Annotated in this window: 47 protein-coding genes and 14 pseudogenes (1 of these 61 running past the window's edge); 23 read left to right on the top strand and 38 right to left on the bottom strand. The window is 72.3% G+C overall.

Annotated features, from left to right (window positions below; translation table 11 throughout):
* Positions 1–278 precede the first annotated feature (278 nt).
* Positions 279–815, top strand: coding sequence for a sigma-70 family RNA polymerase sigma factor (locus RBJ77_RS08660; RefSeq protein ID WP_255978220.1), 537 nt, complete (start codon positions 279–281; stop codon positions 813–815).
* A 146-nt stretch (positions 816–961) separates the two neighbouring features.
* On the top strand, positions 962–1471 hold the full coding sequence (locus RBJ77_RS08665) for a hypothetical protein (RefSeq protein WP_372344396.1): 510 nt from the start codon (positions 962–964) through the stop codon (positions 1469–1471).
* A 23-nt stretch (positions 1472–1494) separates the two neighbouring features.
* On the opposite strand, the gene RBJ77_RS08670 is transcribed toward RBJ77_RS08665, so the two are convergent.
* From RBJ77_RS08670 to RBJ77_RS08685, 4 genes are all read right to left on the bottom strand, one after another.
* Positions 1495–2688, bottom strand: a complete 1194-nt coding sequence (locus tag RBJ77_RS08670) for a sensor histidine kinase (RefSeq protein ID WP_372344397.1) — start codon at positions 2686–2688, stop codon at positions 1495–1497.
* Positions 2685–4331, bottom strand: a complete 1647-nt coding sequence (locus tag RBJ77_RS08675) for a cation acetate symporter (protein WP_372344398.1) — start codon at positions 4329–4331, stop codon at positions 2685–2687. The genes RBJ77_RS08670 and RBJ77_RS08675 overlap by 4 nt, the downstream gene beginning before the upstream one ends.
* Complete coding sequence (locus RBJ77_RS08680) at positions 4328–4678, bottom strand: hypothetical protein (RefSeq protein ID WP_255978240.1); 351 nt, start codon at positions 4676–4678, stop codon at positions 4328–4330. Before RBJ77_RS08680 ends, RBJ77_RS08675 begins: the two co-directional genes overlap by 4 nt.
* Before the next feature lie 67 nt (positions 4679–4745).
* The gene (locus tag RBJ77_RS08685; protein ID WP_372344399.1) at positions 4746–5495 is read right to left on the bottom strand and encodes a LytR/AlgR family response regulator transcription factor; all 750 of its coding nucleotides are present in this window, start codon (positions 5493–5495) and stop codon (positions 4746–4748) included.
* 79 nt (positions 5496–5574) lie between these two features.
* Between RBJ77_RS08685 and RBJ77_RS08690 the strand changes: the two genes are divergently transcribed.
* Positions 5575–6225 carry a zf-HC2 domain-containing protein gene (locus RBJ77_RS08690; protein WP_372344400.1) on the top strand — a complete coding sequence of 217 codons (651 nt, stop codon included), beginning with the start codon at positions 5575–5577 and terminating at the stop codon, positions 6223–6225.
* A 33-nt stretch (positions 6226–6258) separates the two neighbouring features.
* Here RBJ77_RS08690 and RBJ77_RS08695 read toward each other — a convergent pair whose 3' ends face one another.
* The 3 genes from RBJ77_RS08695 to RBJ77_RS08705 are packed head-to-tail and all read right to left on the bottom strand — an operon-like array spanning position 6259 to position 10555.
* Positions 6259–7146 carry an Fpg/Nei family DNA glycosylase gene (locus RBJ77_RS08695; protein WP_372344401.1) on the bottom strand — a complete coding sequence of 296 codons (888 nt, stop codon included), beginning with the start codon at positions 7144–7146 and terminating at the stop codon, positions 6259–6261.
* Positions 7147–7168: 22 nt separating this feature from the next.
* Positions 7169–9280 carry a SpoIIE family protein phosphatase gene (locus tag RBJ77_RS08700; RefSeq protein ID WP_372344402.1) on the bottom strand — a complete coding sequence of 704 codons (2112 nt, stop codon included), beginning with the start codon at positions 9278–9280 and terminating at the stop codon, positions 7169–7171.
* A gap of 42 nt (positions 9281–9322) precedes the next feature.
* Positions 9323–10555, bottom strand: coding sequence for a DUF6777 domain-containing protein (locus RBJ77_RS08705; RefSeq protein ID WP_372344403.1), 1233 nt, complete (start codon positions 10553–10555; stop codon positions 9323–9325).
* A gap of 105 nt (positions 10556–10660) precedes the next feature.
* On the opposite strand from RBJ77_RS08705, the gene RBJ77_RS08710 reads away from it, so the two are divergent.
* The gene (locus tag RBJ77_RS08710) at positions 10661–12067 is read left to right on the top strand and encodes a lipase maturation factor family protein (protein ID WP_372344404.1); all 1407 of its coding nucleotides are present in this window, start codon (positions 10661–10663) and stop codon (positions 12065–12067) included.
* Here RBJ77_RS08710 and RBJ77_RS08715 read toward each other — a convergent pair.
* The 8 genes and pseudogenes from RBJ77_RS08715 to RBJ77_RS08750 form a co-directional block, all read right to left on the bottom strand.
* A complete protein-coding gene (locus RBJ77_RS08715; protein WP_372344405.1) occupies positions 12028–12888 on the bottom strand; it encodes an amidohydrolase in 861 nt (286 codons plus the stop codon). The genes RBJ77_RS08710 and RBJ77_RS08715 overlap by 40 nt on opposite strands.
* Entirely contained in the window at positions 12885–13199 is a 315-nt protein-coding gene (locus RBJ77_RS08720) for an L-rhamnose mutarotase (RefSeq protein WP_372344406.1), read from the bottom strand. Before RBJ77_RS08720 ends, RBJ77_RS08715 begins: the two co-directional genes overlap by 4 nt.
* The gene (locus RBJ77_RS08725; RefSeq protein ID WP_372344407.1) at positions 13196–14191 is read right to left on the bottom strand and encodes an aldo/keto reductase; all 996 of its coding nucleotides are present in this window, start codon (positions 14189–14191) and stop codon (positions 13196–13198) included. Before RBJ77_RS08725 ends, RBJ77_RS08720 begins: the two co-directional genes overlap by 4 nt.
* A gap of 5 nt (positions 14192–14196) precedes the next feature.
* Positions 14197–14961, bottom strand: coding sequence for an SDR family NAD(P)-dependent oxidoreductase (locus RBJ77_RS08730; RefSeq protein ID WP_372344408.1), 765 nt, complete (start codon positions 14959–14961; stop codon positions 14197–14199).
* Entirely contained in the window at positions 14958–16325 is a 1368-nt protein-coding gene (locus tag RBJ77_RS08735; protein ID WP_372344409.1) for an L-fuconate dehydratase, read from the bottom strand. The genes RBJ77_RS08730 and RBJ77_RS08735 overlap by 4 nt, the downstream gene beginning before the upstream one ends.
* A 48-nt stretch (positions 16326–16373) precedes the next feature.
* Positions 16374–17414: an ABC transporter permease gene (locus tag RBJ77_RS08740; protein WP_255978255.1), complete on the bottom strand. Its 1041-nt coding sequence runs from the start codon at positions 17412–17414 to the stop codon at positions 16374–16376.
* Between the two features lie 179 nt (positions 17415–17593).
* Positions 17594–19130 (bottom strand): annotated as a pseudogene (locus tag RBJ77_RS08745) (sugar ABC transporter ATP-binding protein).
* Positions 19127–20176, bottom strand: a pseudogene (locus RBJ77_RS08750) (sugar ABC transporter substrate-binding protein). Before RBJ77_RS08750 ends, RBJ77_RS08745 begins: the two co-directional pseudogenes overlap by 4 nt.
* A gap of 347 nt (positions 20177–20523) precedes the next feature.
* Between RBJ77_RS08750 and RBJ77_RS08755 the strand changes: the two are divergent.
* Positions 20524–21209: pseudogene (locus RBJ77_RS08755) on the top strand (FadR/GntR family transcriptional regulator).
* Between the two features lie 264 nt (positions 21210–21473).
* Positions 21474–21629: a hypothetical protein gene (locus tag RBJ77_RS08760; RefSeq protein ID WP_372344410.1), complete on the top strand. Its 156-nt coding sequence runs from the start codon at positions 21474–21476 to the stop codon at positions 21627–21629.
* Between the two features lie 1072 nt (positions 21630–22701).
* On the opposite strand, the gene RBJ77_RS08765 is transcribed toward RBJ77_RS08760, so the two are convergent.
* Positions 22702–22920: a hypothetical protein gene (locus tag RBJ77_RS08765; RefSeq protein WP_372344411.1), complete on the bottom strand. Its 219-nt coding sequence runs from the start codon at positions 22918–22920 to the stop codon at positions 22702–22704.
* 295 nt (positions 22921–23215) lie between these two features.
* Between RBJ77_RS08765 and RBJ77_RS08770 the strand changes: the two genes are divergently transcribed.
* The 5 genes and pseudogenes from RBJ77_RS08770 to RBJ77_RS08790 all read left to right on the top strand — a co-directional run bounded on the left by RBJ77_RS08770 (position 23216) and on the right by RBJ77_RS08790 (position 25221).
* Entirely contained in the window at positions 23216–23473 is a 258-nt protein-coding gene (locus tag RBJ77_RS08770) for a hypothetical protein (RefSeq protein WP_372344412.1), read from the top strand.
* A gap of 93 nt (positions 23474–23566) precedes the next feature.
* The gene (locus tag RBJ77_RS08775; RefSeq protein ID WP_372344413.1) at positions 23567–23710 is read left to right on the top strand and encodes a hypothetical protein; all 144 of its coding nucleotides are present in this window, start codon (positions 23567–23569) and stop codon (positions 23708–23710) included.
* 154 nt (positions 23711–23864) lie between these two features.
* Positions 23865–24617: pseudogene (locus tag RBJ77_RS08780) on the top strand (amidohydrolase family protein); the annotation flags it as partial.
* A 175-nt stretch (positions 24618–24792) separates the two neighbouring features.
* Entirely contained in the window at positions 24793–24975 is a 183-nt protein-coding gene (locus RBJ77_RS08785; RefSeq protein WP_372344414.1) for an amidohydrolase family protein, read from the top strand.
* Between the two features lie 30 nt (positions 24976–25005).
* The gene (locus RBJ77_RS08790; protein ID WP_372344415.1) at positions 25006–25221 is read left to right on the top strand and encodes a hypothetical protein; all 216 of its coding nucleotides are present in this window, start codon (positions 25006–25008) and stop codon (positions 25219–25221) included.
* Positions 25222–25444: 223 nt separating this feature from the next.
* Here RBJ77_RS08790 and RBJ77_RS08795 read toward each other — a convergent pair whose 3' ends face one another.
* From RBJ77_RS08795 to RBJ77_RS08810, 4 genes and pseudogenes are all read right to left on the bottom strand, one after another.
* Positions 25445–27640 carry an SUMF1/EgtB/PvdO family nonheme iron enzyme gene (locus RBJ77_RS08795; protein WP_372344416.1) on the bottom strand — a complete coding sequence of 732 codons (2196 nt, stop codon included), beginning with the start codon at positions 27638–27640 and terminating at the stop codon, positions 25445–25447.
* 496 nt (positions 27641–28136) lie between these two features.
* Positions 28137–28490: pseudogene (locus RBJ77_RS08800) on the bottom strand (alpha-1,3/4-fucosidase); the annotation flags it as partial.
* Positions 28491–28510: 20 nt separating this feature from the next.
* Entirely contained in the window at positions 28511–29182 is a 672-nt protein-coding gene (locus tag RBJ77_RS08805; protein WP_372344417.1) for a hypothetical protein, read from the bottom strand.
* 99 nt (positions 29183–29281) lie between these two features.
* Complete coding sequence (locus RBJ77_RS08810) at positions 29282–29719, bottom strand: family 20 glycosylhydrolase (RefSeq protein ID WP_372344533.1); 438 nt, start codon at positions 29717–29719, stop codon at positions 29282–29284.
* 311 nt (positions 29720–30030) lie between these two features.
* Here RBJ77_RS08810 and RBJ77_RS08815 point away from each other — a divergent pair, with 311 nt between their 5' ends.
* Positions 30031–30375 carry a hypothetical protein gene (locus tag RBJ77_RS08815; protein ID WP_372344418.1) on the top strand — a complete coding sequence of 115 codons (345 nt, stop codon included), beginning with the start codon at positions 30031–30033 and terminating at the stop codon, positions 30373–30375.
* On the opposite strand, the gene RBJ77_RS08820 is transcribed toward RBJ77_RS08815, so the two are convergent.
* From RBJ77_RS08820 to RBJ77_RS08860, 9 genes and pseudogenes are all read right to left on the bottom strand, one after another.
* The gene (locus RBJ77_RS08820; protein ID WP_372344419.1) at positions 30350–30478 is read right to left on the bottom strand and encodes a hypothetical protein; all 129 of its coding nucleotides are present in this window, start codon (positions 30476–30478) and stop codon (positions 30350–30352) included. The two genes, RBJ77_RS08815 and RBJ77_RS08820, sit on opposite strands and share 26 nt — an antisense overlap.
* 2 nt (positions 30479–30480) lie before the next feature.
* Positions 30481–31047, bottom strand: coding sequence for an alpha-L-fucosidase (locus RBJ77_RS08825; RefSeq protein ID WP_372344420.1), 567 nt, complete (start codon positions 31045–31047; stop codon positions 30481–30483).
* On the bottom strand, positions 30996–31547 hold the full coding sequence (locus RBJ77_RS08830) for an alpha-L-fucosidase (RefSeq protein ID WP_372344421.1): 552 nt from the start codon (positions 31545–31547) through the stop codon (positions 30996–30998). Before RBJ77_RS08830 ends, RBJ77_RS08825 begins: the two co-directional genes overlap by 52 nt.
* A 157-nt stretch (positions 31548–31704) precedes the next feature.
* Positions 31705–31881: a hypothetical protein gene (locus tag RBJ77_RS08835; RefSeq protein ID WP_372344422.1), complete on the bottom strand. Its 177-nt coding sequence runs from the start codon at positions 31879–31881 to the stop codon at positions 31705–31707.
* Between the two features lie 364 nt (positions 31882–32245).
* Entirely contained in the window at positions 32246–32728 is a 483-nt protein-coding gene (locus tag RBJ77_RS08840; RefSeq protein WP_372344423.1) for a hypothetical protein, read from the bottom strand.
* A gap of 774 nt (positions 32729–33502) precedes the next feature.
* Positions 33503–34279: pseudogene (locus RBJ77_RS08845) on the bottom strand (DUF4142 domain-containing protein).
* Positions 34280–34322: 43 nt separating this feature from the next.
* Complete coding sequence (locus RBJ77_RS08850; RefSeq protein ID WP_372344424.1) at positions 34323–35225, bottom strand: cytochrome c biogenesis CcdA family protein; 903 nt, start codon at positions 35223–35225, stop codon at positions 34323–34325.
* Positions 35222–36006, bottom strand: a pseudogene (locus RBJ77_RS08855) (DsbA family protein). The gene RBJ77_RS08850 and the pseudogene RBJ77_RS08855 overlap by 4 nt, the downstream one beginning before the upstream one ends.
* 58 nt (positions 36007–36064) lie before the next feature.
* Complete coding sequence (locus tag RBJ77_RS08860) at positions 36065–36475, bottom strand: hypothetical protein (RefSeq protein ID WP_372344425.1); 411 nt, start codon at positions 36473–36475, stop codon at positions 36065–36067.
* Between the two features lie 118 nt (positions 36476–36593).
* Here RBJ77_RS08860 and RBJ77_RS08865 point away from each other — a divergent pair, with 118 nt between their 5' ends.
* The 3 genes and pseudogenes from RBJ77_RS08865 to RBJ77_RS08875 form a co-directional block, all read left to right on the top strand.
* Complete coding sequence (locus tag RBJ77_RS08865; RefSeq protein ID WP_372344426.1) at positions 36594–37502, top strand: HD domain-containing protein; 909 nt, start codon at positions 36594–36596, stop codon at positions 37500–37502.
* Positions 37503–37682: 180 nt separating this feature from the next.
* Positions 37683–38162 (top strand): annotated as a pseudogene (locus tag RBJ77_RS08870) (SDR family NAD(P)-dependent oxidoreductase); the annotation flags it as partial.
* 62 nt (positions 38163–38224) lie between these two features.
* A pseudogene (locus RBJ77_RS08875) lies at positions 38225–38326 on the top strand (3-oxoacyl-ACP reductase); the annotation flags it as partial.
* A 116-nt stretch (positions 38327–38442) separates the two neighbouring features.
* On the opposite strand, the pseudogene RBJ77_RS08880 reads toward RBJ77_RS08875, so the two are convergent.
* Positions 38443–39947 (bottom strand): annotated as a pseudogene (locus tag RBJ77_RS08880) (SDR family NAD(P)-dependent oxidoreductase).
* Between the two features lie 229 nt (positions 39948–40176).
* Between RBJ77_RS08880 and RBJ77_RS08885 the strand changes: the two are divergent.
* Positions 40177–40314, top strand: a pseudogene (locus tag RBJ77_RS08885) (pyrroline-5-carboxylate reductase); the annotation flags it as partial.
* Between the two features lie 588 nt (positions 40315–40902).
* Here the strand turns inward: RBJ77_RS08885 and RBJ77_RS08890 are convergent.
* The 8 genes and pseudogenes from RBJ77_RS08890 to RBJ77_RS08925 all read right to left on the bottom strand — a co-directional run.
* Positions 40903–42312 (bottom strand): annotated as a pseudogene (locus tag RBJ77_RS08890) (wax ester/triacylglycerol synthase family O-acyltransferase).
* Positions 42313–42430: 118 nt separating this feature from the next.
* Positions 42431–42619, bottom strand: coding sequence for a hypothetical protein (locus tag RBJ77_RS08895; protein ID WP_372344427.1), 189 nt, complete (start codon positions 42617–42619; stop codon positions 42431–42433).
* 2 nt (positions 42620–42621) lie between these two features.
* Positions 42622–43547 (bottom strand): annotated as a pseudogene (locus tag RBJ77_RS08900) (glycoside hydrolase domain-containing protein).
* A 22-nt stretch (positions 43548–43569) separates the two neighbouring features.
* Positions 43570–43881 carry a glycoside hydrolase domain-containing protein gene (locus RBJ77_RS08905; RefSeq protein ID WP_372344428.1) on the bottom strand — a complete coding sequence of 104 codons (312 nt, stop codon included), beginning with the start codon at positions 43879–43881 and terminating at the stop codon, positions 43570–43572.
* A 965-nt stretch (positions 43882–44846) separates the two neighbouring features.
* Positions 44847–45047 carry an RICIN domain-containing protein gene (locus RBJ77_RS08910; RefSeq protein ID WP_372344429.1) on the bottom strand — a complete coding sequence of 67 codons (201 nt, stop codon included), beginning with the start codon at positions 45045–45047 and terminating at the stop codon, positions 44847–44849.
* An 836-nt stretch (positions 45048–45883) separates the two neighbouring features.
* A complete protein-coding gene (locus RBJ77_RS08915; protein ID WP_372344537.1) occupies positions 45884–46699 on the bottom strand; it encodes a hypothetical protein in 816 nt (271 codons plus the stop codon).
* 109 nt (positions 46700–46808) lie between these two features.
* The gene (locus RBJ77_RS08920; RefSeq protein WP_372344538.1) at positions 46809–47213 is read right to left on the bottom strand and encodes a hypothetical protein; all 405 of its coding nucleotides are present in this window, start codon (positions 47211–47213) and stop codon (positions 46809–46811) included.
* A gap of 92 nt (positions 47214–47305) precedes the next feature.
* Positions 47306–49949, bottom strand: a pseudogene (locus RBJ77_RS08925) (PA14 domain-containing protein); the annotation flags it as partial.
* Between the two features lie 181 nt (positions 49950–50130).
* Between RBJ77_RS08925 and RBJ77_RS08930 the strand changes: the two are divergent.
* From RBJ77_RS08930 to RBJ77_RS08960, 7 genes are all read left to right on the top strand, one after another.
* Positions 50131–51144, top strand: coding sequence for a LacI family DNA-binding transcriptional regulator (locus RBJ77_RS08930; protein WP_372344430.1), 1014 nt, complete (start codon positions 50131–50133; stop codon positions 51142–51144).
* A 192-nt stretch (positions 51145–51336) separates the two neighbouring features.
* Positions 51337–52437 (top strand): ABC transporter substrate-binding protein, encoded by a 1101-nt coding sequence (locus tag RBJ77_RS08935; protein WP_372344431.1) that lies wholly within the window; start codon positions 51337–51339, stop codon positions 52435–52437.
* Position 52438: 1 nt separating this feature from the next.
* The gene (locus RBJ77_RS08940) at positions 52439–53965 is read left to right on the top strand and encodes a sugar ABC transporter ATP-binding protein (protein WP_372344432.1); all 1527 of its coding nucleotides are present in this window, start codon (positions 52439–52441) and stop codon (positions 53963–53965) included.
* On the top strand, positions 53958–54920 hold the full coding sequence (locus RBJ77_RS08945) for an ABC transporter permease (protein ID WP_372344433.1): 963 nt from the start codon (positions 53958–53960) through the stop codon (positions 54918–54920). The genes RBJ77_RS08940 and RBJ77_RS08945 overlap by 8 nt, the downstream gene beginning before the upstream one ends.
* 2 nt (positions 54921–54922) lie before the next feature.
* Positions 54923–55939, top strand: coding sequence for an ABC transporter permease (locus tag RBJ77_RS08950; protein ID WP_372344534.1), 1017 nt, complete (start codon positions 54923–54925; stop codon positions 55937–55939).
* Positions 55940–56009: 70 nt separating this feature from the next.
* The gene (locus RBJ77_RS08955; RefSeq protein WP_372344434.1) at positions 56010–56975 is read left to right on the top strand and encodes an ATP-binding cassette domain-containing protein; all 966 of its coding nucleotides are present in this window, start codon (positions 56010–56012) and stop codon (positions 56973–56975) included.
* Positions 56972–57671 carry the 5' portion of an ABC transporter permease gene (locus RBJ77_RS08960; RefSeq protein WP_372344435.1) on the top strand. It continues 92 nt past the right edge of the window, so 700 of the gene's 792 nt are visible here — the first part of the coding sequence; the start codon lies at positions 56972–56974; its stop codon lies beyond the right edge, outside the window. The genes RBJ77_RS08955 and RBJ77_RS08960 overlap by 4 nt, the downstream gene beginning before the upstream one ends.

The following is a 57671-nucleotide window of genomic DNA, read 5'->3' on the forward strand; positions in this document are numbered from 1 at the left end:
CGAGGACCGCCGCTCCGTGCCGCGTACGGCGTGTGCGACGCGTACTCCGTGTCATCGACCTGACTCCATGGGGGTTTCGGGGTGATTTTCGCCCTACGCATCCATGTACGAGTACAAAGGGGAGTCAAGCCCCCATACCGGTTTCGTCCCCGGATCGGCGTCACCCCGCTGCGCCACTCGGCCCGTTCACCGCACCGCTCGTCGACGGCATCGACCGCCTGCCGCAGACCGGCGCGCGGCATCTGGGCGCCTGCTCGGGCGTGCGTTGCCATACGCCCATGACGACGGCGCTCACGACACGTACGACACCCGAGGACGACCTCGCCGAGGTCCAGCGGGAGCACGGTGCTCCCCTCTTCTCGTTCCTGCTGCGCCTGTGCGACGGGGACCGGCAACGCGCGGAGGACCTGGTCCAGGAGACGTACGTCCGCGCCTGGCAGCATCCGGAGGCGCTCGACTCCGCGTACGAGTCGGTGCGGCCCTGGCTGTTCACGGTCGGCCGGCGGCTCGCCATCGACGCCCGGCGGGCCCGCCTCGCCCGGCCCGCCGAGGTCGGCGACGCGGTGCTGGAGAGCGCGCGGGTGTGCGCCGACCACGCCGAGCGGTCCGCGGCGGCGCTCGACGTGCGGGAGGCCGTGGCGACGCTCACCCCGGAGCACCGGGCCGTGCTCCTGGAGGTCTACTTCAAGGGCGCCAGTGTGGCGGAGGCCGCACGAGCGCTCGGGATTCCCCCCGGTACCGTGAAGTCCCGCGCGTACTACGCGTTGCGGGCGTTGCGGCGGGTACTTCCGGGTTATGCGCCTGACCTGCGGTGAAACCGTGGGCCAAGTCAAGCATCGGTAAAGCGCCTTGCTCAGCGTGCCGTTTCCTCGGTTGAGTAATCCGCTGTCCTCCCCGGCGAGTTGGACGGGTGGGGCCCGGGGGCCGGCGGATTGCACGGACCGGAGGAAGGCAGGAAGGAATGTTGCACGGGAGCCAGGACGGCGCGGCGGGCGCCGAAGGCGATGGCAGTGAACTCGTCGTCCCCATGGCGTGGTTGTACGCCGAGTACATCGCGGACGAGCTGTTGCGGACCGGGGATCTGATGCCGCCCACGTCCTTCGAGTTCCGGGCGGGACGGGACGCGCTCGCCCTGACGATCTTCCTGTCGGACGCGGGTGACGAGCTGTCCGGGATCCGGGTGGTGTCGCAGCTGGACACGTGGTCGTCGCTGACGGCCTACGACCAGCCGTGGCAGTCGTGGGTGCGCGAGCGGCTCGCGGAGCGGGAGGCCGGGGCGCGCGACGCGGGACGCCGGCCGCCCGGACTGGAGCTGGCCGTCGCGGCGTGGAGATGGCTGGAGGAGACGGAGTTACTGGCGCCCGACCTCGACGCCGTGCCCGTGCCCGACGAGGAGGACGGCCCGCAGGTGTGGACGCCGGCCTGGCAACTCGGGCTTCCCCTGGGGCACTTGGCGATCCATCTGTTCTGAACCACCGAGCGAGCGGGCGGCGGTCAGGGTGCGTACACGCCCGCCCGGTACTTGGGGATGCGGACCGTGATCTTCATCCCCGCGCCGACCTCCGTCTCGATGACGAGGCCGTACGTGTCGCCGAAGACCTGGCGCAGGCGTTCGTCGACGTTCGACAGTCCGATGCCCGTCGAGCCGTCGGCCTCGCCGCGCAGGATCGCCCGGAGCGCGTCGGGGTCCATGCCCACGCCGTCGTCCTCGATGACGACCTCCGCCTCGGCGCCCGCGTCGGTGGCGCGGATGGAGATGCGGCTGCGGGTGACGGCTCCCTCCAGACCGTGCTTCACCGCGTTCTCCACGAGGGGCTGCAGGCACAGGAACGGGAGCGTGACCGGCAGGACCTCGGGGGCGATCTGCAGGGTGACCGCGAGGCGGTCGCCGAACCGGGCGCGGACCAGCGCCAAGTACTGGTCGATGGAGTGGAGTTCGTCGGCGAGCGTGGTGAACTCGCCGTGCCGGCGGAACGAGTAGCGGGTGAAGTCGGCGAATTCCAGGAGGAGTTCGCGGGCGCGCTCCGGGTCGGTGCGGACGAAGGACGCGATCGCCGCCAGGGAGTTGAAGATGAAGTGCGGCGAGATCTGCGCCCGCAGCGCCTTGATCTCCGCTTCGATCAGACGGGTGCGGGAGCGGTCGAGCTCGGCGAGTTCGAGCTGGACCGAGACCCAGCGGGCCACCTCGTCGGCGGCGCGGGCCAGGACCGCGGACTCGCGCGGCGCGTAGGCGACGACGGCGCCCAGGACGCGGCCGTCGGCGACCACGGGGGCCGCCACCGCCCAGCGCAGCGGGCAGTCGACCGCGTCGCAGCCGCAGTCGAACGCGACGCTGCGGCCCGCGGCCAGGACCGGGGCGACCTCCTCCATCACGTACGTGGCGTGCGCCTGCTCGGCCGTGCCGTCCCAGGCGAGGACGGCCGAGCGGTTGGTGAGGGCGAGGGCGTCCGTGCCGAGGAGCGTGCGCAGCCGGCGGGCGGACTTGCGGGCGGTGTCCTCCGTGAGGCCCGCGCGCAGGGCCGGGGCGGCGAGCGAGGCGGTGTGCAGGGTTTCGAAGGTGGCGCGCTCGACCGGGGTGCCGACGTCGCTGCGGCCCGCGGGGTGGGCCGTGCGTCTGCCCACGAGGAATCCGGCGCCCAGGAGGAGGGGGCAGAGGGCGAGGAGGGTCGCCGTGACGGTGCCGGTCACTTGTGCTCCCTTCTCGCCGTGGGGCCTTGTGCTTCATCGTGGGTGCGGGTCGTGTACGGCGGGTCGCGCAGTTCCCCGCGCCCCTGGTGGCCGCCCGTGTCCGAGGCGCCGCGGCTCTGGAGGCCGGGCGGTCTCAGGGAGCCCGACCAGAGCGTCTCCGGGAGGTGCAGGCGGGTCATCGTGGCCGTCGTGTGGGTGGGGATGGCGTCGGGGGTGGCCAGGGAGACCAGGATCATCGCCAGGAAGCCGACCGGCACGGACCACACCGCGGGCCACGCCAGGAGGGTGTGCAGCCAGCCGGAGGTGGCCGCGCCGGAGACCGTCAGGGTGACCGCCAGGAGCGCCGACCCGCCGCCCAGGAACAGACCGGCCAGCGCACCGGGCGGGGTGAGCCGCCGCCACCAGATGCCGAGCACCAGGAGCGGGCAGAAGGACGAGGCGGACACCGCGAACGCCATGCCCACCGCGTCCGCCACCGGCACCCCGTCCACCAGCAGCGCGCCGCCCAGCGGGACCGCCATCGCGAGGAGCACGCCCAGCCTGAAGTGGCGGACGCCGCGCGCCGGGAGCACGTCCTGGCTGACCACCCCGGCCACCGCCATCGTCAGCCCCGACGCGGTGGACAGGAACGCGGCGAACGCGCCGCCCGCCACCAGCGCCCCCAGCAGGTCGCCCGCGACGCCGTCCACCATCCGGCCCGGCAGCAGCAGCACCGTGGCGTCCGCGTCCTGGGCGGCGGTGAGTTCGGGGGCGTAGATGCGGCCGAGCCAGCCGTACAGGGGCGGCAGGAGGTAGAACACGCCGACGAGGGCGAGGACGACGACGGTGGTGCGGCGGGCGGCCCGGCCGTTGGGGCTGGTGTAGAAGCGGACCACGACGTGCGGCAGGCCCATGGTGCCCAGGAACGTGGCGACGATCAGGCCGTACGTCGCGTAGAGCGGGTGGTCGGCGCGGCTGGTGGCCAGCGGCTGGCCCGCGCCGACGCCCGCCGACGGCAGGTCCGCCGAGGGGAACGTGGGCGGGGAACCGCCGTCCCCGCGCCAGGCCAGGACCAGGAAGAACGCGGGGACGAGCAGGGCCGTCAGCTTCAGCCAGTACTGGAAGGCCTGGACGAAGGTGATGGAGCGCATGCCGCCGGCGGCCACGGCGAGGACGACCACGGCGGCCACCAGCGCCCCGCCGAACCAGCGGGGCGCTCCGGTGAGGATCTGCAGCGTCAGGCCCGCGCCCTGGAGCTGGGGCACGAGGTAGAGCCAGCCCGCGCCCACCACGAACATGCTCACCACCCGGCGGACCTCGCGGGATTCGAGCCGGCCCTCCGCGAAGTCGGGCAGGGTGTACGCCCCCGAGCGGCGCAGCGGCGCGGCGACGAAGACCAGAAGGACCAGGTAGCCCGCCGTGTAGCCGACCGGGTACCAGAGCATGTCGGGGCCGTGCACCAGGAGCAGTCCGGCCACGCCGAGGAACGACGCCGCCGAGAGGTACTCGCCGCTGATCGCCGCCGCGTTGAGGCGGGGTCCGACCGTGCGGGACGCCACGTAGAAGTCCGACGTGGTGCGGGAGATGCGCAGGCCGAAGCCGCCGATCAGGACGGTGGCGAGGACCACGACGGCCACCGCCGGTATCGCGTAGGCCTCGTTCACTGCGGCCCGTGCTCCGGGGTGCGGCCGCGGACGAGGTCGGCGAAGTCGCGTTCGTTGCGCTCCGCCCGGCGCACGTACCACCAGGCGATGAGGACGAGGAACGGATAGCAGCCGAAGCCGAGGACCAGCCATTCGACGGGCCCGTTGCGCAGGGCGCCGAAGAACAGCGGCAGGACGGCGACCGGTACGGCGAGGACCACGAACGCGGCGATCCCGGCGCGCAGCTGGCTGCGCATGAGGGACCGCACGTAGGCCGCGCCGAGCGTCGTCTGCTCGTCGATCTCGCCCTGGGTGCGCAGGCCGGGAAGACCGGCCGCGCCGTGCACGGTGCGCGGCTCGCCGGTCACGACCTGTCGGCGCAGTTCGCTCACGGGCGGAGTGTAGGCACCAGCCGTCCGGAGAAGGAAGGGCTGGTCAGCCACTGGTCCGGCGCATCAGCAGTTCCCGGACGCGGCTGGCGTGACGGCGGCTGACGGCGATCTCGGCGGAGCCGACGCGGACGGTCATGCCGCCGCCGTCGAGCCGCAGTTCGTCGATGCGGTGCAGGGCCACGAGGTGGCTGCGGTGGACGCGGACGAAGCCGAGGGGCTGCCAGCGCTCCTCCAGGGTGGTGAGCGGGATGCGGACGAGGTGGCTGGTGCCGTCGGTGGTGTGCAGGCGCGCGTAGTCGCCCTGCGCCTCGGCGTAGGTGATGTCGCCGACCGCCACCAGGCGGGTCACGCCGCCGAGCTCGACGGGTATCCGGTCGGCGACGGTGGGCGGCGGCGGGGCGACGGCGGCGCGTTCGGCGACCCGGCGGACGGCTTCGGCGAGGCGTTCGCGGCGGACCGGTTTGAGGAGGTAGTCGACGGCCTTGAGGTCGAAGGCCTGGACGGCGAAGTCCTCGTGGGCCGTCACGAAGACGACGAGCGGGGGCCGGGCGAAGCCGGCCAGCAGCCGGGCCACGTCGAGGCCGGTGAGGCCCGCCATCTGGATGTCGAGGAAGAGCACGTCGATGGCGCCCTCGCGGCCGGGCCCGTCCTCCAGGGCGCGGCCGATCCTGCGCAGCGCCTCGGTGGCGTCCGTCGCGCCGTCCGCGCTGCGGACGCGGGGGTCGGAGCGCAGGAGGTAGAGGAGTTCGGCGAGGGCGGGTTCCTCGTCGTCGACGGCCAGTACGCGCAGCATGCGGCGGAGTGTAATCGGACGGTCGCTTGAGTGAATCGGCTGCCTCGTGCGTACCGGTGGGCGAGAGCAGGAGGAACGCATGAGGTCCCTGGAACGGCATCGCGACGCCGGCGCGTACGCGCTGGGGGTCCTCGACGCGGCGGACCGGTTCCGCTTCGAGGACCATCTGACGGAGTGCGCGGTGTGTGCGGCGTACGTGGGTGAACTGCGGCCCACCACCGGGCTGTTGACGTTGTACGCGCGGGCGACTCCACCGTGCGTCGAGCTGTTCGCGCGGCCCGCGCCGACGCTGCTCGACCGTGCGGTGGACCGGCTGGCCGTCGTGCACCGGGCGGCGCGCAGGCGGCTGTGGGGCGGGGCCGTGGCGCTGGCGCTGCTGCTGGCGGCCGGGTCCGGCGCCGTGGTCCTGTCCGGCGGCGGGGCGGGGGACGCGCCCGCGTTCACGCTGCGCGGTCGGGACGCGCGCAGCGGGGTGGCGGCGACGCTGACGGCGGACGACCGGGACTGGGGCACCCAGGTGGGGCTCGACGTACGGGATCCGGGCGGGCCCCGGGTGTGCGAGCTGGTCGCCGTGGGGCGGGACGGCGGTGAGCAGACCGTCGCCACGTGGGCGGTGCGGGGCGACCGGGTCGCGCTGGACGGCGGGGTCGCGGACCGGCCCGGCGGGATCGCGCGGTTCGAGGTGCGGGCGGTCGACGGCGAGCGGCTGCTGACGCTGCCGGTGCGCTGACCCGCCGCCCGTGGGGCGGGCGCCGCGCACCCGCTACTTCAGCAGGCGCGACATCCGCCGGTCGGCGAGGGGTTTGCCGCCCGTCTGGCAGGTGGGGCAGTACTGCAGCGAGCTGTCGCTGAAGCTGACCTCGCGGATCGTGTCGCCGCACACCGGGCACGGTTCGCCGGTCCTGCCGTGCACGCGCAGGCCGCTCTTCTTCTCGGCCTTGAGCCGGCCGGCGGCGACGCCGCGCGAGCGCTCGACGGCGTCCGTGAGGGTGGTGCGCAGCGCCTGGTAGAGGGTGTGCACGTCGACGGGCGTCAGGCTCGCCGCCAGTTTGAACGGGGACATGCGGGCCGCGTGCAGGATCTCGTCGCTGTACGCGTTCCCGATCCCGGCGATCAGCGACTGGTCGCGCAACGCGCCCTTGATCTGCCGCCGTTCGCCGTCGAGGAGCTGCGCGAACGCGGCCTCGTCGAAGTCGTCGGCGAGCGGGTCGGGGCCGAGGCGGGCGATGCCCGGTACGTCGGCGGGGTCCTGCACGACGTACACGGCGAGCTTCTTCGTGGTCCCGGCCTCGGTCAGGTCGAAGCCCTCGCCCGTCTCCAGGGCGACGCGCAGCGCCAGGGGGCCCTTGCCCGGTTTGGGCGGGCCGTCGGGGAGGCGGTCCTTCCAGTGCAGCCAGCCCGCGCGGGCCAGGTGCGTGACGAGGTGCGGGCCGCCGGTGCCACTGGTGTCGCCGGGGTCGCCGGTGTTCAGGTCGAGGAACTTGCCGTGCCGGGCGACGGCGGTGACCGTACGGCCTTCGAGGGCGGTGAGCGGCGGGTCGTACGTCTTCAGGACGCTGATCGCGACGGGCAGGACGCGGACGATCTCCCGCCCCACCAGGTGCTCGGTGAGGAAGTCCCTGAGCGCGGCGACCTCGGGCAGTTCGGGCATGCGGTCCAGCCTCTCACTCGCGTCACTCGCGTGCGGGCACGACGAACTCGCACCACACGCACTTCCCGCCGCCCCGTGCCTCCACGCCCCACACGTCGGCGAGCCGGTCGACGAGGAGCAGGCCGCGCCCGGAGACCCCGGACTCGCCGGCCTCGCGGCGGCGCGGCAGGGCGCTGGAGGAGTCCTCCACGTCGACCCTGAGTCTTCGGTCGGGGCCGGTGAGGACGCGCAGGGTCACGACGGCCGGGCCGTCGGTGTGCATGAGGGCGTTGACGATGAGTTCGTCGGCGACGAGTTCGACCTCGTCGGCGCGTTCGCGGGCGCCCCAGGCGCGCACGGCGGCGCGGATCATGTGCCGTGCGGCGCTGAGCGCCTCGGGGTCGCCGGGCGGCACGTGCTCGGTGAGCCGGCCGCCGCTCTGCGGGGCGCCGGCGCCGCGGCGGCGCAGCAGCAGGAGCGCCACGTCGTCCTCGCCGCCGCGCAGGTCGACGGAGCCGCACAGCCGGTCGGCGAGCTGGTCGATGTCGGCGGGGCCCGAGCCGATGAGGGTGGTGAGGGCCTGGAGTCCGTCGTCGAGGTCGGTGCCGGGCTGCTCGACGAGGCCGTCGGTGCACAGCAGCAGCGTTTCGCCCGGGTCGAGTTCGACGGCGGTGACCGGGTACTCCAGGCGGCGGAACTCGGCGGACAGACCCAGCGGGAGGCCGCCGTCGACGGGCACCTTGCGGCAGGTGCCGTCGGTGCGGCGCAGCAGCGGGTCGAGGTGTCCGGCGCGGACCAGCTGGACCACGCCGGTCGACAGGTCGGCCTCGGCGTACAGGCAGGTCGCGAAGCGTTCGGTGTCGAGTTCGTGGAGGAAGACGGAGGCGCGGGCCATCACGGTCGCGGGCGTGTGGCCCTCGGCGGCGTACGCGCGCAGCACGATGCGGAGCTGGCCCATGACGGCGGCGGCGTGGGTGTCGTGGCCCTGGACGTCCCCGATGACGGCGCCGACGCGGCCGCCGGGCAGCGGGATCACGTCGTACCAGTCGCCGCCGATGTCGCGGCCCAGGGACTGACCGGAAGCAGCGCGGTAGCGGACGGCGATGTCGGCGCCCGGCACGTTCGGGATGGTGCGCGGCAGCATGGCCTGCTGCAGCCCCTGCGCCAGGTCCTTCTCCTGCTCGTAGAACATGGCGCGCTGCAGGCTCTGCGCGATGCTGCTGCCGAGGGCGACGAGGACGTTGCGCTCGGACTCCCGGAAGCCCTTGCGGTCGTGGTAGAGCAGGCCGACGGCGCCGATGGGGCGGGCCTGGGCGATGAGCGGCAGGTAGGCGGCCGAGTGGATGCCGAGGTGGGTGATGTGCGGCCACAGCTCCGGGTAGGACCGCGCGAAGTCCTCGGGGGACTCGATGAAGCGCGGTTTGAGGGTGCGCACCACCTCGCTCATCGGGAACGGGTCGTCGACGCGGGTGACGTGGGTGCCCGGCACGAAGCTGCCGGAGGGGCCTTCGGCGACGAGGTGGATGCGGCCGGCCCGGACGAGGCCCATCACGAAGCTGGTCGCGCCGAGGTGTTCGACGCCGTGGGTCTCGCGGAGCACGTCGATGACGTCCCGGACGGTGCGGGCGTGCGCGAGGGCGGCGGTGGTGTTCTGCACGACGCTGGTCTCGCGGCGGCGGACGGCCTCGCGGGCGGTGCGCTCGTGCTGGACGGTGGCGTCGTTGAGCTCGTCGGTGGCGTCGCGGACGATGCCGACGATGCGGCGCGGGTGGCCGTGCTCGTCGCGCCGGATGTAGCCGCGGGTGTGGGTCCAGCGCATCCGGCCCTCGCGGGTGCGGATGCGGAAATAGGCGCCGTAGTTCTCCTCGCCGTTCTTCAGGGCCTGGGCGACGAGGGCGTCGAGGCGGCCGCCCTCCGCGGGCGGGACGCGCAGGGCGAGGGTCTCGGGGCGGTCGTCGTACTCCTCGGGCGTGATGTCGAAGACCTCGTAGGCCTGCGCGTCCATGTGCATCAGGCCGGTGGAGAGGTCCCATTCGAAGCTGCCCATGCGCAGGCCGCGCCCGTAGGCCTCCAGGAATCCGCGCGAGGGGTCGTCAGGGCGCTCCCCGGCTGGGGGGTCCCCGGGCTCCTCGGCGCCCCCGCTACCCGCGTCCATAGGGCCACGCTAGGCGCAGGTCCAGGGGGCCGCACGCGGACGTCAATCGCCCTCCGTCGTCGCCGTGTCGTCCGTGGCGTCGGGGATCAGTCCGCCGCTGTCGGGCTGGTCGGGGCTGTCCGGGACGAGATCGGGGCCGGTGTCCGGGCCGGATCCGGTGTCGGTGCCTTCGGGGGACGTGTCCTGCGGGACGTCCGTGGTGTCGTCGGGCGGCGTCATCGGGTCGCTGTCGGGCGCGGTCGGCGTGTCCGGTGGGCTGGTGGCCGGGTCCGGTGTGGTCGGCGTGGCGCTCGTGGGCGTCGGGGTCGGGCAGCCGGACGGCCAGGGGGACGGGGTGCCGGTGGGGGTGCCGTCGGGGCCGGTCGCGGTGGGGGTCGGGCAGTCCGTGCCGGAGGGGTCCTCGTCGGGCGAGCTCGGGCCGGTGCCGGAGTCGCTCGGGCCGGGGCTCTGCGAGGTGTCGTCCGGGTCGGGGGACGGCGGCGGGGTGGGCGTGGGGGTGGGCGGCGGGACCGGGCGGTCCTTGTGGCCGTCGTCGCCGATCGTCCGCTCGATCCAGGTGTTGTTGACGATGTTGATGAGGGTGATGTTCTGGATGACCGTCGGCGCCGGGGTCACCACGACGACCTGGGTGGGCCGGTAGCCGCTCCACGCCTGGCCCTGGTGGTTCGGGGTGCCGCGGAGCGCGACGGGCGGCTTGAGCGGGTTGCCGCAGGCGCAGCGCACGCGGGGCATGCCGCGCTCGTCGACGAGGACCGCGGTGCCGGCCTGGAGCACGGACTGGAACGTGGTGGCGTGGCCGTCGCGGTAGCCGTGGTTGGTGACGCGGGTGTCGCCGCGCAGCACGACGGAGGTGAGTCCGCGCAGGTAGGCGGGGATGCCGGCGCGGGAGGTGCCGGACGCCTCGGCGAACGCGCCGGCCTTGGCGCGGTCGGCGGTGAGGAAGCGGATCTGCTGCTCGACGTCGCAGCTGCCGACGGCGTGGGTGCCGCCGTAGAGGCCGGGGGTCGCGCCGGAGATCTCGCGGACGCCCTGGGCGGTGGGCGTGCCGGTCGGCGACGGTTGCGGCGTTCGGGTGACGGGCGCGGGGCTCGCGTCGGAGGTGGCGGTGGAGTCGGTGAACGGGTCGGGGCCCTGGGCGGCGACCGGCTGGAGGAACAGCTCGCCCTTGCCGTCGGCGGCGCTCTTGTCCCCGTCGCCCGAGCATCCGGCGAGCAGCAGCGCCGCGGATATCCCGAGGGCCGTGACGTACGTTCTGGTCCTGGTCCGTGCGTGCACGTGCTCTCCCGCCTGCGTAGCGAAACTATGCACCTATTGTCCGGAGTGTCGTTCCAGGGCCCGCAAGTCGTGACCTTGTCGCGGAGAGGGGCCCACACTGAGGGGGTGGACTGGTTCGGAGCTTCCGGTCAGTGGCTCGGCCGCCTGGTGTTCCAGCGCGGTCTCGCGGCGCTGTACCTGGTCGCGTTCGCCGGCGCCGCGCTCCAGTTCCGGGCGCTGATCGGGGAGCGCGGGATGCTGCCGGTGCCGCGGTTCCTGGCGCGGGTGCCGTGGCGGCGGGCGCCGACGCTGTTCCGCGTGCACTACTCGGACCGGTTCTTCGCGGTCTGCGCGTGGACCGGCGCGGCGGTCGCGGCGGCGCTGCTGGCGGGGGCGGACGGGCTGCTGCCGCTGTGGGGCGCGATGCTGCTGTGGCTGGTGCCGTGGGCGCTGTACCTGTCGATCGTGAACGTCGGCCAGACCTGGTACGGCTTCGGCTGGGAGTCGCTGCTCCTGGAGGTCGGCTTCCTCGCCGTGTTCCTCGGCAACGACGAGGTGGCGCCGCCGGTCCTGGTGCTGTTCCTGCTGCGCTGGGTGCTGTTCCGGCTTGAGTTCGGCGCGGGTCTGATCAAGATGCGGGGCGACGCCTGCTGGCGGAAGCTGACGTGTCTGTACTTCCATCACGAGACGCAGCCGATGCCGGGCCCGCTCAGCTGGTTCTTCCACCACCTGCCGCGCCCGCTGCACCGGGTGGAGGCCGCGGCCAACCACGTGACCCAGCTCGTCGTCCCGTTCCTGCTGTTCGCCCCGCAGCCGGTCGCGACGGCGGCGGCCGCGCTGATGATCGTCACCCAGTTGTGGCTGGTCCTGTCGGGGAACTTCGCGTGGCTGAACTGGCTGACGGTCGTCCTGGCCGCGTCCGTCCTCGACCTCGGCGTCCCGCACCCGGCACCGGAGCCGTCCGCTCCCCCGCTCTGGTACGAGGTCCTGGTCCTGGCCCTCACGGTGGCGGTGGCCGTCCTCAGCCACCGGCCCGTCCGCAACCTGTTCTCCCGGCGCCAGTCGATGAACCGGTCCTACGACTCGCTGCACCTGGTCAACACGTACGGGGCGTTCGGCACGGTCGGCCGGGTCCGGCAGGAGATCGTGATCGAGGGCACGGCGGACGAGGTGCCGCGCCGTGATTCCGACTGGCGGGCCTACGAGTTCCGGGGCAAGCCCGGTGACCCGCGCCGCCTGCCGCGCCAGTTCGCTCCGTACCACCTGCGGCTCGACTGGATGATGTGGTTCGCCGCCCTGTCGCCCGCGTACGCCCGCTCCTGGTTCGAGCCGTTCGTCGAGCGGCTCCTGGCGGGCGACCGGGACACGCTGCGGCTGCTGCGGCACTGTCCGTTCCCGGACGCGCCGCCCGTGCACGTCCGGGCGCGCGTGTACCGCTACCGGTACACGACGTGGCGGGAGCTGCGGGCGACCGGCGCGTGGTGGGAGCGGACCTACGTGCGCGAGTTCCTGCCGCCGACCCGGCTGAGGTAGACGCGGCGTGCCGTACCGGCGAAGACGTCCTCGTCCGCCCCGCCCGCCAACGCGCGTGCGCTGTCCAGGACTTGCTCGTACGAGGCGGCGAGGGTGCACACGGGCCAGTCCGAGCCGAACAGGACGCGCTCGGGCCCGAAGGCGGCCAGGACCGTGTCCGCGTAGGGCCGCAGGTCGTCGACGGTCCACCGCTCCCAGTCGGCCTCCGTGACCAGGCCGGAGAGTTTGCAGTACGTGTTGGGGAGGGCGGCCAGGGCCCGTACGTCGGTGCGCCAGGGTTCGAGTGCGCCCGACGCGATCGGCGGCTTGCCCAGGTGGTCGAGGACGAGGGTGAGTTCGGGGTGGTTGCGGGCGGCCTGCACGCAGGCGGGCAGCTGGTGGGGCAGCACGACGAGGTCGTACACGAGGTCCTGCCGGGCGACGGCGGCGAGGCCGCGGCGCACGTCGGGGCGGAGCAGCCACTCGGGGTCGGCCTCCCCCTGGACCTGGTGACGGATGCCCACCAGGTGTTCCCCGCCCGGGAGTGCGCGCAGCCGGTCCAGTTCGTCGGCGACACCGGGGGCGGTCAGGTCGGTCCAGCCGACGACGCCCGCCACGAGGTCGCTGCGCCCGGCGAGCGCGAGGAACTCGGGGGTCTCCTCGGCGACGGTGACCGTCTGCACGAGGACGGTGGCCGTGACGCCCGCGGCCCGGGCCTCGGGGGCGAGGTCGTCGAGGGTGAAGTCGCGTCGGATCGGATCGAGTTCGGCTCCGGTGATCCAGTCCTGGTCGCGGACGGAGAGGTCCCAGACGTGGTGGTGCGCGTCGACGATCCCCGTCACGGCAGCTCCCAGACCACGGGCAGGCCGGCGTCGGCGCCCTCGGCGGAGTAGTCGTGGACGACGTCCTGGAGTCCGGCCATCCGGGTCTGCCATGCGGTGTTCACCGGCAGCGCGTCGAGTTCGGCGAGCAGCCGGGCGTAGTCCTCGCACTCCAGGACGTGGAACAGGTCCGTGCCGCTGCGCCAGATCGTCCAGCGGGTGGCCCCGGCGGCCCGGATGGCGGCCACGAGTTCGGCGGGGACCTCCCGGTGGGCGGCCTCGTACTCCTCGACGCGGTCGGCACGGACCGTGGTGTGCAGGGCGACTCTCACGCGTGGTTCTCCCGTTCGGGGGTGGGGACGTCGGCGGCCAGCAGGTGCAGGGCACGGGCCTCCTGCCAGAACTCGGCGGGCACCGGTGTCTCGAACTGCTGGACCGTGTCGGCGACTTCGGCCGCGGAGCGGGTGCCGACGAGGACGCTGGTGACGGCCGGGTGTCCGAAGGGGAAGGCGAGGGCGGCGGCCCGCAGCGTGGTGCCGTGCCGCTCGGCGAGCTCCTTCAGCTTCAGGGCGCGGGTGAGGACTTCGTGCGACGCGAGGGTGTAGTCGAACGTGGCGCCCTGCTTCGGGTCGGCGAGCAGCCCCGAGTTGAAGACGCCGCCGATGACGACGGAGGCGCCGCGCTCGGCGGCCGCCGGCAGCAGCCGTGTCAGCGCCCCCTGGTCGAGCAGGCTGTACCGGCCGGCGCACAGCACCACGTCGACGTCGGTGTCGCGGACGAACCGGGTCAGCATCCCGGCCTGGTTCATGCCCGCGCCGATGGCCGACACGAGGCCCTCGCCACGCAGCCGTTCCAGCTCCGGGTAGGCCTCGCCGAAGGCCTGCTCGGCGTGGTCGTCGGGGTCGTGCAGGTAGACCACGTCGATCCGGTCGAGGCCGAGCCGGCCGAGGCTGTCCTCGATGGAGCGGCGCACCCCGGCGGCGCTGAAGTCCCACACGCGCCGGTACGCGGCCGGGACCGCGAAGCCGCCGGCCCGGTCCTCGCCCTTGCCGTCGTGCGGTTCGAGGAGCCGGCCGACCTTGGTGGACAGCGTGTAGGAGGTGCTGGGCCTGCTGCGCAGGTACTCGCCGACGCGCCGCTCGGACAGGCCGATGCCGTAGTGCGGCGCGGTGTCGAAGTAGCGCATGCCCGCGTCCCAGGCCGCGTCGACGGCGGCGTACGCCTCGTCGTCGCGGACCGGGGTGAACAGGTTGCCGATGCCGGCGGCGCCGAAGCCGAGTTCGGTGACCGGGACGCCGCTGCGGCCCAGTTTCCGGGTCCGCACGGCGCTCACTGCCCTTCGGGGCGCAGGCGCAGGCCCTGCATGCCGCCGTCGACGGCGAGCGCGGTGCCGGTGGTGGCGCCGGACAGCGGGCTCGCCAGGTAGGCGACGGCGCCCGCGACCTCGTCGGCGGAGACCAGGCGGCCGGTGGGCTGGCGGGCTTCGAGTGCGGCGCGTTCGGCGGCCGGGTCGTCGGCCCGGTCGAGGAGCCGGCCGACCCACGGGGTGTCCGCGGTACCGGGGTTGACGCAGTTGACGCGGATGCCCTCGCGTATGTGGTCGGCGGCCATGGCGAGGGTGAGCGAGTACACGGCGCCCTTGGACGCGGAGTACAGGGCGCGCTGCGGGAGGCCCGCGGTGGCGGCGATGGAGCAGGTGTTGACGATGGCGGCCCGGCCGGACGCGCGCAGGGCCGGCAGCGCGGCACGGGCGACGCGCACCATGCCGACGACGTTGACGTCGAGGACGCGGTGCCATTCGGCGTCGTCGTTGTCGGCGACGGTGCCCTGGGCGCCGATGCCCGCGTTGTTGACGAGGACGTCGAGTCCGCCGAGGTCCGCGACGGCGGCGGCCACGGCGGTCCGTACGGTCGCGTCGTCGGTGACGTCGGCGGTGTAGCCGCGCAGCGGCTTCTCCACGGCGGAGACGTCGAGGTCGAGGACGGCGACCTCGGCACCGCGCGCCGCGAGCAGGTCGGCGGTGGCCCGGCCGAGGCCGGAGGCGCCGCCGGTGACGAGGGCCTTGAGGCCGGTGAAGTCGGCGGGGTCGGTCATGCTGCGGCTCCGTTCGTGTGCGGTTCTGCGGTGGCGCGGTCAGCGAGGTCCTTGGTCCAGAACTCGCCGTCGGGGTACGTGAACTCGGCGATCGACTCGGGCCGCATCTCGGCGGAGAAACCGGGCGCGGCCGGGGCCGTGTAGTGACCCTCGCGGATGACGACCGGGTCGAGGAAGTGGTCGTGCAGATGGTCGACGTACTCGATGACGCGGTCGTCGGTCGTGCCGGTCACGGCGACGTAGTCGAACATCGACAGGTGCTGGACGAGTTCGCACAGGCCGACGCCACCGGCGTGCGGGCAGACGGGGACGCCGAACCTGGCGGCGAGCAGCAGGATCGCGAGGTTCTCGTTGACGCCGCCGACGCGGGCGGCGTCGATCTGCAGGACGTCGATGGCACCGGCCTGGAGGAGTTGCTTGAAGACGATGCGGTTCTGGACGTGCTCGCCGGTGGCGACCTTCACGGGGGCGACGTCCTTGCGGATCGCGGCGTGCCCGAGGACGTCGTCGGGGCTGGTCGGCTCCTCCACCCAGTACGGGTCGAAGTCGGCGAGCGCGCGGGTCCAGCGGATCGCCTCGTCGACGTTCCAGCGCTGGTTGGCGTCGATGGCCATCCGGATGTCGGGGCCGATGACCTCGCGGGCGGTGCGGCAGCGACGGATGTCGTCGTCGAGGTCGGCGCCGACCTTCAGCTTGATCTGGGTGAAGCCGTCGGCGACGGCCTGCCGGGCGAGGCGGGTGAGCTTCTCGTCGGAGTAGCCGAGCCAGCCGGGCGAGGTGGTGTAGCCGGGGTAGCCGCGCTCCAGGAGGCGGGCGGTGCGGCCGGTGGCGCCGCGGCGGCCCGACTCCAGGATCTCCAGGGCCTGTTCGGGGCTGAGCGCGTCGGCGATGTACCGGAAGTCGATCTGCGACACCAGCCACTCGGGTTCGGCCTCGGCGAGCAGCCGCCACAGCGGTTTGGCCGCGCGCTTGGCCGCGAGGTCCCAGACCGCGTTGACGACGGCGCCGATCGCCATGTGCATCACGCCCTTCTCGGGCCCGAGCCACCGCAGCTGGCTGTCGCCGACCAGGTCGCGGTTGAGGCTGCCCGGGTCGGCGCACAGCTCGTCGACGGGGCGGCCGACGACGTGATGGCGCAGCGCGTTGATCGCGGCGACCTGCACGTCGTTGCCGCGGCCGATGGTGAACGTGAAGCCGTGCCCCTCGTGCCCGTCGGGGTCGTCGGTGCGCAGCACGACGTACGCGGCGGAGTAGTCGGGGTCCGGGTTCATGGCGTCGGAGCCGTCCAGTTCCCGGGAGGTCGGGAACCGGATGTCGTAGGTGTCGACCGCGGTGACGCGTGAACGAGAGGGGGTCGGGGTCACGGGATGCCTTTCGGGCAGGGGGCCGCCTGCGCGGCCGCGGTGGTGGCGTCAGTCCTGGGCGCGGCCGGTGGTGACGCGGGCGATCATCAGGGCGAGCAGGATGATTCCGCCGTAGATGGCCTGGATCCAGAAGGACGGCACCTGGGCGAGGGTGAGCAGGTTCTGGACGACGCCGAGCAGCAGGACACCGGTGAGGGCGCCGAACATGGTGCCCTTGCCGCCGTCGAGGCTGATGCCGCCGATGACCGCCGCGGCGAACACCGTGAAGATCATGTTGTTGCCCTGGTTGGCGCTGATGGCGCCGACGTAGCCGGTCTGCATGATGCCGCCGACCGAGGCGAGGACTCCGGCGACGACGAACACGCCGAGCATGACCCGCTCGACGCGGATGCCGGCGGCGCGGGCGGCGTCGGCGTTGCCGCCGATCGCGTACAGGGCGCGGCCCACCCGGTGGTACTTGAGGATCACGCCGGCGACGCCGAAGCAGACGGCGGCGAGCCACACCGACATGGGGATGCGCAGGAACGTGGTCGTGGCGAGGGAGAAGAAGGCGTCCGGCATGCCGAAGAGGGTCTTGCCCTTGGTCGCGCCGACGAGCAGGCCGCGCAGCACGATCAGCATGGCGAGCGTCACGATGAAGGCGTTCAGTTTCAGCTTCACGACGAGGACGCCGTTGAACGCGCCGATGACCGCGCCCGCGACGAGGACCGCCAACAGGGCGAGCGCGGAAGGGAATTCGGTGCCGAAGCCGGACTGGGCCACCGGGAGGACGAGCAGGGCGCCGAAGGCCGGGGCGATACCCACGACCGATTCGAGCGACAGGTCGAACTTGCCGGTGATCAGGACGAGGGACTCGGCCAGGACGACCATCGCCAGGGCGGCGGAGGCGCCGAGGATGGAGATGAGGTTGCGCTCGGTGAGGAAGCTGTCGTTGACGATCGCGCCGAGGATCATGAGCAGCAGCAGGGCCGGTACGAGCGCGAGTTCGCGGGCGCGGCGCAGCATCACGTTCTTGGCGGAGGCGGTCGCCGCGGTGGGGCGGGGGCCGGTGGTCGGGGTCGAGGCCGACGGGGCCTTGATGTCAGCCATGGTGGGCTCCTTGGCGCCTGGTCGCCGTGGGGGTCTGGTGTCGTCGGGCGGGTGCGGGTGCGCTGTGGTTGCTCGCGCAGTTCCCCGCGCCCCTGAAGGGCTTGCTCGCCGTCGCCGGTGCGGGGCCGATCGCCGGAGCGGATGCGCTGCCCGCGTCCCCGAAGGGGCTCACGGGTGCGTCAGTGGTGGTCATCGCCCACCCCTTCGATCGACGCGATGAGGTCGTGGTCGGTCCAGCCGGCCGCGTGCTCGGCCACGACGCGGCCGTGGAAGAGGACCAGGACGCGGTCGCAGCGGCGCAGGTCGTCCAGTTCGTCGGAGACGACGAGGACCGCGGTGCCGTCGTCGCGGGCGTTGTCGACGCGGCGCAGCAGGGACTCCTTGGACTTCACGTCGACGCCGGCGGTCGGGTTGATGAGGACCAGCAGGTGCGGATCGGAGGCCAGGGCGCGGGCCATGACCACCTTCTGCGCGTTGCCGCCGGAGAGGTCCGACACGGGTTGCTCGGGGCCCTCGGTGTGGATGTCGAGGCGGTCGATCAGGTCGCGGGCGAAGGACCGCTTGCGCTCGGTGCCGACGAAGCCGTGGCGGCCGAGGCGGTCGAGCACGGTCATCGTCGCGTTGTCGCCGATACTCATACCGGTGACCAGACCCTGGTCGTGGCGGTCCCGGGGCACGCAGCCCACCCCGGCCCGCAGCGCCGCCGACACGTCGCCGAAGGCGAGTTCGCGGCCGTCGACGCGGGCCGTGCCCGAGGTGGGCGTGTGCAGTCCGGCCAGCGACTCGGCGAGGTTGATCTTGCCGCTGCCGCTGGAGCCGGCGAGGCCGACGACCTCGCCGCGCCGCACGGTGAGCGACACGTCGGCGTAGCTGTCCGAGGTGAGGTGCTCGACCGACAGGACGACCGGGGCGTCGACCCCGTCCTGTTCCACCACCGCTTCCGCGGCGGCCGCCGCCTGCTCGGCGATGGCTTCCCCGGCCATCGCCTCCACCAGTGCGGCGCGCGGCAGTTCGGCGACGGGGGCCGTGGTGATCCAGCGGGCGTCGCGCAGCACGGTGACGGTCTGGCAGACCTCGTACACCTCCTGGAGGTGGTGCGAGATGAACAGGAAGGTGACACCGGAGTCCTGCAGCGCCCGCATCCGGGCGAAGAGCCGCTCGATCTCCTTGTTGTCGAGCTGGGCCGTCGGCTCGTCGAGGACGATGAACCGGGCGCCGCCGCTCAACGCCCGGGCGATCTCGACCATTTGGCGGTCCTCGACCTTGAGGTCGGCGGTGCGCGCGTCGGGGTCGACGTGGATGTCCCAGGTGTGCAGCAGCCGTTCGGCCTCCGTGCGCAGCTTCTTCAGCTGAAGAAGCCGCGGCGGAGTCGGGCTGACGGTTGATGAAAAGGTTCTCCGCGACCGTCGACTCCGGTACGACGGTGGGCTTCTGGTGAGACGCAGGCCACCTTGGCGCGCCAGAAGGCCTCGCGGTCGCCGAGCGGGGGCGCGGGCTCGCCGTCGAACAACAGCGTGCCCGCGTCCGGCGCCTGAAGGCCCGTCAGGACGGTGACGAGGGTGGACTTGCCCGCGCCGTTGCGAAGCCGACCAGCGCGTGGGACTCGCCCGCGCGCACAGGCGAGCCGGCCGATCGACGAGGGCGGCGCGGGCCAACCGTCGGCGTTTGGCGATGCCCGTGGCTCCACCAGGCCGACGGGGTGCTGGGTGCCGTCATTTGACCGTGTTTCCCCACAGCTTGAGGTCGTCGACGTTGTCCTTGGTGACCAGTGGCGCGGGCAGCTGGTCCTCCAGGATGCCGCTGGGCAGCAGCTCGACGATCGTACGGAGTCGTGGTCGGTCGGCCCGGGCGAACTTCTTCCCCTGCATCGCGGCCTTGATGTAGTACATGCCGTACGCGTACGCGTCGGCGGGCTGCAGAGACGGTGGCGTCGATCTGGCAGCCCTTGCGGATGAGCGTCGAACTCCTGCAGGAGATGCCGTCGTTGGAGACGATCGCGATGTGGCCCACGCGCTGCGCCTTCTTGAGCATGCCCTTGGACTTGAGGGTCTGCAGATCGGCGCGAGGTAGACGCCGCCCGCCTGCGTGTAGATGCCCTTGATGTCGGTTGGCGTTGAGAGAGGGTGTCCAGTTTGGAGGCGGCGGTGTCCGACTCCCGCTTGGCGGATCTCAGGACCTTCAGCTTCGGGTGCACTTCGTCTTCACGCGGTCGCGGAACGCCTTGGAGCGGTCCCGGCGTCGTTGAAGCGGAGGCCAGGTCAGCCCATGATCTGCACGACCTTGCCGGTCTTGACCTGGCTGCCGAGGTACTCGCAGGCCTTCTCGCCGTACGCGACGTTGTTGGCGCGGACGACCATGGCGACCTTGCTTCTCGGGCGCGCGACGTCCACGGCGACGACCGGGACGCCCGCCTGCGCTCGGCCTGGTCGAGGCCGGCCGCGATGGCGGCGCTGTCCAGCAGGAGCGACGACGACGGGCCCTTGACGCCCTGGTTGAGCTGGTTGTTGATGTCGGTGATCTGCTGCGAGGGGTCGCTGTTGGAGTTGACCGTCTTCAGCGCGTCGACGCCCTCGGACTTCGCCATCTTCGGCACGTAGTCGTTGACGACTGCGCCAGAACGGCGAGGTCAGCGCGTGAGGGGCGGGATGACGCCGACCTTGCCCTTGCCGTCGCCGCCTCCCCGCCGCTCGATCGGCCGCGTCGTCCTTGGTGCTGCCGCACGCGCTCTCGGGACGAGGCGGCGCAGCGGAGGGCCGCCGCACGCACCGTCCGTCCTCTCGGCGCCCTCGCGGTCTTCGAGCCGCTTCGTGCCCTTCGTGGTGCCAGTCATCGAGGCCGCTCACTCGGCTCCGGAAGTCGCTGGAGTGCGACCGGGTCCTGCCCGTCCCAGAACCGGCGCGCCGAGATATTTATCAGACCACTTCGCCTCGACGATTGCTGACCTTCGTACCCAAGTTCTCTCGGTTTGACGCCTCGAGACCTCAAATAGGTCGACCACCTCCACGCAGTGGTCGGACCGCATCGTGATGGGCTGCGGCGCATCCGGCCGTGAGGAGGACGTCATCGTGGAGCAGACCGCCCCCAGAAGGGCACCGTCACGGAACGGGCGATCGAGCAGATCAAGGCGATGATCGGCGGCGGCGGCAGCCTGGAGCGGCGAACGGCTGCCCACGGAACGGGACCTGGCGGCGTGCGGCTGGGCATCTCGGTCGTCGATGCGGGAGGCGATCCGCGCCCTGACCGTGCTCGCGTGTCCTGGAGGCCCGGCACGGTTCGGGCATCTACGTCACGCAGTTGGAGGCCGGCGACCTGCTGAGACGATTCGGGGTGGTCGCGGACCGTCGCGCGGCTCGCCTGGTCGAGCCTCCGGAGGTGCGCCGGATCCTGGAGTCGACCGCCACAGCGCTGGCGGCCGCGCGCATCACCCGGCCACCGCGGCTCGCCGAGGTCGAGGAGCACCTGGCCGCGATGGAGGCCACCGACGACGGAGGAGATCTCTCCCATCGATCTGGCGTTCCACCGGGCGACTCGTCGCCGCGGCGGAACGAGACGATGGCGGCGATCCTGAAGGAGGGTTGTCGTCGCGGACGTTCCGGGCGCGGGTGCTGGCGGGGCTACCAGGAGGAGCGGTCGAACGGACCCGCGCGCGAGCACGCCCGATCCACCGGGCGCTGGTCGCCCACGACCCGGAGCGCGGCGCGGGCCGCTGCCGCGGCGCACGTCGGCGAGGTGGAGGAGTGGCTGCGGGGCCAGTCTCGGCTGAGCCACGTGCTCGGCACCGCGCCGCGAGGGTGAGCCGCGTCTGCCGCGCGCGGGTCGGTGGCTTCTCAGCGCAGTTCCCCGCGCCCCTGAAGGCACGCGGCTTCGCCGCGCCTTCAGAGGGAGGTGCGCACCGAAGGTGCGCACCTCAGGGGCGCGGGGAACTGCGCTGACCAGCCACGCACAACCGGCACCCGGCAGACGCGGCTCACTCCTACTGCGGCGCGGCCACGACCAGAGCCGACAGCAGCAGCTCCAGCGCGCGGCCTCGAACGAACCGCCCGCCGCCATGATCGACAAGTGCGCACAGCCGCCAGTTCCGGGTACTCCGCATCGGAGAGCCCCGCATACACGGTCCAGGCGACGGTCGTCCGCCGCCCGCCGCTCGGCCGGCAACGCAAGATGCGCGGCATCCAGGGCCGCGTGCCCAGCACCGTGTCCACGAACGCCGAGTAGTGCCGCACGGCGTCCTCGTCGCCGAACGGCTCCGCCGCAGCAGCCCGATCCCCGACTCCACCGACCGGAACTCGTTGACCCGGCGCGTCACCCGGTACGCGCGAGCGCCGCGACCCGCGGATGCTCCCGGTAGCCGCGGTGGATGCGCAGCGCCATCTCCCGCAGCCCGTCCTTCCGCCACGGCATCCGGTCTCGGCTCGAAGCCGGCCATGGACTCGCCGATGATCCGGTCCGCGACGGCGAGCAGCAGGTCGTCCGTGTTGTGGAAGTACCGGTACAGGGCGCTGGCGTCGCAGCCGAGCGCGGCTCCCAGCCGGCGCATCGCTCAGGGCGTCGGGCCAGCCTGTGCTGCCCGACGAGCCGCAGCGCGCACTCCACTGATCGTCTCCTCGACAGTGCAGCACGTACTTGGTCGGCTTGCGCCGCCGGCGCGTTCCGCCGGGATCCGTCCCTCGGCCATCCCGTTCCCTCCCGTAGGCGACTCGCTCACCCTTATGTCAGCACCATTGACGCAACGCTGACAAGGCCGGTTTGATCGCAGCCTCCTCCCCCCGCGCCGCACACCCCTCGTAGTCCCTCGTTCTCGGTCCCAGGAGTCTGCACATGAGAAGCGAACCCCCAGGTCTGCGCCGTTCCTCGGCGTCGTGGACGGCATCGCCGTCGCCGCGTCCAGCACCGCACACGGCCACCATCTCGGCATCGCATCGGGATGGGGTCGCTGGCCGCGACGGTGGGCCTCGCAGCCCCGGCGATCCTGCTCGTCGCGTTCGTGCCGATCCTGGGCATCGCGACCGACGTACGCACGGCTCAACCGCGACGAGCAGAACATGGGCAGCGGCTACGCTCGCCGGCCGGTCGCTCGGCCCGTGGCTCGGGTTCCTGACCGGCTGCGACGCTGGATCGGCACCCTGATCTTCATGGCTCACACGACCGCGGTGACCGGCTCGCGTTCCTCCAGTTCGCCAACAAGGCGCACCTGAGACCGTCGGCGGGCTGCGGCTCGACCCCAACTCGACGGCCCTGTCCACCGTCGTCGGCCCCGTCGTGCTCGCCGCCGTCACGGTCACGGCCGTCACCGCATCCGCAAGGCGACCCGGCTGCTGACCTGGCTGCTCGTCTTCGAGTACGCGGTGCTGCTCGGGTTCTGCGGCTGGGCCCTCGCCACCGGCGCGCACGGCTTCTCCTGGTCGTGGCTGAACCCGCTGGACATCCACGACGGCACCGGCTTCGCGCAGGGCCTGGTGCTCGCGGTGTTCTTCTTCTGGGGCTGGGACGCCGCGTTCAGCGTCACGGAGGAGACCGGCGACGTCCGGGACGCGGGGCGCGCGGATTCATCGCCCTGTTCACGATGCTCGCGCTGTTCCGTACGGGTCCCTGGCCTTCCAGCGCGAGATGTCCCTGCCTCGAGCTGGTCGAGCAGGGTCCGCAGGCCCTCACCTACCTCGGGGCGAAGCTCGCGGACGGTGAACCGTGGGCGACGCTGCCCCTGCTCGCGCCGCTGTTCTCCGCGGTGGCCTCGCTGCAGTCCAGCGTCATTCGACGGCGCGCGGCTGCTCGCCATGGGCCGACCGCACGATGGGCCCGGTGTGGACGAAGGTCAGCCCGCGCCACGGCTCGCCGGCCGCCGGCACGGTCCTCGTCACGGCGATCTCGGCGGGCTCGCGCCGCTCGCCCTGGCGATCCCGAAGCTGAACGAGATGATCCTCGCCGCGGTGAACTCCATCGGTCTCGTCGTCGCGCTCTCTACTACGGGCTCACCGCGCTGGCCTGCGCCGTCCGGTTCCGCGGGATGCTGCGCACCGCTCCCCGCCAGGCGCTGCGCGCGGTCGTCGCGCCGGGCCTGAGCGGGCTGGCGCTGCTCGGCATCGGCGCGTACTCGCCCGCGACTACGCCACGATGAGTGACGGCTTCGAACTCAGCCCGACAACGGCTGGTTCATGCTGTCCGTGCCCGCCGCGATCATCGTGTCCGGGTTCGTGATGGCGGCCGTCGCCAAGTACCGGCGCCGCTCCCCTACGCCCGTCACCGGACGCGGCACGGACGCCGACGCCGTCCCGCTGACCGCCACCGACGTTCCGTAACACCCGCCACCGCACAAGGAGTTGCCGCACATGCCCGACACCGCACACGCCGACCTCGTCCTGACCGGCGGCTCCGGTCCGCACCAATTCGCCCGGTCCCGCCACCTCGGTGGCCGTCCGCGGCGAGCGGATCGTCGCCGTCGGCCACGACGAGGTGCGCGAGCTCGACGTCGGCCCGCAGCACCGAGGTCGCTTCGATCTCGCGAAGCTGCTGGTACCGTTCCAGGATCGCGCACGCGCACCCGGTCGGCGGCGGCCTGAGCTGGGCCAGTGTGATCTGAGCGGAGTCGACGCTCGCCGCGTACCGGGAGCGGATCGCCGCGTACGCGCGTGGAGCACGCCGACGACGCGTGGCTCACCGGCGCGGCTGGGCGATGGAGGCGTTCCCGGCGGCCGCCGACGGCCGCCGAACTGGACGCCCTGGTCCCCGACCGGCCGGTGTACCTGGTCAACCGCGCACCACCACGGGGCGTGTCAACTCCCGTGCGCTGGAACGTGCCGATCGACGCCCGTAGCGCCCGACCCGGCGGACGGCCGCATCGAGCGCGACGCGGACGGCGTCCCGACCGGCATGCTCCAGGAGGGCGCGGCGAACCTGGTGGGCCGGCTGCTGCCGCAGGTCACCAGGGAGGAGCGGATCGCCGGTCTGCTCCGGGCCCAGGCGCTCCTGCACTCACTGGGCATCACGGCGTGGCAGGACGCGCTGCTCGGCGAGCACGCCAACCTCACCGACCCGACGGACGCGTACCTGGCCTGCGCCGCCGACGGCCGGCTCACCGCGCGCGTGGTCGGCGCCCTGTGGTGGGACCGGGCGCGCGGCACCGAGCAGATCGAGGAACTGGTGGCCCGGCGCGCGGCGGGCACCCTCGGTCGGCTCCGCTGCACGTCGGTGAAGATCATGCAGGACGGTGTCGCCGAGAACGGCACGGCGGCGCTGCTCGGCCCGTACTCGACGGGTGCGGCTGCGCCTCGGACTAAACAGCGGCATCTGTTTCGTGCCGCGCGCGCGCTGAAGAAGTATGCGTCACCGAGCTCGACGCGCGGGACTTCCAGGTGCACTTCACGCGCTGGGCGACCGGGCCGTGCGGGAGGCGCTGGACGCGGTGGAGGCGGCGCGGCGGGCCAACGGCCGGCGCGACACCCGCCCGCACCTGGCGCATCTCCAGGTCGTGCACCCGGACGACATCGGCCGGTTCAGGGAGCTCGGCGCGACTGCCAACATGCAGCCGCTGCGGGCGCGCACGAGCCGCAGATGGACGATCTGACGATTCCGTTCCTCGGGCGGAGCGGGCGTCGTGGCAGTACCCGTTCGCGCTGCTGCGTCGGGGGCGACGCTGGCCGCGGGCAGCGACTGGCCGGTGAGCAGCCCCGATCCGATCCAGGGCATCCACGTCGCGGTGAACCGGGTGCTCGACGACGCGCCCGACGGCACCCCGGTGTTCCTGCCCGAGCAGCGCATCGGCCTGGCGGACGCGCCATCACCGCGTACACGGCGGGCAGCGCGTACGTGAACCACCCGACGACGAGACCGGCACGATCGCCCCGGCACCTCGCGGACCTGGTCGTCCTCGACCGGGACCCGTTCGCGGGCCCGGCCGGGAGATCGGCACGACGAGCGTGGAGCAGACGTTCGTGGGCGGTCAGCGCGTCTTCGGCGGCTGAACCGCCGGCAGGGCGCCGCCCGGGTCGTCCGGGCTGTCGAAGCGGGACGGCACCCCCAGCCGGTCGGCGAGTTCACCGCCGAGCCGCTCGGCGAGGACCGCCGCCGGGTGACGCCGGCCGCGGTCCTCGCCGAGCCGCCGTTCGGCGGCGGACCAGGTGATCGTGGTCAGCCGGGCGCGGTCCGGCGGGTCCCGGGTGACGGCGACACCAGGTCCAGTCCACGAACCAGTGCCGTGGATCGTGTCGCCGCCCACACGGCGGCGGCGATCCTCCACGACCGCCCTTCGGACGTCCGGCCGCCCGAGCGCCAACGTCTCCGCATGTCCAGGGGCGCGGTTCGGGCCGCCGGACCACCTGGTCGCCGAGCCGCTCGTAGCGCGCGTGCACGGCGAGCTGCGCGTCGTGGAGGGGGACGCCGTGCCGGACCAGGACGAGGACGGCGGGCAGCAGAGCGTCGCGCAGGACCGCCGGTCGGTCTCTGCTCGCGCACCCGCAGCGAGCGTGCCCACACCTCCTCAGACATCGGCCGCGCACCGGAACCTCGCAGCTCCCGCTGCTGGAGTCCGGGGTGCTGGAGGTGCGGGCGGCGACCCGGTAGCGGTTGCAGTACGAGCCGTGGCACAGCGCAGTGGAGCCGCCGCGCATCGCCCGGTTCCCGCCCTCGTCGGGGCCGCGCGGGTCCACCGCGCGCGCCGCGTCGTGCGTCGCCGTGAAGCGGTCGGCGACCCACTCCCACACGTTGCCGACGACGTTGTGGAGGCCGCGCGCGTTGGGCCGGTAGGCGTCGACGGGGGCCGTGCCAATGTGGCCGTCCGCGCCGGTGTCAACCTTCGGGAAGCCGCCCGCCAGATGTTGCAGCGCCAGCGGCCGCGCGGGGTCAGTCTCGTCGCCCCACGGGTAGCGGGCCTGGTCGAGCGCCGCCGCGGGCCGCGTACTCCCACTCGGCCTCGGTGGGCGGCCGCTTGCCGCCCACCGCGCGTAGGCCTGCGCGTCGTCCCAGGAGACGTGGACGACGGGCGCCTGGCCCGGAGTCGCCGACGCCGGACCCCGGGCGGGCGCGCGCCAGGTGGCTCCTTCGACGCCGCGCCACCACGGGTTCCGGCGGGCGCCCGGTCGCCCGGACCTGCTGGGGGTGAGGAAGCCCGCGAAGACGTACGACCAGCCGAACCGCTCGGCGGCGGTGACGTGTCCGGTCTCCTGACGAAGGCCGCGAACCGGGCGTTGGTGACGGCGTGTTCGTCGATGCGAACGCGGCGACCGTGACTCGCGCACCGGTCCCTCGCCGTCGCCCGGGTTGGCCCGCTCGTCCTCGCTGCCATGCGGAACGTGCCGCCGGGCAGCGTCACCATGCCGCGGCCGGAGGGCGCGCGACGCGGGGCGACCGGTTGCGGCATCGGGGCCCGGCGCGGTGGCGCCGCGGGGTGCGGCGCAGCATGCGGGGGCGGCCGAGCCGGTCCCGTCCGCCGTCACAGGAACGTCGTGCGCGGTCAATGGTCTTCTCCTCGTGCGGCTCTCCGGCTCTCGGGTGTCCGCCGATCCTCGCATCGTGACGGGCGGGGCCTGGCCCCCGCCCGTCCGCTCACACCTGCGACTTGTGCAGAGGCCGAACTCCTTGAGGTGGACGGCCGAGCGGGACCGGGTGACCCGCAGCCGCCAGCGGCGCGCGGTGACCGGTGCCGCCAGCGGCAGGATGCGGGCCGCGCCGATCGTGCCGAGTGCGGCGACGGTCCGCCAGGCTCCGTCCGCCTCGGCCTCGACCACGAACTGCTCCACCTGCCGACCGAGCCGGATGTCCTCGGCGAGCCGGATCCGGTCGACGGCGAGGGGCCTGCCGAGGTCGACGGTGCGGGCACCCGCGCCGTCGTCGGTGACGCGGGCGCCGCGCGCCAGGTCCCTGGGCAGCTCCCGGTCGGTGCGCTCGCGGAACTCCTGAGGCGTGGCGACGTCGGCCGCGGGCGCGCAGTCCGTCCCGGTCCGGCGGGACGCCGAGCTAAGCAGGACGGCGCCGCGCCCCACCGACCGGAACCAGACGTCGGTCAACTGCTCGACGGACTTGGGCTGTTGGTCGGCGTGGTAGAACCAGCCCGGCCGGATCGACACATCGCACTCGGCGGGCCACCACTGGAGCGCGGCGGCGGTCGGCTGCGCTCGACGAGGGCCTCCCGGCTGCCGTTGTCGGGTGCGTCGTAGGGCAGCACGTAGTCGTGCTACCCTGCCGCTGCCGGTGTCCTTGACGGGGATGACGCTCCACTCGTTCTCGCGCGCCATGCCGCCCTCGTTGCCGACCCAGCGCACGTCGTGGCCCGGACACGGCGATCGAGGCGTCCGCGGCGAGCGCGCGGATCAGGGCGTACCAGCTGTCCCAGTCGTACTTCTCGACCTTGTCGCGGGATGCGGCCTCTGCGCGTCGAACCACACCTCGTCGACCGGGCCGTACTCGCGAGCACCTCGTAGAGCTGGTTGAGCATGTGGGCGCCGTAGTCGGCTGGCGTCGAGGTCGTACGTGGGCAGGCTCGCGGCCCGCGCGGTCGTCGCCGTCGACCAGCGTCGGCACGGTGCGTGGTGCGGCGCTGCCGTTGGCGTAGACGCCGTCGAGGTACTGGTTCTCGTCGGCGGCGCGCGATGTAGACGCCGACCTTGATGCCGTACTTGCGCATGGAGTCGGCGAACGAGCGCAGCACGTCGCCGCGTCCGTCGCGCCAGCTGCTGCTCGCCACGCGTGCCGGGTGTACCGCGACGGGTAGAGGACGAAGCCGTCGTGGTGCTTGGCGGTGAGGATGGCGAGCTTGAATCCGCCGTCGCGCAGGGCGCGCGCCCACTGGTCGGTGTCGAGCCCGTGGGCTGGAAGACGTCCGTCCTCGTCGCCGTGCCCCATTCGAGGCCGGTGAAGGTGTTCACGCCGAAGTGCAGGAACGCGGTCTTCTCCAGCCGCTGCCAGGCGAGTTGGCGCTTGGCGCGGACCTCGGCGGCCTTGGCGACGAGTTCGTCGGGGGTGTCGTCCGGGCCGACGGGGATCCGGTAGTGGTCTCGGCGTCGCCGCGAAGGCGGGCAGGCCGGTGGTGGCGACGACCGCCGTGGCCGTGCCGGCCAGGAGGGCGTGCCGTCTGCTGAGTGCCATCTGTGCGGGGGTCCCTCGGTTCAGCCCTGCGAGGGTCCAGGTCGTGTCTCATGGTCCGGCGGGTCCTGGACGAGCCGGCCGCCGGGGGTCGCGTCGAGGTTCATCCGCGATCGCGCCGCGATTCGGTATCCGGCGCCGTCACGTGAACCGCCAGCGCTGGAGGGTGTTCTTCGGGTCGCAGGTCTCCAGGTGCGCGGAGCCGGCTCCAGCGGCACGTTGAGGGTGAGCTTGCCGCTGCGGGTCTCCAGGCAGCGGGCGCCGTCGGCGGAGGCGATGGTCAGATAGCCGTCGGCGGTGCGGCTCAGGCGTACGTCGGCCGGGGCGGTGCGGTGGCCGCGGTCGGCGAGCGTGTACGTCCCGTCGGCGAGCGGCACGCGGGTCAGGTCCAGGCGCCCGCGGGCGGTGCCGACGGCGTCGGCCCGGGCGGTGAACCCGGCGTAGTCGGCGTCGGGTGGGCCGCGCCCCAGGTGGTCTGGGCGATGTGCGAGCGGCAGCCGGGCGGCCGAAGCCACTCGTTCTCGGTCCGCCGCGGCCGTTGTCCGGCCAGAGGCTGATCTGGCGCCGGTGATGCCGTCGCGCGACGTGAGCTTCTCGCCCTCGAAGCTGCGCGGGTCCCACTGCTGGTCGTACAGCTTCTTCGTGTCGGTGTGGAAGCCGCCGCGGACGAGGTAGAGGGAGTAGGCGGCGTTCATCACGGGTAGCCCTGCGCGATCAGGGTGCTCGGCTTCACCTTCACGTCCAGCCAGTGCTCGACGGTCGTGCCGGGGTGACGGGCACGGTGTTGGCGCCGGTCAGTCCGTCGTTCCAGATCCGCAGCTGCCGGCCCTGCTCGCCGCGTACGCCTCGACCTGGTTGACGAAGTCGATGAACGCGTCCTGGGGTGGCGTCCGGCCCTGTACTCTGGCGCGCGCGTACTCCAGGACGTGCGGGTACTTGGCGAAGTCGGAGCCGAGCATGTACTCGTCGGCGCCCATGTGCCACCAGCGGGCGGGGAACACCTCGGCGTACTCGTCGATGAGGCTCTTGTAGTAGGCGAGCGCCTCGGGCTCGGTGATGTCGAGGCGGGACGGCTGGGCCTTGCCGTCGGTGTCGACGAGCTGGAGGTCGGGCCGGTCCTGGATCCACGGGTCCATGTGGCCCGGCGAGTTGATCTCCGGGACGATGGTGACGTGGTACTTCTCGCCGAGCGCGACGAGCCGGCGGATCTCCTCCTGGTGTAGTACCCCCAGGTGTTGGGCCTCGCGGGTGGGCGTCGCTCTTCACCTTGATCTCCAGCAGGAGCTGGATTGAGCTTGCGGTACGCCATGTCGCGCACCAGGCTCTCCAGCCAGTCCGTGGAGATGTGGATGTAGCAGGCGCAGACGCCGACGCCGCGTTCCTCGTACCCGGGTACGTCGACGGTGCGTCCGGCGGGGCTATCTCGTCGCCCTGGGCGAGGAGCTGGAGGAGGTGCGGGTGCCGTAGAAGGCACCGGCCCCGGCGGCGCCGGTGATCTCCAGGCGGCTGCCCGCCCGCAACTCGTAGCGCCCTCGTCCCCGAGTTGCTTCCGGTCCGGACGTACGTCGACGACGATGTCGCCGGCGCGGGACGGGCCGCCGGTGACGGGCACCGTGCCCTTTCCTGCGGCGCGCAGATCGTCGGCGAGGGTGCGGGCGACGCGCCGGGCAGCGGCGTCGCCCGCGACCAGCCTGGTCTTCTCGTCGAACGCGTAACTCCCTTCTGCGGCGTCCAGTTCGTGAGTGCGGGCAGCGTCTTCGGGGGCGGGGCCGCCGGGGTGTCCGCGCGGGCGGCGGAGACCGGTACCGCGGCCAGTAGCAGGGCCAGCACGGTGCCCACGATCCGGGAGGACCTCGTCACGTTCATCGCCCCTGCCCTTCGACCTTGAACACCCACACGTGCTCGCCGGCCCGGCGCGCGGCGGCGGGCACGTCGATCACGAACGCGCCGCCCTTGACGGTCCAGTCGAGCGGCCGTGGGTACCCGAGCATCGTCACCTTGTCGCCGGGGCGCACCGGCACCGGCGCCTCGACCGTGAGCCGGGCCCCGGGCTGGGCGAGCGAGTGGATGTGTAGAACGCCTTGTCCGGCCGGACGGTGAACCGCAGGTCCTCGCCGAGCTGGGCCATCCGCGCCCAGTACGTGGTGTCGTAGATCGCCTCGCCGTTGACCTTCAGCCAGTGGCCGGTCTCGCGCAGCCGGGTCTGCATGATCTCGGGGATGGTGCCGTCGGCGCGCGGCCCGATGTCGAGGAGGAAGTTGCCGTTCTTCGACACGATGTCGACGAGGCTGTGCACGACCTCCTCGGTGGTCATGTAGCGGTCGTCGGGGGTCTGCGCGTTGTAGCCGTAGGAGAACGGGTCGAGGCCCCGGCTGGACGTCCCACTTGGCGACGACCGTGTTGTCGTACGTCGTGTACTCGGGCGTCGTGAAGTCGTGGAAGCCGATCCCGGCGCGGTTGTTGACGGCGACTTCCAGGGGCTCGGGCCGGTTCTTGCCGTGGCTGAAGCTACTCGGCGAGGACGTGCAGCGAGTCGTTGTCCCCGCCGATGTCGCACCACATCAGCTGCAGGTCGTACTGGTGGATCAGCTCCAGCATCTGCTGGGCCTGGAGTCCTTCACGTAGTCCTTGCCGGCCGTGTAGCCGGTGTGAGGGGACGGGCTCCAGGGTGTACGGGTTGCGCGGGGCGTGCCCCATCCAGGGGTGGTCCGCTGAATCCATTCGGGCATGGAGAAGTACAGGCCGCGGTGGAGTTCGGGCGCATACTTCTTCGAGCGTCGAAGAGCTCCTTGACAGAGGTCCTTCTTGGGACATCTGGACGGAGTTGCGGTCGGACAGCTTGGTGTCCCACAGCGCGAAGCCCTCGTGGTGCTTGGACGTGAGCACGTGGTACTGGGCGCCCGCCGCGTCCCGAAGAAGAGCTCCACCCAGGAGCGCGGGTCGAACTTGTCGGCGGTGAAGCTGCGGGATGAAGTCGTCGTAGGCGAAGTCCTCGCCGTAGACCTCCTTGTGGTGCGCGCGTACGTCGCGCTGTTCGGGTCCTGCATCTGGTTCCAGCACCACTCTCGGCGTACTGGGTGCCGACGGGCGCCCAGGCGGGCGCGGAGTAGGCGCCCCAGTGGATGAAGATGCCGAACTTGGCCGCGTGGAACCAGTGGGGCGCTCTGGTGTCCGGAGAGCGGGGCCTCGGTCGGCCGGTAGTCGGGCACGCCGAGCGTCAGCTTCCGTGCCGCGGTGGCCGCCCGGCTGCCGCGTGGGCGGTGGCGACGACCGTGCCGTCCTGGACGGTGCCGGGGGCGACGCCGCCCCGGCTGCGGATGCCGACGCGGACCCTGGCCTGCTCCCCGGGGCGAGCCACGTCGCGGGCGGGCTCGACGGTGCGGGCGCCGGGCACATCGACGCCGACGGTCAGCGCGTCGGAGGCGAGGACGGCGACGGTGCCGGCGTTGATGACGGTCGCCTCGACGCTCTGGGCGCCGGTCTCCTCCAGCAGCGGGAAGGTGGAGCGGGCGTCGCGCAGGGCGAGGGCCCGGCCCTCGGCGGCCGGCTGCAGGAGAGCGCGAACGACGTGCAGGGCCGTCTTGTTCTCCTCGGCGGGGTCCAGCTTCGGTGCAGGGTAGAGGGCGACGGCCTCTGCGGGTCGCGCTCCAGCGCGATCTCGCTGACGCCGATGCCGACGCGCGCGTCCTTGGTGCCGTCGGCTCGGTAGCGGAACGAGGCGCCGGCGGCGCCGCTGCCCGCGCGCCAGTCGGGGGCGCTCAGGCCCGCGCCGGCCGTGGAGCCGTCGGCGTAGTGGACGGTGGCCTGGCCGGACCTGCGTCGCCGTAGCTGCCGGCGGCGAGGAACAGGGCCGAGAGGTAGCGGCCCTGGGCGGTTCGATGCGCTGGCCGAGCGCGACAACTGTTGTTCTTCGCGCCCGCCGAGGACGTCGGGAACACATAGGGCACGCCGTCGACTTCGAGCCGTCCGGCGGGCAGTTCCTCGCCGGGGAAGGTGTAGCCGCTGCCGTCGAAGCTGCCGCCTCGGGCGTCGGCGGTGTCGATGCCGTCGTTGTCGAAATGGGCGTCCAGCGGCACCGGGACCGGGGCGGGGACGGTGCCCCAGTCACCCGCGGCACCGGCCGCTCCGGGCGCTCCGGTCTGCGCGGCGGCGGCCGGACCCGCCGTACCCCACGGCAGAGCGGTCGCGGCGGCCACGACGGCTGCGGTTCCGAGGACCTGGCGTCTTGGGTACGCACTCATGCACAGCACTCCCTGAAGGCGGCTCGGCTTGCATTCATCGGAGGTCTGATGATGCTGGCGTGCACGGGAGGCGTCACTGGACTGTGCAGACAGAGGAGTTGACAAATGATCCGATGACACAGGGGAGCCAATCAGAGAGCGCCGAACGCCCCGGCACACCGGAAGCCCTCGGAGCCCCCGGACATCACCTGTGCCCGCACTCCTCACCGTGGAGGAGTGCGGGCGTACGGTCGGGGCTGCGGACGGGCTCAGTCGACGCTGGGCAGGATGCGCGGTTCGGCGAGATCGTCCTCGTACCCGGCGAGGCGGATCGGGGCCGACCGGGCCCAGACGTCGAGGCTGCCGAGCTTCCCGGCCTGCGGCCGGCCCGCTCCGTGCGTTCCTTCGGGCGTTGCTCGCGATTCGTCTTCTCTGGTGTCACCGCGCACTCTTGTGTGTCGGGTAACCCGCTCCGGCGAGGCCGGGCCCAGCGTCGCGCGGGCACCGGAGGCCCGATCGGGCTTGAGTGGAAGGCCAGTTCGGGCGCGGTGGCGCCGGTTGTCGCTGGTGGATCGGCCGTGGTGACCGGCCTCTCCCCGGACGGAACCATGGGTACGGGTGGGACCCACTTGCAGTAACCGTCCGGCTACAGAGTAACCAAATGAGCGGGGGTCCGCTCGATGGGGCTGAAACCCGGGCATCCCCTGGGGTCGCCGGGTGTTCATTCAGCCACGCGGGGCGGGCCGACGCGACCGGTCTTCCGCCGTCCGCCCGGTCTGCGTCCGTACGAGTGGGTCAGGAGGTGGGGGCGGGACGGTCGGTGTTGATGGAGCGGGTCGCGTCGTCGCCCGGCTCGGCCGACGGGTACGAGGTGGCGTCCGGCGAACCGGTGGGCCGGGCGGGCGCGGGGGCGGGCGGGACCTGCCCGTTCGGCGCCGGCGGTCCGGTCGGGCTGGCGCTCGCCGCGCCCGCCGCCTCGTCGGCGATCGCGTCGAAGTCCACGTCACCGGTGCCCTCCAGCATGGTGATGTGGTCGAGCACCGTCTGGTTGGCGTCGCGGCCAGGGTCCGTACCAGCGTGTTGCGGGTGGTGTGCCGGACCTGGGCGATGAGGGCGAACACCTTTCCGTGCGAGTCCCGCAGCAGATTGGCGAACTTCCGCTCGTAGTCCTTGCCGCTCGCCGCCGACAGCTCGTCGAGCCAGCCCTGCTGCTGCGGGTTCGGCTGGTTGGGGAGTTCCACGCCGAGCTGCGCCGGCCACGCGCGCACCCGCTGGTCGAGGTCGGTGTGGCCGACGACGAGGTGGTCGCCGGCGTCCCGGATCGCCTTGGTCGCGCGCGCTCCATGGCCTGCTGGCCCGCCGGTATCTCCACAGCCCGGCGAGCCTGACCTTGACGATGAAGTCCCGGTCGGTCGCCGACAGCGGGCCCCACTGGGTGGCCACCGTGGCGGCGTTCAGGTTCGCCTGGCCCGTTCCCGACCGGTCCGCGTACGACCAGATCGGGAAGGCCAGGGCGCCGAGGGTGGCGACCAGGGCGGCGAGGATGAGGGCGGTGCCGTTGACGCGACGCAAGCAGTCCTCCCGGTGACCGACGTCGACTCGCCGGTACGGCGAGCTACTTGGTGGTACGGGAAGATACGGGCGCGGCGGGTGTCGTGTTCAGCTCCTCGCGGGGTTCGCCGTCCTCGGTCACGTTCCGTGTCCGGCCGCGGCGGGCGCGGACCGCGAACACCCCGCCCACGACGGCGACGGCCAGGGCGAGCAGCGCCACGTCCGGCACTCCGGTCGCCGGCGCCCGCGCCCACTGCTCGACGGCGAACGAGTCGTCGACGTCGAGCAGTCCGGGCAGCGCCGTCGTCCCGTCGAAGACCAGGAACAGGGTGCCGAGCGCGATGAAGAAGAGCCCGGAGGCGAGGGTCGTCGTGTGCGCCTCGAACCGGCCGATCCGCACCGGCCGCCCGCGCAGCCAGCGCCGCCCGCCGAGGTCGAAGCGCTCCCAGAGCAGGGCGAGCAGGAACAGCGGTACCGCCATGCCCAGCGCGTAGACGGCGAGCAGCGCCCCGCCGTACACCGGGTGCCCGCCGAGCGCGGCGACGGTGAGGACGCTGCCGAGGATCGGTCCCGCGCAGAATCCGGCGAGTCCGTAGACGGCGCCGAGCGCGTACACGGAGACGGCGTTGGTGGGCCTGATCCGCCCGGACAGCTCGGTCATCCGGCGCGAGGCGAAGCCCCGGCCCGCGATCTGCAGCACGCCGAGCGCGATGATCAGCCAGCCGCCGAGGGCGACCAGCAGGTCCCGGTTGCCGTAGAAGAAGCGGCCCGCGTACGAGCCGGCGGCGCCGAGCGGCACCAGGGTGGTGGCGAGCCCCAGGTAGAAGATGCCGGTGCAGGGCGACGAGCCGGGTCGGGAGCTGTCGACGGAGTACGCGAAGAAGGCGGGCAGCAGCAGGGCGCTGCACGGGCTGAGCAGCGCGAGCAGGCCGCCGAGGAACGCCGCGAGGTAGCCGATGTCGCTCACCGTGCGGCCTGCGCCTTCGCCGTCTCGACCGCCTGCTCGAAGGTGGCCGCGGGCTGGGCGCCCGCGATGGGCTGTCCGTTGACGAGGAAGGAGGGCGTGGACGTGGCGCCCAGGCGGTACGCCTCGTCCCGGTCCTGCCGACGGCCGCGCGCGCCGCCGCGCCGTCCCGGTCGGTGCGGAACCGGTCGAGGTCCTTCACCCCGGCCTCCCGGGCCAGGGCGTCCAGCGCGCGCGGCGCCGAAGCCCTTCTCCTTGGCGCCGTCGGCGTAGGCCGCCGCGTGGAACTGCCAGAAGCGGCCCTGCTGCCCGGCGGCCCAGGAGGCGCGCGCGGCGGCACTCCGACTCGGCGCCGAAGATCGGGAAGTTGCGCCATTCGATGCGCAGCGTGCCGTCGTCGACGTACTTCTTCACGAGGGCGGGTTCGGTGTCGCGGGCGAACTTGCCGCAGTAGCCGCACTTGAAGTCGGCGTACTCGATGAGGACCACGGGCGCGTCCGCACGGCCCTGCGCGAGGGCGTCGCCGGCGTCGCGCCGGGCGAGCTTCACGAGCTCGGCGGTGGCGTCGTCGAGCTGCTGCCCGAGTCGCCCTCCTCGGTGACCACGGGGTACGGGGCTCGGGCCGGGTCGCGGTGTACGAGACGGTGCCGAGGAGCGCGGCGGCCACGGCGACGGCGGCGCAGACGGCGAGCGGACGTCGCTTTCCGGGGGTGTTCCTACCGGTGGTGTTCTTGCCGGATGTGTTCTTGACGCCGGTGTTCTTGGGCGTGGCGTTTTCGGGCATGGCGAAGTCGTCCTTGCGTGCGGAGGTACGGGTGATGACGCGGGTGAGTGGGCGTCATCTACACGCGCAGGACGGACAGTTCGACCGGTGAGGGCGGGTCGTGCGGCGGCGGGCCGCGGCCGGCCGGGGTCGGCGGGACGGTGCCGTCGAACGTGGCGTCGGCGCCGAGCCCGTGCTCGTGCACGAGCGGCGCGAGGAGTTCGTGGGCGGACGTGCCGCGCGCGGGCACGCCCTGCCGGCCGTCCAGGGGCGTGCTGCCGCTCGGGGTCGCAGCCGGGTGTCGCGGGCGCGACCCGGGCGACCGTGCGGGCGTCGGCCTGCGGGGCGGTCGCCGCGCACGCGGGGAGACGCCGAGGACGGAGACGAGCAGCGCCATCAGCAGCGCACCCCAGCAGGACGCGCGCGCCCGGCGCGGCAGGGGCGCGTCCGGGTGCGGTGGGTCGGGCGGGGCATGCGGGCAATTCTGCACCACACGAGGGAAGGAGCGTTAACGTCCCGTTGACCGGTCCGTCAGGTCCTCATGGTCTGCTTCCGGACAGGCAGCGGAGGATCTTCGGGAGGAGTCCGTCCATGGAACGCGTCGAGCTGTGCACCGTCGAGGAGTTGATGGCCGCGCTGTACGCCTGCCGGAGGCGCGTGGGACACCCCTCGACCGCAGCGGTGACCCCGTCGACCTGCACGACCACGCGCTGCAGACGGCGGCGCTGCTGCGCCGTTCCCGGCCCAGCGACAAGGAGTTGCAGGTCGCGGGTCTGGTGCACGACCTCGGACACCTGCTGAGCCCGGGCGACGACGCGGGGCACGCGGACCGGGCGGCGGAGGCGGTGCGCGGGCTGCTCGGTGAGCGGGTGGCGCGGCTGGTGCGGCTGCACGTGCCGGCCAAGCGGTACCTCGCGGCCGTCGAGCCGGGCCGTGGGCTGTCCGCGCAGAGTTCGCTGACGCTCGGTGCGCAGGGTGGTCCGATGACGGCGCGCGAGGTGGCGGCGTTCGAGGCGGATCCGCTGGCGGAGGACGCGGTGACGCTGCGGCAGGCGGACGACGCGGGCAAGGTGGTCGGGCTCGATGCCGGGTCGGTGGAGAGACTGGCGGGCCGTGGTCGAGCTGGTGGCGCAGAGGGGTGCCGGTGCGCTGAGCGGTGTCGCCGCGAAGGGTGGTGCCGCGAAGGGTGGTGCCGCGAAGGGTGGTGCCGCGAAGGGTTGTTGCCGGAGTGCGGGCCGGTGGGGGCTGGTCGCGCAGTTTCCCGCGCCCCTGGGAGGCACGCCCTTCGGGCGGCCTCTCCCCGTGGGGGAAGGCTGCGCGAAGCGCATGCCTTCCAGGGGCGCGGGGAACTGCGCGAGCAACCACGACGGAACCCGCGGACGAGATCGATCCGCGGCACGGCAGACGCTCAGGGGCGCGGGAACTGCGCGACCAGTCACGATGCACCCGCAGTCCGCGACGAGAGCTCGGCCTGGCAGACGCAGTCGGCCTCTCAGAGGCGCGGGGCTGTGTCATGAGCGGCTCCGCCGCGGGCGCGAAAAGCCCCACGCACCCGTAGCCGGCGACGCCCCATCGACACACCTGGCGCACCAACCGTCCACGACCACCCCACCCACTGACCCGTCGTCACGCCCACCCGCCCCGTGAGAACGTACCCGCATGAATGCGGAGCGCGTGCTCGACGGCCGGGTGCCGTCGTGACCGGGGCCTCACGCGGCATCGGCCGCGCGATCGCCGAGGAACTGGCCCGCGCGGGCGCCGACGTGTGCGTGACCGCACGCCACACCCAGGGCCTCGCGGAGACGGTCACCGCCCTGCGCGCGCTCGGCGCGAACGCGGTGGGCGTGGCCGGGTCCGTCGCCGACCCGGCCCACCTGTGGGAGGTGACGGAGCGGACCATGACCGAGCTCGGCCGGGTCGACGTCGTGGTGAACAACGCGGCGACGAACCAGCCGTACGGCCCGCTCATGGACGCCGACCCCGAGGCGTGGCGCACCGCGTTCGCCGTGAACGTGGAGGCACCGCTGCGCCTGGTGCAGTGCGCGTGGCGGGCGTGGATGGGCGAGCACGGCGGCGCCGTCGTCAACGTGTGCACGGAGGGCGCCGCGCACGTCGGCCCGCACGTGGGCGCGTACGGCACGAGCAAGGCGGCGCTGCTGCACCTGACGGCTCAACTGGCCGGGGAACTGGGCCCGTCGGTGCGGGTCAACTCGGTGTCCCCGGGCTCGTGCGCACCGAGATGGCGCGCTTCGTGTGGGAGACCGCTGGAGGAGACGGTGGCGGCGGGGCTGCCCGCGGGCCGGATCGGGAGCCGGCGGACGTGGCCCGGGCGGTGCGCTGGCTGGTGTCGGACGAGGCGTCCTGGATCACCGGCGCGGACCTGCTGGTGGACGGCGGCACCCGGGTGCGCGCCGCCTCACCGACCGGCGACGCGCACGCCGTGCAGCGGCAGCTGCGTCACCACTTCCCAGGGCTCGTAGTCCTTCAGGAAGACGCCGTAGACGTCGTCGCCCGACTCGCCGCGGACGACCGGGTCGTAGACGCGGGCGGCGCCGTCGATCAGGTCGAGCAGGGGCGTGGAAGCCCTCCTCGGCGAGGCGCAGCTTGTCGTAGTGCGGGCGCTCGTCGGTGATCCAGCCGGTGTCGACGGACGTCATGAGGATGCCGTCGGACTGGAACATCTCCTGGGCGCTGGTCCGCGTCACCATGTTCATCGCGGCCTTGGCGGCGTTCGTGTTCGGGTGGCCGGCGCCCTTGCAGCCGCGGCCGAAGACGCCCTCCATCGCCGAGACGTTCACGACGTACGCGCGGCCGCTGCCCGCCTTCTTCGCGGCCTCGGCCATCGCCGGGCGCAGGGCGCTGATCAGGATGAACGGCGACGTGTAGTTGCACAGCTGGGTCTCGAGCAGCTCCACCGGGGAGATCTGGTCGATGGTCTGCACCCAGGTGTTGGTGTCGACGACGTCCGGGACGAGGCCGCCCGCGTCGATGGCGGTGCCGTCGAGGTGCCGCTCGATGCTGGCGTTGCCCGCGACGAGCGCGAGGTCGGCCACCTGCTGCGCGTCGATGCCACTGGTGCCGATGGGCAGCGCGGCGATGCCGTCGACCGCGCCCGAGTTGAACGCGCCGATCACGGAGTGGGCGGGCAGTTCACCGGCGGGCAGCGGCGCGCTCTCGCCCTCGACGAGAGGCGGCGTAGGCGGAGGGCAGCCGGCGCACGGTCTGCGTCGCGTTGTTGATCAGGATGTCCAGCGGTCCTGCCGCGGTCAGCCGCTCGGCGAGGGCCACGGACTGCGCGGGGTCGCGCAGGTCGATGCCGACGACCTCCAGGCGGTGGATCCAGTCGGCGGAGTCCTCCATCGCCTTGAAGCGGCGGATGGCGTCGCTCGGGAAGCGCGTGGTGATGGTGGTGTGGGCGCCGTCGCGCAGCAGCCGCAGCGCGATGTACATGCCGATCTTGGCGCGGCCGCCGGTGAGCAGGGCGCGCTTGCCGGTGAGGTCGGCGCGGGCGTCCCGCTTCTCCCGGTTGAGGCGGGCGCAGTCGGGACAGAGCTGGTGGTAGAAGTAGTCGACCTCCACGTACCGGGTCTTGCAGGTGTAGCAGGAGCGCGGGCGCTGGAGTATCCCCGCGATCCGGCCCTCCTCGGTGATCGACGACGGCAGGATGCCCTCGGTCTCGTCGTCGATGCGCTGCGCCGAGCCGGTCGCGGTCGCCTCGGTGACCGCCTTGTCGTGGGCGGTCTTGGCGGCCCGGCGCTCCTGGCGGCGGCGCTGCTTCACGGTCCGGTAGATGCCGGCGGTGGCGCGCCGCACGATGATCGCGTCGGGGTGTGGTCGACGTCCAACGTGTCGAGCTCGTCGAGGACGGCGAGGCAGACGGCGAGGCGCTCGGGGTCGATGCCGGGACCGTACGCGATCTCGTCGCCGGGCCCGGGGGCCTCGTGGTTCTCTGTCACCGTCATCGCTGTTGCCGTTCCTCGGGTCACCCGCGTCGCGCGCGAACCGCGCTCGCTTTCGAATGCGGAATTTTACGGAGCGGCGGGCCCTGTCTCCAAACTCGTTCCGCGGCGGCGAATCTACGTTGTAGGTTTGGCGAGGTCGGGACGGCGTGCGCGCAGCACCGAGGACGACCGGGAGAGACCGTGGACCGCATAGGAATCATCGGCGTGGGCGAGCTCGGCCAGGGCCCTGGTGACCGGCTGGTGCGAGGGGGTCGCCGACCCGCCGTCGATCACGCTCTCGCCGCGTGGCGCCCGGGCCGCCGCCGAGCTCGCCGGGCGGTATCCGGGCGTGCGGGTCGGTGCCGACAACCAGGAGGTGGCGGACCGCAGCGACCTGGTGGTCCTCGCCGTCCGCCCGCAGGACCGCGCGCAGGCCCTCGACGGGCTGCGGATCAGGGACGCAGGTCGTGCTCAGCGTCATGGCCGGCGTCACGGCCGACGAGGTGCGCGGTCTGCTCGGCACCACCGTGCCCGTCGTGCGGGCCATCCGCTGCCCGCCGTGCGCGAGCGCCGCTCGGTCGCCGTGACCTGCCCGGCGCACCCGGCCGTGGACGCCCTCTTCGACCGGCTCGGCGGGGCGCCGCCCGTCGCGGACGAGAGCGACGCTCGACGTCTTCCAGACGCTGACGTCCACGCTGACCACGCACTACTGGTACCTGGCGACGCTCACCGCATGGGCCGCCCGGCAGGGTTCCCGCCGAGGACGCGGACCGGTACGTCCGCGGCCTCTTCCAGGAGGTCGGCCGCACCCTGGGGGACGGCTCGCGGCCCCTGCGGCAGCTCGCGGGCGACCACGAGACGCCGAAGGGCACGAACGAGCGGATCCGCACGACCTGGTTCGACCCGCGGGCCGAGAGCCCTGACGGAGGCGCTGGACGCGCTCGCGCGACCTCGGCCGGCCCGGCGTGGACCCGGGCTAGGCGCCGCAGGCGGCCAGCAGCTCCTTCACCTCGTCCGTCACCGCGCCCGCCAGGACGTCCAGGTCGGGTACGGCAGCGGCGTCGGCGACGAGCCCGTAGTGCACCCGGCCGCGGTACGTCAGAGACGGCCACGGCGAGGGACTGGCCCTGCGCGAGCGAGGGCCAGCAGGGAAGACCTCGGTGAGCGGGCAGCCAGCCGGGCCTCAGGCCGAGGCTGGGCAGCGGCACGCTGGTGACGAGCAGGTCGAACAGCAGGCGGGCGTTCTGGCCGACGAAGGTGCCGCCGAGCCGGTGGCCGAGCGGCGGCACGTGGTCGGCGAGCAGCGCCACCGCGCCCGCTCCGCGGCCGGACCGTGGTCCTTGCGCCGGTCCATGGTGGCCCGCACGACCGGAGCCGTTCGAGGGTCGCCCTCCCCACGGGCAGCCGCACCAGATAGCCGGAGAGCCGGTTGCCCTGCGGGTGGGCGGTGCGCGGGCGGCGGCGGGAGACCAGGGACGAGGGCGCGCGGCTCGACGCCCGCGCTGCCGTCGCCGCGCTCGTCGAGCCAGCGCCGTACCGCCCCGGCGACGACGGCGATCAGGACGTCGTTCACCGTGCCGCCCACCGTCTTGCGGATCCGGTGCACGTCGTCCAGGTCGAGGACGATCCCGGCGGTGCGCCGCCGGCCGCTGGCGTCGGCGGTGAGCGCGGGCGAGTCCGCACGCCCCAGGTGGCCCGCGCCACGGACGCGCCGATCGACAGGGCCTGCGTCGCGCCGCCCGCGAGCGCCCGCACGTGGCCGGGTAGCGCCGCGGGTCGAGGTCGCCGAGCGTGATCTCCCGCATCCCGGGGAACGGCAGCCGCAGTCCGCGGCGCAGCGCCGGCTCGTCCTTCGGTGCGCGTGTCACAGGGCAGGTCGACGGGGTCCATCACGGCCGCCGCAGAGGGTCAGGGCGCGCAGTCCGTCGGCGAGGGCGTGGTGGAACTTGAACAGGACGGCGAACGAGGCGCCGTCCGCCGCGGGCAGCACGTGCGCCTCCCACGGCGGCCGCCGCCGGTCGAGCGGCCGCTCCATCAGGGCGCCCGCGGCCGCGTGGAAGTCGTCCACGGGAGCGAGTGAGCCGCACGTGGTCCAGCGGCTCGAAGTCGGTGACGGGCACCGGGCGGCGCCGCCGGCGGGGATCAGCACTCCCGCTATGCGCATCCGCAGTCCCGGCACCCCGGCGGCGCGGGCCGCGAGCAGTTCGTCAGGGCGTGCTGCGCGGCGCCGGGCGCATCGGCCTCGAAGACCCCCAACGCACCCAGGTGCATGGGGTGTTCGGCGGTCTCGATGTTCCGAGAAGGCAAGGTCGAGTGGCGCGAGCAGGTCCGAGCTCTTGGCGGTCGTGGAGTGCTCTCGCGTCGACGACGGGAGTGGGCGGTCAATCGCCCTCACTCGATTACGGTCGAAGTACGATCTCGGCACGCTCAGTTAGCACAACAGATTAAGACCCGCCTCTCTGGGAGAGGCGGGTCCGTGGGACGGGTGTGGGCTGTCTAGTACGTCACTTCAGCGCGGGCGGCGCCGCGTCGGCACCGGTCCCCCACGCCGACGGCGCACTGCCCACCTCGAAGGAGAGGTCCCGCAGTCCGCGCAGGTCCTCGGTGGTCAGATACGTCTTGCCGTACGCGGTCCCGTTCGTCCGGGCGGACTGGATGTAGCGCACCGAGTCCGAGGTGCCCGGCGCCCGCACGGTCAGCTTCCCTGCGGGTAGTACCGCCGGTCGAGCGTGACGTCGACCCGCTCGAACACCGGCGTCGACAGGCCCCAGGTGTCCGTGCCGGGCTGCACCGGGAAGATCCCGATGGACGACAGGACGTTCCACGCGGACATGGTGCCGAGGTCGTCGTTGCCGGTCATGCCGGTCGGCGCGTCGGTGAACAGGGTCAGCGCGGCGTGCACCACGTCGGTGGTCTTCCACGGCTGTCCCGTCGACAGGTACGTGTAGGGCGCGATGAGGTCGGGCTCGTTCTGCGGGTTGTACTTGTCCGCGTTGTAGTAGGCGTACGGGCCGTTGACCCACACCTCGCGGGCGGTCTTCGCCGGGTCCTCGACCAGCTGGTCGTAGGCGAAGAACGAGTCGAGCCGCTGGTTCGCGGCGTCCTGCGCGCCGATCAGGCCGACCATCCCCGGCAGGTCCTGCGGCACGAGCCACTGGTACTGCCAGGACGTGCCCTCGTGGAAGCCCTCGCTCTCGGCGGGGTCGGCGGGCCCGGTGAAGGCGCCGGCCGCGTCCCGCGCCCGGAAGAACCCGGTCGAGCGTCGAAGATCTTCCGGTAGTTTTGGGCCCGCTCGGTGTACCGCTTCGCGTCGTCCGCGTGCCCGAGCTCCTTCGCCATCTGGCCGAGCATGGCGTCGGAGAGCGCGTACTCCAGGGTGGCCGAGGCGCCGTGGTCGTAGTCGGAGTCACCGGGCTTCACGTGCGCGCGGCCCTGACGTACGGCGCGAACCCGTCGGCCAGGTACTCCTTGTTGGCCTCGCGTCCGACCGGGGCCGAGTCGGCGGGCGGCACCCCGTCCGCGTTCTTCTTCAGCGCGCGGTACGCGTCCTCCTCGTGGCCCTTCAACAGCCTCTTGCTGGTAGGCGTTGGTGAGGAACGGGGTGACGGGGTCACCGGTCATGATGTTCGTCTCGACCGTGCCGCTAGCCCCACGCGGGCAGCCAGCCGCTGTCCTTGTCGATCTGGACCACGGACAGCGCCATGTCCCGCGACTCGTGCGGCGCGAGCAGCGAGAGGAGCTGGGCCTGGGTGCGGTAGGTGTCCCACAGGGACCAGTTCTGGTGGTGCGTGAAGCCCTTGGCCCGGTGGACCTTCTGGTCCCAGCCGGTGTAGCGCCGTCGACGTCGCTGCCGACGTTCGGCGCGAGGAAGGACCGGTACAGCGACGGGTAGAAGGTCCGCGCGGCGTCTCAGCTGCCGCCCTGGGCCTTCACGTCGTCGAGGCGGCCCTCCCACGCTGCCTGCGCGGCGTCGCCTGCACGGAGTCGAAGGAACGCCCGCCCTCCGTGCGGAGGTTGAGGGCCGCGCCCTTGGCGTCGACGTAGGAGATCGCCGTGGTCGCCTCGACCGTGCGGTCCTTGCTCGTGTCGAAGCGGACGTAGGCGCCGTTGCGGTCGGCGTCCGCGTCCGACGTCTTCGAGACCGGCGGTGACCGTGTCGCCCTTCAGGTGCCGGACGTGGTGAAGGGGCGGTCGAACCTCGTGATCGTGTAGACGGTGTACGGCTTGGTGTCCTGGCAGAAGCCGCTGCCGGTGATGGCGGTGCGCACGGTCCGGTTGTCGAGGATCTCGACGCGTGGTGTGCGAGGCTCTTGTGGAGCGACTGCCCGGCGTTGATGAGGACGTTGGCCTTGTCGGTGGCCGGGAAGGTGTAGCGCTGCACCCCGGTCGCTTCGTGGCGCTCAGCTCGGCGTCGATCCCGGTCTTCAGGCCGACCTTGTAGTAGCCGGGCGACGCCTTCTCGTCGTCGTGGCTGAACTCGGCCGCACGTACGACGCGTAGTCGGTGCTCGTGACGTCACCCGTGGTGGGCAGCACCGGCAGGTCGCCGCCGAGCGCATCCCACGCCCGAGAGGTGGACGGTGGAGAAGCCGCGGTGTGTGGTTCTCGGAGTAGTCGTAGCCGTGTTGCGCCCGGTGTCCGGCGAGAGCTGCACCATGCCGAAGCGGCACGGCGGCGCCAGGGGTAGGTGTTGCCCTCGTTCTCGGTGCCGATGAACGGGTTGACCAGATCGAGTCAGTCGGCCGTCCGCGCCCGAAACGGCCTGCGCCGCGGGCGCGAGTCCCGTACCGAGCAGGGCGGCGGCCGCGAGCACGCCGAGCGTGCGGCGGGTACGTCTCTTCATCGTGCGCCTCTCATGGTGCGCGTTCGACAACGTTGTCAGCGTGATGCGCGATCATTCTTCGTCCGTCCCGACAGCCCGTCAAGACTCCAGGCGCCACAGGTGGTCGTCCGTCCCGTTGTCGGCGAACCGCACCACTTGGGCACTAAGTTGGCGGTGCGACTTTCCTCCGTCGACGCCGAGCACCTTGCCGCTGTGCTCGTTGCGCAGCAGGAACCAGCCGTCGGCCCGCTCGACTTGCGTCCACAGCAGGTCGGGCCGGCCGTCGTCCTCGTACTGCACGCCGGGCGCTGTCGGCGGTCGAACCACCCTGCACCGCCAGGAACTTGCCGCTCTGGCCGTTGCGGGCGCGCACGGCCGTCCGCGCCCGCGTCGAGCAGCTGCCAGGCGTGGTCACCGTCCCCGTGCTTGTCGAACTGGACGGCGCGCGCGTCGTTCGCTGGTGGGCATGGAGTCGACGGCGAGGACCTTGCCGCTGTGCTTGTTCTGGATGCGGTGGTACGCCGGTTCGCGTCCAGTGTCCGTCGGGGGCGGTCGTGAAGGCGGTGATGCGCAGCCGGGCCGCGCCCATCGGTACGAGCGTCACGGTCTCCACCGCTGCCCGGCTGCGGGCGGGGCTGGGCTGGAGCGGTGCGACGACGTGCTCGTCGTCGGCGATCCACCGGGGATGCGGCGGGCCTTCGCGGCGAGACGTGACGGGGTGCCGTCGAGGGTGAATCGGGTTGTCGGGCAGCGGCCCGGACCTGCGCCGCAGTGCGGTGAACTCCCGTCCACCAGGCCGTAGCTTTCCAGTTCGAGGCGGCGTGCACGTCGTACTCGGGGAAGGTGTCGCCGCCTCGCCGGTCCGTACGTACTTCTCGGCGACCTTCAGCGAGTAGGTGAGCGGCCCGTGGTCGACGCTGACGCCGCCAGATGGTTGCCGGTCCAGGTGCGCAGCGTGGTGCGCTGCAGGCGCAGGGTGACCCGGTCGCCGTCCCGCCAGGTGCGCCGGACGGTGACGAAGGAGGGGCCCGGCCCGCGCCTTCACCTGTTGCCCGTTGACGGCGAGGCGCGGCCGGTCGCACCAGCCGCGACCCGCAGCCGCAGCGGGAAGTCGACGGGCCGGTCGACCTGCACGGTCAGCGTGATCGTCTCGTCGAACGGTAGTCGGTCTCCTCGCGCACGGTCACGGGCACGCCGTCGGCGCCCACCTTCGCCCGCACGTCGCAGGCCGCGTAGAGCGCGGCGGCGAGTCCGCCGTCGGGGGTGGCGAGCCAGAGCTCCTCGGTGAAGTAGGGCCAGCCCATGCCGCTAGTTGTGCGGGCAGCAGCGTACTGGTCGACGCCCGGCTGGAACGACTGCATGGCGAAGCCGTTCTGGAACTGGCCGTCGGTCTTGCGGGCGTTGTCGAGGTCGACGCCGTTGGCGCTGGTGATGCAGTGGATGCCCTTGCCCTGCGGGTCGAGGGCCGCCGGGAGCATGCTGGAAGGCGAGGTCCTCGCAGCGGTCGGCCCAGACCGGGTCGCCGGTGATCGGGTGAGCAGCTCGCGCTGGCCACGAACTCGACGATGCCGCAGGTCTCGAAGCCCTGGCGCGGGTCGCCAGTAGCCGGGCCGGTAGTTCTCGTCGCCCGCGATGCCGCCGCCCGGGAACTGTCCGTACTCGGCGAGGACTTGGTCGTAGGCGCGGTAGGTGGCCCGACGAGGCCGTCGGCGCCGCCGGTCGCCCACTGCGCGTACTGGGCGGGTCCGCGGAAGCCCTGGGCGATGTTCACGTTGTCGCCGCGTGGGCAGGGCGCCGGTCCAGTCGGCGCCGTAGTGGTGCATCTTCTCCACGAGGCTCGTCAGGAACGGGTCGCCGGTGCGCTCGTACAGCCAGCGCGCCGTGTCGATGCCGTCGCCCCAGCGCACGGAGACCCAGCTGGAGTCGAAGGCGCCCTTGCCCTGCGCCTCCATGTACCGCAGGAACCGGGTCAGGAACGGGACGATGCGCTCGTCGTGCGCGTACTCTCGTACGTGCGCAGGGCCATGAGCAGCGGCAGGAACGGCCAGAAATCGCCGCCGTTCAGGAGGTGCGCAGGGCCCGCGGGCCGAAGAAGCCGCCGGACTCCTGGGTGGCGAGGATCGCGTCGATCCAGCGCTTGCTGGTGGCGAGCGCCGCGGGTCCCGGGTGGCGACGGCGAGCTGCGTACGAACGCAGCCAGTAGGGAGTTCCTCCCAGCCGCCGAGTTCGGTGGGCCCAGCCGCTGGTGTCCATGGCGAGGAAGTGCGAGCGCTCCTCGTAGCGGCCGCAGAGTCCGGCGAGCTGGAGTCCCAGCTGGCCGGCAGAGCCAGCCGCGGGCGGTGATGCTGCCGGCGGGAGGCGGGTGAAGGCGTCGGCGGCGCCGGCCGCGTCCGCCCTGGCCGTGGCGCCGGCCGCGCCACCGAACGCGGTGGCCGCGGAGGAGACCACCGTCGCGGCCTGCAGCACGCCGCGTCGTCGTCACTGTCATGCGCCGAGCCGCTCTCCCACGAGAAGGGCGCGGCCCGGCGTAGCGGGCCGCCCCGGCGCGTCTCGGACCAGGAGCAGTTCTGCACGGTCGCCTGCGAGGCGTCGCGGATCAGTCGCCTGCTGGGCGCCGTGCACGCGCTTCACGTCCGGCTTGACGACCCTGCGGTCGTAGGTGAGCGAGCCGTTCAGAAGCTCACCCTCCACGTCGAGATCTGCGTGAGACGGCGCCGTTGCCGCCCTTGCAGGCCAGCTTGTGCACCTCGTCGAGCTTGGTGAGGTAGTCGTCCGTGTACGTCGCGGGGTCACGTCCACGTACGACTGCTGCGCGGACCAGGCGTGACCGGGCTCGGCGAGGCCGAGTCCGCCGTACTCGCCCGCACGACCGGGCCGCTTGCCGTCGGGGTTCGGTGGCAGGGCCGGGCTCGGATAGCCGTGTTCGTCCAGGATGTCGCCGGTTCTCGCCGTCGCGGCCCAGGTTGATGCCGGACATCGAGTTGATCAGGCGGGTCGGGTCCCACGACTTGGCACTGGTCGGCGAGGCGCGCCTCGGCTCGTACTGGCCCCAGCCCTCGTTGAGGTAGTGACCCACCGACGACCGACGGGTGGTTGTAGTGCTGGTCGATCATGATCTATTTCATCTCGCGCTCGAACTCGGCGCGGGCGGCCGTGGACGGGTTCACCCGGCCGTCATCGCCGGCATGCCTGCCAGACGAGCAGGCCCAGCTTGTCGGCCCAGTAGAACCAGCGGTCGGGTTCGACAGCGTGTATGTAGCGCGGACGGAGTTGAGAGCGTCTGCTTGTGCATGCTTCTTCAGGTCGTGCGCTGACGCGCCTCGTCACTGGGCGCGGTGTGCAGGCCGTCCGGCCCACAGAAGCCCTGGTCGAGAGTGGCATCATGAAGAGTGGGCTTGCCGTTAGAAGCACGGTGCGCGGGGTGCCGTCCACCTGCTCGACCTTGATGGAGCGCATCCCGAAGTAGCTGCCGACGCGGTCCGTGCCGACGCTCACCTTGAGGTCGTACAGGAGTAGGGTCGTCCGGGGTCCACAGCCGCGGCTTGGCGATCTTCAGGGTGAGCGGCGATCCCGAGGTGCCGGTGGCGGTGGCCACCTTGCGGTCGCCGGCGTGCGCGGTGGCCGTGACCGGAGTCCGGTCCGGACTCCCGTGGTGTCGGCGGTCGGGTGGCCACTTGTCCCCCTTTTCGATGGCCGGCGTCAGCTTCAGGTCGGTGACGTGGTCGGCCGCGACGGGCTCCATCCACACCGTCTGCCAGATGCCCGACGGCGGGGTGTACCAGATGCCGCTGGGGTCGAGGCGCTGCTTGCGCGAGCGGCGGGTTCTCGCCGTTCGCCGCGTCGGTCGGGTCGTGGAGCGCCGACGATCAGCTCCTGGGTGCGGCCGGGCTTGAGCGCGTCGGTGACGTCCGCGCTGGGCTTGTCGTAGCACGCCCTTGTGGTCGGCGACCTGCTGCCGTTGACTTGTAGACCTCGGACTTCCAGTCAGACGGCGCCGAGGTTCAGCTGGAGGCGCTGGCCCTTGCCGACCTTCCAGTTCGCGGGGACCGTGAAGGTGCGCCGGTACCACATGCGGTCCTCGTGGCGCTCGATCCCGGAGAGCTGGGACTCGACCGGGTACGGCACGAGGATCTTCTCGCCGAGCTTCTTGCCGACCGGCACCGGGTCGCCGTCCTTGGCGGCGGCGAACTCCCAGCTCCCGTTCAGGTTCTGCCAGTTCGAGCGGGTGAGCTGGGGGCGCGGGTACTCGCGGTGGGCGTTGCCCGCGGTGACGTCGTCGCCCCACTTGGTGGTCAGCTGGTGCGTGGAGTGGTTCGGGCCGCTGGACCAGAACGAGCCGACGGCCGTGCCGTCGCTGCCGGCGAGGCCGCCCTTGCCGTCGTACGTGACGTCGGCCAGGCCCGGCGCGTCGCCGTCCTTGTTGCCGACGACCGGTTCGGCCAGGCCGACGAGCAGGGACCGCGCGTCGTCCGGGTCGGCCTTGACCGTCTTCAGCGGCCACTTGGCGCCGCCGATCACGGCGTTCAGGTGGTCGTTCACGTCACCGGGGACCGTGCCCAGCTTCTGGGCGAAGTCGAGCTTCAGGGTGCGGCCGTCGCCGAGCACGGTGGTGCCGATGGCGCCGTCGTACTTCCAGTCGTCGGGCAGCCGGAACGCCGACGACGGGATCGCCTCCTTCTGCTCACCCGGCTCGGTCCAGCGCAGGTGGAGGTTGGAGCCGCCGTAGTGCTCGAAGTACTCGACCTTGATGTCGACGGCCTTGTCGGCGGTCAGTTCGACGGGTGCGGAGGTCTGCTCCTTGTCCCAGTCGTCGACCCAGTGGTCGATGACCAGCTTGCCGTCGACCCAGAGCCGGAAACCGTTGTCCCCGATGAGGGAAAACGTTGTCGAGCCGGTCTTCTCCGGCACGAGTTTCCCGGTCCAGCGGACGCTCGCGTCGTCCGCGCGGCCGGTGGCGGACTGGAGCCGGGACTCCAGGCTGCCGAAGTCGATCTTGGGGTCGAATCCGGTGGCCTTCAACTCGTCGAAGTCGAAGGTTCCCGGGGCGGATTGGGTGTAGTACTCGCCCTTGAGCCCCTGCGGCACGACGGGCTCGTCCGCCGCCGTGGCCTGCGGGGCCACGGTGAGTGCGGTGAGTCCGAGTGCCGTGGTCAGCAGCAGGGCGAGCTGTCTGCCATGGCGTCCGAGGGTGTTGGTGCGCACGGATCCTCCTGTGCTGGAACGCGATGAGGAAGGGTGGCGGCTCGCCGCTCGAGTCGGTACAACTCGTCTGTACAACGTTGGAAGGAACGGCAGTTGGCATGACAGCACGCCTCCCGGCGTGCTGTCCAGGGTCATGACAAGCGCTCCCGAAGCGCGGGGGCACCGAACCGAAGGAGATTCCGTGCGGGTGAGCCTCAAGGATGTCGCGGAGCGCGCGGGCGTCTCGATCAAGACCGTGTCGAATGTCGTGAACAACTACCAGCACGTCACCCCCGCGATGCGCGCCCGAGTCCAGGAGGCCATCGACGAGCTGGGCTACCGGCCGAACTTGACGGCCCGTCACCTGCGCAAAGGCCGTACGGGGATCATCGCGCTCGCCCTGCCCGAGCTGGGCAACCCGTACTTCGCGGAGCTCGCCGGCGCCGTGATCGACGCGGCCGCCGAGCACGACGTCACGGTGCTGCTCGACCACACGCGGGGCGAGCGCGAGCAGGAGCTCCTGGTGAGCCAGGGCTTCCGGGCCCGGGTGATCGACGGCCTGATCCTCAGCCCGCTGGAGCTGGAGGCGGACGATCTGCGCGGGCGGGACGACGACGTGCCGCTGGTGCTGCTCGGCGAGCGGGAGTACGACCTGCCCTTCGACCACATCGCGATCGACAACGTCGCCGCGGCCCGTACCGCGGTGCGCCATCTGCTGGGCCGCGGCCGCACCCAGATCGCCTACCTGGGCGAACGCACCGACTCGGCGAACCAGCCGGCCCATCTGCGACTCGCGGGCTGGCGTGCGGAGCTGACGGCGGCGGGGCTGCCCGCGCCCGAGTCGCTGGTCGGGGCGACCGGGGGCTGGGACCGCGGGGACGGCGCCGAGGCGATGGCCAGGATGCTGGACTCCGGGGTGCGGCCCGACGCCGTGTTCGCGTACAACGACCTGGTCGCGATCGGTGCGATGCGGGTGCTGCACGAGCGGGGCCTGCGGGTGCCGTGGGACGTGGCGGTGGTCGGTTTCGACGACATCGCGGAGGGCCGGTTCGGGGCGGTGACGCTGACCACGATCTCCCCGGACAAGCAGGCCATCGCGCGGCTCGCCGTGCAGTCGCTGCTGCGCCGCCTGGAGCATCCGGAGGAGCGGGCCGGGCGTGAACTGACGGCGGAATACCGCCTGTTGGAGCGGGAGAGCACGCTCGGCCGGCGCTGATCGCGGGACCCCTGAATCCGGCCCGGCCGACCGGGCCGCCGTCGACGAGTCGCTGCGCACCCTCTTTACAGCCTCCTTCCAACGATGTAAAAACCTCCCCTGTACCGCCGATCGACCGGTCGAACGATCTCGAACTCACCCACCCCGTCAGCGCGTTCACGCGCCGGGCCGTGCCGTTTTGGGGACCTCCACATGACGCAGACCGTGCCACACCGCCGTACCGCCAGCCGGGCCCTGCTCGCCGCCGGCCTCGTCGCGAGCCTCGCGCTCGCCACCGGATGTGCCAAGTCCGAGGACGACAACAACACCTCGGACAAGGGGAGTTCGAGCGCGGCGAACGAGAACGCCGGACAGGAGGTCGCCTCCCCCGACGGCGGCAAGACCTGCGACGTCGCCGCCTTCGGCGGCAAGAAGGTCGACCTGAAGAGCGCCACCGTCGGCTTCTCGCAGTCCGAGAAGGAGGCCAACCCGTTCCGCATCGCGGAGACCGCCTCCCTCAAGGCGGAGGCGAAGAAGCGCGGCGTCAAGCTGCTCACCGCGAACGCCCAGTCGCAGTTCTCCAAGCAGATCAGCGACGTCCAGGACCTGATCTCCAAGGGCGCGGACCTGCTGGTCATCGCGCCGCTCAACTCCGACGGCTGGGAGCCGGTGCTGCGCGCGGCCGGTGCCAAGCACATCCCGATCGTCACCGTCGACCGCAAGATCAACGCGACGGCGTGCAAGGACTACGTCTCCTTCATCGGCTCGGACTTCGTGGAGCAGGGCAAGCGGGCCGCGGACCAGATGATCGAGGCGACCGGCGGCAAGGGCACGGTCGCGATCCTGCTCGGCGCGGCCGGCAACAACGTGACCACCGAGCGCACCAAGGGCTTCGAGGACCGCATCAAGGAGAAGGCCCCCGACCTGAAGGTCGTCTTCAAGCAGACCGGCGAGTTCGCCCGCGAGAAGGGCCAGCAGGTCACCGAGCAGCTCATCCAGTCCAAGCCGGACATCACCGGGATCTACGCCGAGAACGACGAGATGGGCCTCGGCGCGGTCAACGCCCTGAAGGGCGCGGGCAAGAAGGCCGGTGCCGTGAAGATCGTGACGGTCGACGGCACCCGCAACGCGGTGCAGGGCATCGTCGACGGCTGGATCTCCGGCGTCATCGAGTCCAACCCGCGCTTCGGCCCGCTCGCCTTCCAGACCCTGGACTCCTTCACCAAGGGCGACAAGGTCGGCCAGGACATCGTTATCAAGGACAGCGCGTACACGAAGGACAACGCCGAGTCGGACCTCTCCAAGGCGTACTGAGATGCTCTCGGCGAGCAGTCTGAGCAAGACGTTCCCCGGCGTGCGCGCCCTCGACGGCGTCGACTTCACCGCGCGCGCCGGGGAGGTGCACGCCCTCATCGGGGAGAACGGGGCCGGGAAGTCGACCCTGATCAAGGTGCTCACCGGTGTGTACCAGCCCGACCAGGACGCGGGCGAGCTCAGCTACGACGGTCAGCGGGTCAGCTTCTCCACACCACTCGAGGCGCAGCACGCGGGCATCTCCACGATCTACCAGGAGGTCAATCTCGTCCCCCTGATGAGCGTGGCCCGCAATCTGTTCCTGGGCCGCGAGCCGCGCGGGAAGCTGGGCCTGATCGACTTCCGGCGCATGCACCGGGAGGCGGACGCGGCCCTGCGCGAGCTGGGCGTGCGCGTCGACGTGCAGCGTCCGCTGCGCGAACTCGGCGTCGGCGCCCAGCAGATGGTGGCGCTGGCCCGCGCGGTCTCGGTCGACGCGAAGGTCGTCATCATGGACGAGCCGACGTCGTCGCTGGAACCGCGCGAGGTGCGGACCCTGTTCGGCGTGATCCGGATGCTGCGGGAGCGCGGCATCGCGGTCGTCTACGTCAGTCACCGCCTGGACGAGCTGTACGAGGTGTGCGACGTGGTCACCGTGCTGCGCGACGGCAAGGTGGTGCACACCGGGAACCTCGCCGACCTGGACCGGCTGCGGCTCGTGTCGCTGATGCTGGGACGGGACATCGGCGACGTCCAGGACGAGGGGCTCACCAAGTTCTCCGGCGAGCACGACGCGGCGGCCGAACCGGTGCTGCGGGCCGAGGAGTTGACGGTCCGCCACCAGCTGCACGGGGTGTCGCTGGAGGTGCGTCCCGGGGAGGTCGTCGGGCTCGGCGGGCTGCTCGGCTCGGGGCGCAGCGAGACCGCGAAGGCCATCGCGGGGGCGCTGCCCACCGACGGCGGCCGGGTGGTCGTGGCCGGTGCGCCGGTGCGGACCGGGTCCACGCCCGCCGCGATCCGGGCCGGGATCAGTCTGCTGCCCGAGGACCGGAAGGCGGAGGGGATCGTGCCGGGTCTGTCGGTGCGGGAGAACATCGCGCTGGCGGCGCTGCCGGGCCTTTCCCGGTTCGGGCTCGTCGACGAGGGCCGGATCGACAAGATCGTCGACACGTTCGTGAAGCGGCTGCGCATCAAGGCGTCGGGCCCTCACCAGAAGGTGGGCGAGCTGTCGGGCGGCAACCAGCAGAAGGTGCTGCTCGCGCGCTGGCTCGCGATGAACCCGAAGGTGCTGCTGCTCGACGAGCCGACCCGCGGCATCGACGTCGGCGCCAAGGCGGAGGTCCAGAAGCTCATCGACGAGCTGGCGGACGACGGTCTGGGCGTGCTGCTGATCTCCTCCGACATGGAGGAGCTGATCGAGGGCTCGGACCGGGTCGTCGTCCTCAAGGACGGCGCGGTGGTCGCCGAGCTCACCGGTGACGCGGTCACCGAGGACCGTCTGATGCGCGCGATCGCCGCAACTCCCGCTGGAGGGCCGCCCGTTGAGTGAACTGACCCTGGGCAGGGCCGCCGTCGACCGCGACCGGCTGCTGCGCCTGCTCCAGGACTACGGCGTCTATCTCGGCGTCGCCGTCCTGCTCGTGGTGAACATCGCCTTCACCCCGCACTTCCTGTCCGCGGAGAACTTCCGCACCCAGGCCGTGCAGGTCGCGCCCGTGCTGATCGTGGCGCTCGGCATGGCCCTGGCGATCGGCAGCGAGGGCGTCGACCTGTCGGTCGGCTCGGTGATGGCGCTCGCCACGTCCCTCATCTCCCTCTACCTCGGCTACGGCGCGTGGATCGCGCTGATCGCCGCGCTCGTCGGAGGCGTCCTGGTCGGGGTGGCCAACGGCGCGCTCGTCGCGTTCATCGGGGTGCAGCCCATCGTCGCCACCCTGGCGCTGATGGTGGCCGGCCGCGGGCTCGCGCTCGTGCTCCTCCCCCAGCTCAAGGACGTCCGGGACCCGGGCCTGCGCTCGCTGGGCACCGGTGACGTGCTCGGCGTCCCGTACCTGGTGCTGATCGCGGCGGCCCTGGCGCTGCTCGTCGCGTTCGTCGTGCGGCGCACCACGTTCGGCCGTCAGCTCCTCGCGATCGGCGACAGCCGCCCGGCGGCGCAGTTGGCGGGACTTCCGGTGCGCCGGGTCCTCGTCCTCGTGTACGTGCTGTCCGGCGCGCTGGCCGCCGTGGCGGGGGTGCTGGCCACCGCGCGGCTGACCGCGAGCGATCCGACCTCGCTCGGCAATCTGATGGAACTGTCCGCGATCACCGCGGTCGTGGTCGGCGGCACCCCGCTGACCGGTGGCCGGGTGCGGATCGGCGGCACGGTCGCGGGCGCCGTCCTCATCCAGCTGCTCACGGCCACGCTCATCAAGCACGACCTGCCGCCGTCGTGGACGCAGATCGCCCAGGCCGTGGTGATCGTGCTCGCCGTCTACGCGGCCAGGGAACGGGGGAAGCGATGACGATGACCGATGTGGAGACCGCACCGCCGGCCGGTCCGCGGCACGACGAACCGCTCGGCGCGACCCGCGCGGAACGCCTGAGCGCACTGGCCCAGCAGCACGGCGCGCTGGTCACGCTGGTGATCGCGGTGATCGTCGCGTCGCTCTCCTTCGACACCTTTCTGACCGGCGACAACCTGGAGAACATGGCGCTGTCGTCCGCGTTCCTCGCGGTCGTCGCGCTCGGCATGACGTTCGTGATCGTGACGGGCGGCATCGACCTGTCGGTGGGTTCGCTGTTCGCGCTCGGCGGGGTGCTCGCCGCCTGGGGCTCGCAGTACGGGACGGTGGTGGCGCTGCTCCTGCCGCTCGCGGTGTGCGGACTGATCGGCCTGGTCAACGGGCTGCTGATCGCGCGGTCGCGCCTCGCTCCGTTCATCGTGACGCTGGCGGCGATGCTCGGCGCCCGCGGCATCCTGCTCTCGGTCACCGACGAGGGCTCGAAGACGTATCTCGTCGACAAGTCCACGTTCTTCGCGACGCTCGGCCAGGACAAGCTGCTCGGCGTCGGCGTCCCGGTGTGGATCACGCTCGCGCTGTTCGTGCTCGGCGCGGTGGTGCTGCGCCGCACCCGCTTCGGGCAGTACGTGTACGCGGTCGGCGGCAACGAGGACGCGGCGGCCCTGATGGGCGCGCCGGTGGCCCGCACGAAGATCGGCGTCTACACGGTGTCCGGCCTGTGCGCCGGGCTGGCCGGTGCGCTGAACGCGGCGTGGCTGGTGTCCGGGGTGACGATCCTCGGCTCCGGCATGGAGCTGGAGGCGATCTCGGCGGTCGTCATCGGCGGCACGCTCCTGACGGGTGGCTTCGGGTTCATCAGCGGATCGCTGGTGGGCGTGCTGCTGCTGAAGGTGATCCAGAACGTGATCAACCAGATCGGCTCGCTGGACTCCGCGTACCAGCAGGTGGTCAGCGGGGCGTTCCTCGCCGTGGTCGTCATCGCGCAGACGTGGCTGGGGCGGCGCCGAAGGGTGCTGTGACCTGTGGGTTTCCGGGGGCTGAAACCGCCCTGAAGCCGCGCTGAGAGCGGTGTGCCCGAGCCTGTGCGGCATGACCACATCGACAGCGTCCACCCCCTTCGCCATCGCGGCGAAGGGGCTCCGCAAGTCCTTCGGCGACAAGACCGTCCTCGACGGCATCGATCTCATGGTGCCGGCCGGCTCGGTCTTCTCGCTGCTCGGCCCGAACGGCGCCGGGAAGACCACCGCCGTCAAGATCCTCTCCACGCTCATCACCGCCGACGGCGGCGACCTGTGGGTCGGCGGCCACGACCTGGCCGCCGACCCGCAGGCCGTACGGGCCACGATCGGCGTGACCGGCCAGTTCTCGGCCGTCGACGGACTGATCACGGGCGAGGAGAACATGCTCCTCATGGCGGACCTGCACCATCTGCCCCGGCGCGAAGGGCGCCGGGTCGCCGCCGAACTCCTCGACCGGTTCGACCTGGTGGAGGCCGCGAAGAAGCCCGCGTCCACCTACTCGGGCGGCATGACCCGCCGCCTCGACATCGCGATGACGCTGGTCGGCGCCCCGCGCGTCATCTTCCTCGACGAGCCGACCACCGGACTCGATCCGCGCAGCCGCCACACCATGTGGCGCATCATCCGCGAGCTGGTCGCCGACGGCGTCACCGTCTTCCTCACCACGCAGTACCTCGACGAGGCCGACGAACTCGCCGACCGCATCGCCGTGCTGAGCGAGGGCCGGATCGCCGCCACGGGCAGCGCCGACGAACTGAAGCGGCTGGTGCCCGGCGGGCACGTGCGGCTGCGGTTCACCGACCCGGCCGCCTACCGGTCCGCCGTCGCCGTGCTCCGCGACGTCACCTCTGACGACGAGGCCCTCGCGGTACGGATCCCCAGCGACGGCACCCAGCGCGAGCTGCGCTCCCTCCTGGACTGGCTGGACTCCGCGGGCGTCGAGGCGGACGCGCTGACCGTGCACACCCCCGACCTGGACGACGTGTTCTTCGCGCTGACCAGCGGCACCGACCACCGGGAGAAGGCCCTCCGATGAGCACCCTGTCCCTGGCCGTACGCGACTCGGCCACGATGCTGCGCCGCAACCTCCTGCACGCGCGGCGCTATCCGTCGCTCACCCTGAACATCCTGCTGACGCCGATCGTCCTGCTGCTGCTCTTCGTGTACGTCTTCGGCGACGTGATGAGCGCGGGCATCGGTGGCGGCGGCGCCGACCGGTCCGCGTACATCGGCTATCTCGTCCCGGGCATCCTGCTGATGACCATCGGCGCGGTTCCGGCCGGAACCGCGATCTCCGTCACGATGGACATGACGGAGGGGATCATGGCCCGCTTCCGCACGATGGCGATCCATCGCAGGGCCGTGCTGATCGGACATGTCCTGGGCAGCGTGCTGCAGGCCGTCATCGGTGTTCTCATCGTCGGCACGGTCGCCGTGGCCATCGGGTTCCGCTCCACGGACGCGACGGTCCTGGAGTGGCTGGCGGCGTTCGGACTGACGGTTCTCGTCGCCCTGGCGATCACCTGGCTCGCCGTCGGCCTGGGCCTGGCGAGCCCGAACGCCGAGGCGGCCAGTAACAACGCGATGCCGCTGCTCATCCTGCCGTTCGTCTCCAGCGCCTTCGTGCCGATCGACGCGATGCCGGGCTGGTTCCAGCCGGTCGCCGAGTACCAGCCGTTCACCCCTCTCATCGAGACGCTGCGCGGGCTGCTGATCGGCACGGAGATCGGCC

It is taken from the genome of Streptomyces sp. KL116D (assembly GCF_030766975.1).
Lineage (GTDB): Bacteria > Actinomycetota > Actinomycetes > Streptomycetales > Streptomycetaceae > Streptomyces > Streptomyces longispororuber_A.

Coding starts and splice junctions, on each gene's coding strand:
- RBJ77_RS08660 (WP_255978220.1), top strand. CDS start 279: ATGACGACGGCGCTCACGACACGTACGACACCCGAGGACGACCTCGCC.
- RBJ77_RS08665 (WP_372344396.1), top strand. CDS start 962: ATGTTGCACGGGAGCCAGGACGGCGCGGCGGGCGCCGAAGGCGATGGC.
- RBJ77_RS08685 (WP_372344399.1), bottom strand. CDS start 5,495: ATGCTGCGCGTACTGGCCGTCGACGACGAGGAACCCGCCCTCGCCGAA.
- RBJ77_RS08690 (WP_372344400.1), top strand. CDS start 5,575: ATGAGGTCCCTGGAACGGCATCGCGACGCCGGCGCGTACGCGCTGGGG.
- RBJ77_RS08695 (WP_372344401.1), bottom strand. CDS start 7,146: ATGCCCGAACTGCCCGAGGTCGCCGCGCTCAGGGACTTCCTCACCGAG.
- RBJ77_RS08700 (WP_372344402.1), bottom strand. CDS start 9,280: ATGGACGCGGGTAGCGGGGGCGCCGAGGAGCCCGGGGACCCCCCAGCC.
- RBJ77_RS08730 (WP_372344408.1), bottom strand. CDS start 14,961: ATGACCGACCCCGCCGACTTCACCGGCCTCAAGGCCCTCGTCACCGGC.
- RBJ77_RS08740 (WP_255978255.1), bottom strand. CDS start 17,414: ATGGCTGACATCAAGGCCCCGTCGGCCTCGACCCCGACCACCGGCCCC.
- RBJ77_RS08775 (WP_372344413.1), top strand. CDS start 23,567: ATGCTGTCCGTGCCCGCCGCGATCATCGTGTCCGGGTTCGTGATGGCG.
- RBJ77_RS08795 (WP_372344416.1), bottom strand. CDS start 27,640: ATGGCGCGCGAGAACGAGTGGAGCGTCATCCCCGTCAAGGACACCGGC.
- RBJ77_RS08805 (WP_372344417.1), bottom strand. CDS start 29,182: ATGAACGCCGCCTACTCCCTCTACCTCGTCCGCGGCGGCTTCCACACC.
- RBJ77_RS08820 (WP_372344419.1), bottom strand. CDS start 30,478: ATGCTCGGGTACCCACGGCCGCTCGACTGGACCGTCAAGGGCGGCGCG.
- RBJ77_RS08840 (WP_372344423.1), bottom strand. CDS start 32,728: ATGAGTGCGTACCCAAGACGCCAGGTCCTCGGAACCGCAGCCGTCGTG.
- RBJ77_RS08915 (WP_372344537.1), bottom strand. CDS start 46,699: ATGGAGGCGCAGGGCAAGGGCGCCTTCGACTCCAGCTGGGTCTCCGTG.
- RBJ77_RS08935 (WP_372344431.1), top strand. CDS start 51,337: ATGACGCAGACCGTGCCACACCGCCGTACCGCCAGCCGGGCCCTGCTC.
- RBJ77_RS08940 (WP_372344432.1), top strand. CDS start 52,439: ATGCTCTCGGCGAGCAGTCTGAGCAAGACGTTCCCCGGCGTGCGCGCC.
- RBJ77_RS08950 (WP_372344534.1), top strand. CDS start 54,923: ATGACCGATGTGGAGACCGCACCGCCGGCCGGTCCGCGGCACGACGAA.
- RBJ77_RS08955 (WP_372344434.1), top strand. CDS start 56,010: ATGACCACATCGACAGCGTCCACCCCCTTCGCCATCGCGGCGAAGGGG.